At 39.3% G+C, this 57671-nt stretch carries 44 protein-coding genes (1 of these 44 only partly in view); 31 read left to right on the plus strand and 13 right to left on the minus strand.

Features of this window, described 5'->3' with window-relative positions:
* The 10 genes from ABD692_RS09095 to ABD692_RS20960 form a co-directional block, all read left to right on the plus strand.
* Positions 1-585: the 3' portion of a SusC/RagA family TonB-linked outer membrane protein gene (locus tag ABD692_RS09095; protein WP_344766401.1), read on the plus strand. Its footprint begins 2526 nt before the window's first position; the window shows 585 of its 3111 coding nt (coding positions 2527-3111); the start codon falls outside the window, past its left edge; the stop codon is at positions 583-585.
* A 20-nt stretch (positions 586-605) separates the two neighbouring features.
* Positions 606-1967: a RagB/SusD family nutrient uptake outer membrane protein gene (locus tag ABD692_RS09100; RefSeq protein ID WP_344766403.1), complete on the plus strand. Its 1362-nt coding sequence runs from the start codon at positions 606-608 to the stop codon at positions 1965-1967.
* A 2-nt stretch (positions 1968-1969) separates the two neighbouring features.
* The gene (locus tag ABD692_RS09105; protein ID WP_344766405.1) at positions 1970-2884 is read left to right on the plus strand and encodes a cyanophycinase; all 915 of its coding nucleotides are present in this window, start codon (positions 1970-1972) and stop codon (positions 2882-2884) included.
* Positions 2885-3024: 140 nt separating this feature from the next.
* On the plus strand, positions 3025-4356 hold the full coding sequence (locus tag ABD692_RS09110; protein ID WP_344766407.1) for a DoxX family protein: 1332 nt from the start codon (positions 3025-3027) through the stop codon (positions 4354-4356).
* 23 nt (positions 4357-4379) lie between these two features.
* A complete protein-coding gene (locus ABD692_RS09115; protein WP_344766409.1) occupies positions 4380-6095 on the plus strand; it encodes a hypothetical protein in 1716 nt (571 codons plus the stop codon).
* A 3-nt stretch (positions 6096-6098) separates the two neighbouring features.
* Positions 6099-6680 (plus strand): c-type cytochrome, encoded by a 582-nt coding sequence (locus tag ABD692_RS09120; RefSeq protein WP_344766410.1) that lies wholly within the window; start codon positions 6099-6101, stop codon positions 6678-6680.
* Positions 6680-7921 (plus strand): sulfite dehydrogenase, encoded by a 1242-nt coding sequence (gene soxC / locus ABD692_RS09125; RefSeq protein WP_344766412.1) that lies wholly within the window; start codon positions 6680-6682, stop codon positions 7919-7921. The genes ABD692_RS09120 and soxC overlap by 1 nt, the downstream gene beginning before the upstream one ends.
* Before the next feature lie 7 nt (positions 7922-7928).
* Positions 7929-9371: a phytoene desaturase family protein gene (locus tag ABD692_RS09130; RefSeq protein WP_344766414.1), complete on the plus strand. Its 1443-nt coding sequence runs from the start codon at positions 7929-7931 to the stop codon at positions 9369-9371.
* A gap of 12 nt (positions 9372-9383) precedes the next feature.
* Positions 9384-10760: a YeiH family protein gene (locus tag ABD692_RS09135; RefSeq protein ID WP_344766415.1), complete on the plus strand. Its 1377-nt coding sequence runs from the start codon at positions 9384-9386 to the stop codon at positions 10758-10760.
* Positions 10761-11183: 423 nt separating this feature from the next.
* Positions 11184-11450 (plus strand): fatty acid desaturase, encoded by a 267-nt coding sequence (locus ABD692_RS20960; protein ID WP_425567338.1) that lies wholly within the window; start codon positions 11184-11186, stop codon positions 11448-11450.
* A gap of 10 nt (positions 11451-11460) precedes the next feature.
* Here ABD692_RS20960 and ABD692_RS09140 read toward each other — a convergent pair whose 3' ends face one another.
* The 5 genes from ABD692_RS09140 to ABD692_RS09160 form a co-directional block, all read right to left on the minus strand.
* Positions 11461-12036 (minus strand): DUF4833 domain-containing protein, encoded by a 576-nt coding sequence (locus ABD692_RS09140; RefSeq protein ID WP_344766417.1) that lies wholly within the window; start codon positions 12034-12036, stop codon positions 11461-11463.
* On the minus strand, positions 12011-12478 hold the full coding sequence (locus ABD692_RS09145; RefSeq protein WP_344766419.1) for a GtrA family protein: 468 nt from the start codon (positions 12476-12478) through the stop codon (positions 12011-12013). The genes ABD692_RS09140 and ABD692_RS09145 overlap by 26 nt, the downstream gene beginning before the upstream one ends.
* A complete protein-coding gene (locus ABD692_RS09150) occupies positions 12471-13148 on the minus strand; it encodes a CDP-alcohol phosphatidyltransferase family protein (protein ID WP_344766421.1) in 678 nt (225 codons plus the stop codon). The genes ABD692_RS09145 and ABD692_RS09150 overlap by 8 nt, the downstream gene beginning before the upstream one ends.
* A 167-nt stretch (positions 13149-13315) precedes the next feature.
* Positions 13316-14122 carry a phytanoyl-CoA dioxygenase family protein gene (locus tag ABD692_RS09155; protein WP_344766423.1) on the minus strand — a complete coding sequence of 269 codons (807 nt, stop codon included), beginning with the start codon at positions 14120-14122 and terminating at the stop codon, positions 13316-13318.
* A gap of 215 nt (positions 14123-14337) precedes the next feature.
* Entirely contained in the window at positions 14338-15126 is a 789-nt protein-coding gene (locus tag ABD692_RS09160; protein WP_344766425.1) for an SDR family NAD(P)-dependent oxidoreductase, read from the minus strand.
* A gap of 1014 nt (positions 15127-16140) precedes the next feature.
* Here ABD692_RS09160 and ABD692_RS09165 point away from each other — a divergent pair.
* From ABD692_RS09165 to ABD692_RS09205, 9 genes are all read left to right on the plus strand, one after another.
* Entirely contained in the window at positions 16141-16818 is a 678-nt protein-coding gene (locus ABD692_RS09165; RefSeq protein ID WP_316757066.1) for a response regulator transcription factor, read from the plus strand.
* Entirely contained in the window at positions 16815-18071 is a 1257-nt protein-coding gene (gene porY / locus ABD692_RS09170; RefSeq protein WP_344766428.1) for a PorY family sensor histidine kinase, read from the plus strand. Before ABD692_RS09165 ends, porY begins: the two co-directional genes overlap by 4 nt.
* A 57-nt stretch (positions 18072-18128) precedes the next feature.
* The gene (locus ABD692_RS09175) at positions 18129-18536 is read left to right on the plus strand and encodes a hypothetical protein (protein ID WP_344766430.1); all 408 of its coding nucleotides are present in this window, start codon (positions 18129-18131) and stop codon (positions 18534-18536) included.
* Between the two features lies 1 nt (position 18537).
* Positions 18538-19332 carry a phosphatase PAP2 family protein gene (locus tag ABD692_RS09180; RefSeq protein WP_344766432.1) on the plus strand — a complete coding sequence of 265 codons (795 nt, stop codon included), beginning with the start codon at positions 18538-18540 and terminating at the stop codon, positions 19330-19332.
* Between the two features lie 98 nt (positions 19333-19430).
* Positions 19431-20678, plus strand: a complete 1248-nt coding sequence (locus tag ABD692_RS09185; protein ID WP_344766434.1) for a TolC family protein — start codon at positions 19431-19433, stop codon at positions 20676-20678.
* Positions 20678-21604, plus strand: coding sequence for an efflux RND transporter periplasmic adaptor subunit (locus ABD692_RS09190; protein WP_344766436.1), 927 nt, complete (start codon positions 20678-20680; stop codon positions 21602-21604). Before ABD692_RS09185 ends, ABD692_RS09190 begins: the two co-directional genes overlap by 1 nt.
* Position 21605: 1 nt before the next feature.
* Complete coding sequence (locus ABD692_RS09195) at positions 21606-24656, plus strand: efflux RND transporter permease subunit (protein WP_344766438.1); 3051 nt, start codon at positions 21606-21608, stop codon at positions 24654-24656.
* A gap of 269 nt (positions 24657-24925) precedes the next feature.
* The gene (locus tag ABD692_RS09200; protein ID WP_344766440.1) at positions 24926-25798 is read left to right on the plus strand and encodes a helix-turn-helix domain-containing protein; all 873 of its coding nucleotides are present in this window, start codon (positions 24926-24928) and stop codon (positions 25796-25798) included.
* 80 nt (positions 25799-25878) lie between these two features.
* Positions 25879-26994: an FAD-dependent monooxygenase gene (locus ABD692_RS09205; RefSeq protein ID WP_344766442.1), complete on the plus strand. Its 1116-nt coding sequence runs from the start codon at positions 25879-25881 to the stop codon at positions 26992-26994.
* A gap of 296 nt (positions 26995-27290) precedes the next feature.
* On the opposite strand, the gene ABD692_RS09210 is transcribed toward ABD692_RS09205, so the two are convergent.
* Positions 27291-27473, minus strand: a complete 183-nt coding sequence (locus ABD692_RS09210) for a cupin domain-containing protein (RefSeq protein WP_344766444.1) — start codon at positions 27471-27473, stop codon at positions 27291-27293.
* Between the two features lie 226 nt (positions 27474-27699).
* On the opposite strand from ABD692_RS09210, the gene ABD692_RS09215 reads away from it, so the two are divergent.
* From ABD692_RS09215 to ABD692_RS09225, 3 genes are all read left to right on the plus strand, one after another.
* Positions 27700-28824, plus strand: coding sequence for a hypothetical protein (locus tag ABD692_RS09215; RefSeq protein WP_344766446.1), 1125 nt, complete (start codon positions 27700-27702; stop codon positions 28822-28824).
* A 21-nt stretch (positions 28825-28845) separates the two neighbouring features.
* Positions 28846-29034: a hypothetical protein gene (locus ABD692_RS09220; protein ID WP_344766448.1), complete on the plus strand. Its 189-nt coding sequence runs from the start codon at positions 28846-28848 to the stop codon at positions 29032-29034.
* A 354-nt stretch (positions 29035-29388) separates the two neighbouring features.
* Positions 29389-30288: an alkaline phosphatase family protein gene (locus tag ABD692_RS09225; protein ID WP_344766450.1), complete on the plus strand. Its 900-nt coding sequence runs from the start codon at positions 29389-29391 to the stop codon at positions 30286-30288.
* Positions 30289-30535: 247 nt separating this feature from the next.
* Here the strand turns inward: ABD692_RS09225 and ABD692_RS09230 are convergent, their stop codons facing one another.
* Genes ABD692_RS09230 through ABD692_RS09240 form a run of 3 tightly spaced genes read right to left on the minus strand, consistent with a single transcriptional unit; the run spans position 30536 to position 34651 of the window.
* Entirely contained in the window at positions 30536-31414 is an 879-nt protein-coding gene (locus ABD692_RS09230; protein WP_344766452.1) for a heparin lyase I family protein, read from the minus strand.
* A 48-nt stretch (positions 31415-31462) separates the two neighbouring features.
* Positions 31463-33442, minus strand: coding sequence for a heparin-sulfate lyase HepC (gene hepC / locus ABD692_RS09235; protein WP_344766454.1), 1980 nt, complete (start codon positions 33440-33442; stop codon positions 31463-31465).
* A 6-nt stretch (positions 33443-33448) separates the two neighbouring features.
* Positions 33449-34651 (minus strand): glycoside hydrolase family 88 protein, encoded by a 1203-nt coding sequence (locus tag ABD692_RS09240; RefSeq protein WP_344766456.1) that lies wholly within the window; start codon positions 34649-34651, stop codon positions 33449-33451.
* A 327-nt stretch (positions 34652-34978) separates the two neighbouring features.
* Here ABD692_RS09240 and ABD692_RS09245 point away from each other — a divergent pair, with 327 nt between their 5' ends.
* The 9 genes from ABD692_RS09245 to ABD692_RS09285 all read left to right on the plus strand — a co-directional run bounded on the left by ABD692_RS09245 (position 34979) and on the right by ABD692_RS09285 (position 53274).
* Positions 34979-35932, plus strand: coding sequence for an ROK family protein (locus ABD692_RS09245; RefSeq protein WP_344766458.1), 954 nt, complete (start codon positions 34979-34981; stop codon positions 35930-35932).
* 178 nt (positions 35933-36110) lie between these two features.
* Complete coding sequence (locus tag ABD692_RS09250) at positions 36111-39278, plus strand: SusC/RagA family TonB-linked outer membrane protein (RefSeq protein WP_344766460.1); 3168 nt, start codon at positions 36111-36113, stop codon at positions 39276-39278.
* Positions 39279-39289: 11 nt separating this feature from the next.
* A complete protein-coding gene (locus ABD692_RS09255; protein ID WP_344766462.1) occupies positions 39290-41149 on the plus strand; it encodes a RagB/SusD family nutrient uptake outer membrane protein in 1860 nt (619 codons plus the stop codon).
* Positions 41150-41351: 202 nt separating this feature from the next.
* A complete protein-coding gene (locus ABD692_RS09260) occupies positions 41352-42788 on the plus strand; it encodes an alpha-L-fucosidase (RefSeq protein ID WP_344766464.1) in 1437 nt (478 codons plus the stop codon).
* A gap of 101 nt (positions 42789-42889) precedes the next feature.
* Entirely contained in the window at positions 42890-44296 is a 1407-nt protein-coding gene (locus ABD692_RS09265; RefSeq protein ID WP_344766466.1) for a sulfatase family protein, read from the plus strand.
* Positions 44297-44318: 22 nt separating this feature from the next.
* A complete protein-coding gene (locus tag ABD692_RS09270) occupies positions 44319-46997 on the plus strand; it encodes a DUF4962 domain-containing protein (protein ID WP_344766468.1) in 2679 nt (892 codons plus the stop codon).
* Between the two features lie 138 nt (positions 46998-47135).
* Positions 47136-51242, plus strand: coding sequence for a hybrid sensor histidine kinase/response regulator transcription factor (locus tag ABD692_RS09275; protein ID WP_344766470.1), 4107 nt, complete (start codon positions 47136-47138; stop codon positions 51240-51242).
* A 27-nt stretch (positions 51243-51269) separates the two neighbouring features.
* Positions 51270-52067, plus strand: coding sequence for a DUF4350 domain-containing protein (locus tag ABD692_RS09280; protein WP_344766472.1), 798 nt, complete (start codon positions 51270-51272; stop codon positions 52065-52067).
* Between the two features lie 94 nt (positions 52068-52161).
* Positions 52162-53274: a formylglycine-generating enzyme family protein gene (locus tag ABD692_RS09285; protein ID WP_344766474.1), complete on the plus strand. Its 1113-nt coding sequence runs from the start codon at positions 52162-52164 to the stop codon at positions 53272-53274.
* Positions 53275-53580: 306 nt separating this feature from the next.
* Here ABD692_RS09285 and ABD692_RS09290 read toward each other — a convergent pair whose 3' ends face one another.
* From ABD692_RS09290 to ABD692_RS09305, 4 genes are all read right to left on the minus strand, one after another.
* On the minus strand, positions 53581-55092 hold the full coding sequence (locus tag ABD692_RS09290; protein ID WP_344766476.1) for a PQQ-dependent sugar dehydrogenase: 1512 nt from the start codon (positions 55090-55092) through the stop codon (positions 53581-53583).
* A 98-nt stretch (positions 55093-55190) separates the two neighbouring features.
* Complete coding sequence (locus ABD692_RS09295) at positions 55191-56252, minus strand: helix-turn-helix domain-containing protein (RefSeq protein WP_344766478.1); 1062 nt, start codon at positions 56250-56252, stop codon at positions 55191-55193.
* Positions 56253-56287: 35 nt separating this feature from the next.
* Positions 56288-56485 carry a hypothetical protein gene (locus ABD692_RS09300; protein ID WP_344766480.1) on the minus strand — a complete coding sequence of 66 codons (198 nt, stop codon included), beginning with the start codon at positions 56483-56485 and terminating at the stop codon, positions 56288-56290.
* A gap of 243 nt (positions 56486-56728) precedes the next feature.
* Entirely contained in the window at positions 56729-57622 is an 894-nt protein-coding gene (locus tag ABD692_RS09305; RefSeq protein WP_344766482.1) for a DUF2268 domain-containing putative Zn-dependent protease, read from the minus strand.
* Positions 57623-57671 lie beyond the last annotated feature (49 nt).

The following is a 57671-nucleotide window of genomic DNA, read 5'->3' on the forward strand; positions in this document are numbered from 1 at the left end:
GGCAACGCTGTATATGAGGATGCGGATAAGAATGGGGTCATCAATGCCAATGATATTGTGCCTTTGGGAAATGCGCTGCCGAAATTCAGTGGCGGAATAACCAACAATTTCTCTTACCAGGGTTTCGACCTGTCTGTGTTCTTTAATTTCGTTTACGGAAATAAGGTGTACAACAATAACAACTATTTCCTGGAAGGCGGGGGAACGCGTGATGCAAACAGGGCCATGGATATCTACCAGTTAACAAGATGGCAGAAACCGGGAGATATAACGGATCTGCCAAGGCTTACCGCTTATGGCCAGAACTATACTTTAAGCCCGACAAGCCGAAATATTGAAGATGGATCTTTTATCCGTTTAAGCAACATAACCCTCGGCTATAATCTACCTAAAAGCTTTATCAGAAAGGCTAAAATGTCTGCGGTAAGGATTTATGCCAGTGGCTCCAATCTTGCGCTCTGGACAAAATACAAAGGTCCCGACCCGGAGATAAATGTTTCCTCATCCGCAACAGTTCTTGGGTATGACCTGGGAACGCCACCGGTCCCAAGAAGCTTCCAGGTTGGTGCCAACATAACTTTTTAATCCATCAAGGTATTCTTATTATGAAAAAAATATTATATATTTTCACTATCCTAATTATATTCTCCTCCTGCAAGAAATTTCTGGACGTACAGCCCCAGCTGCAGGTTGATCAGGATCAGGCCATTGTTAACGCCGGAACTGCTGCCACTGCGGTAAGCGGGCTGTTCAACCTGGTTTCAAGCGGTAATTATTATGGTTCCAATTTTCCGGCTTTGTCCTACCTTTCGGCGGGCGATATTCAGTGGTCAGGCTCACAGTCTGACCCGAACGAAATCACTAAACACCTGACCTCAGCAACCAACGGTTATGTTCAGTCCGCCTGGACAGCAATTTATAAAACAATTTCGCAGGCCAACTATATCATCGATAAGGTTCCGGGCGTAAATGATTCTCAGCTGACCACAGCACTAAAAAACCAGTATCTGGGAGAAGCCTATTTCATCAGGGCACTGGCTTATTTTGATCTGGCGAGAGGTTGGGGGGGCGTTCAGCTGATTCTCAAACCAACCTATGCATCAACAGATAACTCAGATATTCCAAGGAGCAGTCTATCAGATACCTATGCACAGGTGCTAAAGGATTTGAATGCAGCGGAGACTTTGGTCCCAGTGGCAATAAACAGGAACCGGGTTTCCGTAAAAACCGTTCAGGCACTAAAGGCAAGATTCTATCTGTACCAGAAAAACTGGGCACTGGCAGAACAGTTTGCCACCTCAGTTATCGGAGATAATGCGAATTATACGTTGGTGGCTCCCTATAGTGCTTTCTTCGCGAACAATGCGGTTGCCACAAACGAATCTGTTTTCGAGCTTGCCTATACCACTTCCAATACAAATGGACACAGTAACTGGTGGCTGCCGCCAGCACTTGGAGGTCGAAGAGAATGGTCGCCAAACGATGCGCTGGTTTCGCTGTTGAACAGTCCCGCAATCGGTGGAAACCGAAATGCACTGATTGCACAGACCGCGCCTCCGGGAAATCTATGGTACGGGAAACTATATTACCGTACACCATTGGGTACTGACCCGGCTTACGTGATCCGGATTTCCGAACTGTACCTGATCCGATCAGAAGCACGTGCTTACCAGAATAACCTGAGTGGAGTGAACAGCGCCATCTCAGATCTGAATGCGGTGAGGGCAAGAGCAGGTGTTGCAGCGAGTACCTCGGCGACGCTGGCCGATATCCTGCTTGCACTCGAAAAAGAGCGCCAGGTCGAATTTCCATTTGAAGCAGACCGGTGGTTCAATCTCGTGCGTACCGATAGGGCACAGTCACTTTTGGGATTGCCGGATAAACACCTTTATTTATTTCCTATTCCATATAATGAAACATTAGTGGATCCGGCCCTTGCCGGAGCAAACCGAAATCCAGGCTATTAATTATGAAAAAATCAAATCTAGTTTTATTCCTTTTACTGGCTTTCAATTACAGCCTGTTTGCACAGCGGTCACCCATTACGGTCAAAAAATCGTATACCCGACATGGCCCTGAAAAGGGAAGTCTTTTGATTATTGGCGGAAATGTTGGCAGTCAAAAAGACATCTGGGAAAAGTTTACAGAACTCGCGGGCGGTAAGGACAAAGCTGTACTCGTCGTAGTCACCACCGCATCCGGAGATTCAGCGGCCTTTGACAAAAAAGGCGTCGAAGAGGTAAAGCGGCAGACCGGAATAAAAAATGTCACGCTTTTTCATACAAGTGATTTAAAGGAAGCAAACAGTGAAAAATTTATTGCACCACTGAAAAATGCGACCGCAGTATATTTTGAGGGAGGAAGGCAATGGCGAATTGCAGATTCTTATCTGAATACCCTTACCCATCAGGCTTTTGCAGATGTACTAGAGCGGGGCGGTGTCATTGCCGGAAGCTCTGCGGGCGCGACCATTATAGGTTCATTTTTATGGCGTGGGGATACACAGGGTGCACAGATACTCATTGGTGACCATACCCAGGGACTGGGTTTTCTGAAAAACTCGGCAATCGATCAGCATTTGCTGGTGCGAAACCGCCAGTTTGACCTGGTTGATTTTATACGCAAATCGCCGGAAATAATCGGCCTGGGACTTGATGAGGCGACGGCTGTACTCGTACAGAAAGATACCCTGCAGGTACTGGGACATTCATTCGTTGCGATTTATGATTATAAGACCATAACGGGCAGTGATGATAAACATGTCGCCGATGGGCGCGAAGATTTCACTGCGTCAAGCGGACCATTCTTCTTTTTAAAAGCCGGTCAGAAATATGACCTCTCGAAAAGGCAGGTTGTTAAGCCGGTACGGACAGCAGCCAAGTAAACTAATAATTCAATCCGGATGGAGGCTTACAGGCCTTCATCCAGAAAAAGCCGGGTGACCGAGTGGATAGGTAGAGGTCTGCAAAACCTTTCAGGGCAGTTCGAATCTGTCGCCGGCGTCAATAATTTATTAATAGCGCGATGAACAAAAACATTCCGACAACTGGCCATGAATGGACCGAGAGAGAGAAATATATTTTCAGGTTCTTCTTTCTCTTCCTCATCCTCCAGGCACTTCCCTTGAGTATTGATCTATTTAAGATCCTTTTCGGATTCAACTGGCTCTACATCAGCTATGCGGATATTTTTAACCTTACGCGATTATCCGCGAAGTTTCTTCCCGGAAAGGACAGTTTTTTAAATTGGGCGATTGTCGGAATAATCTCAGCGATCGGGGCGGTGGCCTGGTCAAAAATAAAAAAACAGGCCTATAATTATGACGAGCTTTACTATTGGCTCAGGACCGTTGTTCGCTACCGGCTGGCCATTGGAGTTATCGGCTACGGATTCATTAAATTTTTTCCTTTACAGGCGCCTTTTCCGTCCATCAGTAATCTCAATACCGCTTATGGTGACTTTTCACCATGGAAAATTTTTTCGATGAGTTTGGGGATTGTACCCGGCTACGAATCTTTCTTGGGGGGAGTGGAGATCTTAGCGGGGTTACTGCTTCTTTTTCGCAGGACCGCATCCATCGGGGCGTTGATCATCTTGATATTCACAGGGAATGTGTTCATTTCAAATCTCGGTTACGGTGGTGGCGAATATGTGTATGCATCCTATCTGATCAGTTTTGCAATCTTCGTATTGTGGTTCGATGCCAAAAGAATCTACAATCTCGTTTCTTTGGAGCTTCCCACGCAGCCAAATTATTTCAAACCAGCCTTTTCTCCACATTTCAGTCAGCTGCGCCTCGCGCTTAAATCGTTTGTCTTAATAATATTTGTTTTCTTTTATGGGATAAAGACCTATTCAGGCTTTAAGCGGGATCCCTATCAGTTTCCAAAACAATCGGGACTTGCGAACGTGGCGGGTATTTACAACGTTGCCGAGTTTAAGGTTAATGGAAAGATTTTGCCTTATAGCCAGGTTGATGAGGTTCGATGGAACGATGTTGTATTTGAAAAGTGGGCAACCCTCAGTATCCGCTCCAATCGCCCTGTTTTAACCGACGAGGTAGACTATGAAACAATATCCGCCGATGATAAGGGCAGAAACTATGAACTGGCCGGGTCGGGCGGAAGGCATTATTATGCTTACAGGGTAGATACCAGTAAACAGACTCTTTTTCTGGAAAATAAGAACAGCCATTACCAAAATGAGAAGCTGGTACTGACCTATATACGCCCCGACGCCTCAACGATCCACTTGTCCGGCTTAAATGAAAGGGGCGATTCTATATCGGCAATTTTAATCAGGCTTGATAAAAAATACCCGTTGAAACTTAGCCGCAGGAAAGCGTTAAAACTCTAATCACTTACAGCAAACTTATTAACATGTCCGAGGAAATACGATCAAATAAACAAAATTCCCAATTAATAGAAAATCCGGATCTGGGGAAACCCTGGTCTGCTATGAAAAAGTTTGGATTCAGGGTGCTCTTTATATTTATGCTAGCGATGTGCATTCCATTTTCGCCAAACTGGTATAAGAATATCTTTACCCTGGACTGGACGCGTCCGCATTACCGTGACCTTTATGATATCGCACGTTTCCAGCCGAACTTTTTTTCGCTGATTTACGGGCAGCGCAGTCGCGAGATCACAGATGCTCCATTTGCCGATGATTCCAAAGTGAATAATAGACAGGCAAAGAGCGCTGGAAAATCAGGCCCTGGTAGGGATGATGTGAAGCTCAAAAGGAGTCCGGTCGTAACAAATAGCGCACTTATGCCCCCAAAGCGCAGTTTTTTGGCCGACTACACAGATTGGGGCTTGGCGTTATTGATTGCTCTCATTGGCGGGTTCATATGGTCGATATTTGACCGCAAATCACGATCATACAATATTTTATATTACTGGATCAGGGTGGCTGTGCGCTACCGTGCAGGTATAGGTATAATAGGGTTTGGTTTTACCAAGCTATTTCCAACCCAGATGCCCTATCCGTCTCTCGGACTCTTAAACAGTAACTTTGGGGATTTTACAGCGCAGAAAATCTACTGGCTTTCGGTTGGCATCGTGCCCTGGTACCAGGTTTTTGGCGGGATAGTGGAGATTGCTGCGGGCCTGATGCTTTTTTTCAGGAAGACCACGACCTTTGGCGCAATCCTGCTCATTGCAGCGCTGGGCGACATTACTTTTGTAAACTATGCTTATGATGGCGGAGTGCATGTGTATGCCTTCTATTTTGTGTTCCTCGGACTTTTCCTTGCCGCTGATGATTTCCCAAAACTCTATAACCTACTGATTTTGGAACGATACACCGTTCCCCTCAGAATTTATCCGGATTTGACAAACCCCGTTTTCAAGTACACCCGGATTGGTTTAAAGGTTTTGACCTTTCTGATATTTTTTGGGGTGATGACCTACACCGAAATCATCAATTTTAAATACGACCCATATAAACAGCCCGCTACAGCAGGTGTCAAAAACCTCCGCGGGAATTATCGGGTAACAGAATTTAAAATCAATGGCGTTACTATTCCGTACAATCCCCTTGACTCGACCCGGTGGCAGGACGCAACTTTTGAAAACTGGACAACACTGACTTTCAGGATCAACCGCCCGGTACTCATCGACCCTTCCAATGGCGGCGGTAGTCCGATGCGCGATATTCAGCGGACTTTCGAAATCAGCGGGGTAGCCGGCGGGCAAAGAGCTTTTCATTATTATGCAGACACGATAGATAAGGTTCTCTATCTACAGGATAAAAATGTAATGGCTTTACGTGGAACCGCAAAGGCGGACAAATCTGAAAGTGCGGATACTTTAAAGGGTGACTGGATTAGCAAATCGGCCTGGAAGCATATTGGAGATGAAAACAAAATGATTGATAAATGGGCTTGGTCAACAAGGCGGGACAGGGAGTTTGCGGAAAAACCAAGGGCATCCAAACGCAATAAAATGGTACTCAGGTATGATACAGCTGATGGAGCTCGGGTAATCCTGTCGGGGAGGAATGAAAACAGGGATTCTATATACGTCGTGCTGGACCGGTACGAGCGAAAATATGTTTTGCCAAAAAGCAATCTTAACGCGGGAAAATATTAATCAATGAAATCAGAAGCAATAATTTCCGGTTTTGGCCTGGCTGTGCTGATTCTGTTATGGAACAGTAAAGCCAACGCCCAGGCTAACCAAAGCATTAAAAGGTCAGCTAAATTCGGATTTGGCAGAACGGTTGGCTTCCCTGAAATTGCCGCCTGGGACATCGATATACGCCCGGATGGCATGGGCCTGCCAAAAGGCAGGGGCGAGGTAAAGACAGGCAGGTTGATCTATGCAAAAAAATGTGCAGCTTGTCATGGGGCAGACGGCAAAGAAACCACCGGAGTTAAGCTATTGGGCGGTGCGCTGGTCAGCGATTCTCTTTCGGGTAGGAAGGTAAAAACTATTGGTAATTACTGGCCCTTTGCGACCACACTATTTGATTACATCAGACGGGCCATGCCCTATAACTTGCCCGGTTCCCTGAACAACGAAGAAGTATACAGCCTAAGTGCCTACCTGCTTTTTGCCAACAAAGTTATTAAGGCAGATGTGGTACTGGATGCTGTCAGCTTGCCAAAAATTATAATGCCGGCGAGAAAGCTCTTTGTAATGGATGACAGAAAAGGAGGAAAGGAAATAAAATAATGGATAAGCATAAAACTAAAGCTAGTGCGGGAAAAATTAGCAGAAGAACGCTTCTTGGCGGGGTGATCGCAGCTGCTGTATTGCCCGTAAACAATCTGTTTGCTTCTCAGAGGTCCCCACAGGATTTTTTGCCGCTCGCGCCGGAGGATCCTACTAAAGTTCCCGGCCAGGGGCCAAGTCCTCTGGGGAAACGCTCGCCTTTTGAGAGTCCGGTCAGAAAACCTTCCGATATCTCTTCCCGCACGCCCTTGCAAGATATGCATGGCACCATCACCCCATCCGACCTGCATTTTGAACGCCACCATGCCGGTATACCGACAATAGATCCGGCAATACATGAGCTCCTTATCCATGGTCTGGTCGAAACGCCGATAAAATTTACCCTTGCCGATCTTAAAAAATTTCCCTCGGTAACCAGGATCTGTTTTATAGAATGTGCCGGAAATTTCAGAACGGGAAAAGAAGAGATGACCCCACAGGACATTCTTGGGCTTACCAGTCAGAGCGAATGGACCGGAGTCATGTTGTCTACCCTTTTTAATGAGGTGGGTATAGATCCCTCTGCCAAATGGTTTTTGGCAGAGGGATCTGATGCGGCAGTGATGACACGTACCATCCCCTTATCGAAGGCCTGGGATGATGCAATGGTTGTCTATGCCCAGAACGGGGAGGCGATCCGCCCTGAGCAGGGGTATCCGATGCGCTTACTATTGCCTGGTTTTGAGGGAAATATGAATATCAAGTGGCTTCGCAGGATTAAACTATCAGACGAACCTTACATGACCAGGGAAGAAACCTCAAAATATACTTATCCTGTTAAGGATAGAATAAGAATGTTTAGTTTTGAACTGGATGCGCGTTCAATCATTATTTATCCCGCTTACCCGGCAAAAATAAACAAAGGCTATGTTCAGATCAGGGGCATTGCCTGGAGCGGAAGGGGAAAAGTGGAAAAAGTCGAAGTGAGTACCGATAGGGGACAAACATGGCAAATAGCAAACCTGCAGGAACCCGTTTTAAGTAAGGCTCATACCTATTTTAGGTATGAATGGAACTGGGATGGTGATGCAACAGAGATATTAAGCCGTGTAACCGATGAAACAGGATACCTGCAGCCGACTTTGCAGCAGCTGATCGAAGCCCGCGGCCCGGATATCAGCGGGTATCACATGAATCCGGTTACGGCCTGGAAAATTAATAAAGATGGTACGGTGCTGTTTAAGGCTGAACCTTTAAAATAGAATTGAAATGAGACTCGAAAAACGGGATTTTGATGCAGTTATAGTCGGTTCAGGCCCTAATGGCCTCGCGGCGGCAATTTTATTGCAACAGCAGGGCTTGTCTGTTCTGATTGTCGAGGGAAAGGACACGATTGGTGGAGGACTGGCGTCAAAGGAACTTACGCTGCCTGGCTTTACCCATGATGTCTGTTCGGCAATACATCCTATGGCCATTGCCTCTCCATTTTTCAACACCCTGCCTCTTGCAGAATATGGTCTTGAATATATCCAGCCCCCTCTGGCGGCGGGACACCCTTTTGATGATGGAACGGCTGCTGTGCTCGGGCGTTCAATAGAAAAAACTGCAGCTTATCTGGGGAGGGATGAAACGGTTTACCAAACCCTTATGGAATCATTAACCAGAACCTGGCCCTTGGTTGACAAGGATGCACTTGGCCCGCTTAGGTTTCCCGCACATCCTTTGGCAATGGCTGGTTTTGGTTTAAAAGCACTTAAAAGTGCGGCTCATTTTGTTGAAAATTTTAAGGACAAACAGGCCCGGGGCCTGTTTGCGGGAATGGCCGCCCATTCGATACAGCCTCTTGAAAATCTGGCGACAAGCGCAATCGGCCTGGTGCTGCTGACCACAGGCCATTTGAAGGGCTGGCCGATACCAAAAGGCGGATCAGCCTCGATCGCAGATGCGCTGGCCGGATATTTTCTTTCCATTGGCGGAAAAATAGAAACGGGTAACTATATCTCTAATTTGGATCAGCTGCCATCCGCCCATGCGGTATTGTTCGATATCACGCCAAGGCAACTGCTAAAAATCGCTGGCCATCAGTTTTCATCCATTTATAAATGGCAACTCGAAAGGTATCGCTACGGAATGGGGGTATATAAAATTGACTGGGCGCTCGACGGGCCAATTCCTTTTAGAAATGAAGACTGCAAACAGGCAGGCACCATACATCTTGGGAATACCTTTGAGGAAATTGCCGGTGGAGAATTGTCGACGAGTAAGGGAAAGCATTCCGAGAAACCTTTTGTACTGCTGGCGCAGCAAAGTCTGTTCGATAACACAAGAGCACCGGAAGGCAAACAGACCGCCTGGGCATACTGTCATGTTCCTAACGGTTCGAAACAGGATATGACTGATATTATTGAGAAACAGGTTGAGCGTTTTGCGCCAGGCTTCAGAGACAGAATTATCGCACGGCACACAATGAACACAGAACAACTGGAGGAGTACAACCCCAACTATATTGGTGGTGATATCAATGGTGGAATACTGGATATAGGCCAGTTATTTTCCCGTCCAGCTCTGAAATGGTCCCCATACAAAACCTCTGCAAAGGGACTGTACATATGTTCTTCCTCAACTCCTCCTGGAGGTGGCGTTCATGGAATGTGCGGATACAATGCGGCTAAAGCAGCATTAAAAGATATTTTTAAAATTAAGGTAAGATAAAGCAAAATAATTATGTCAATTGAAAACACGGCTAACGAAAACAGTTCAGCGCTGACTGATGCCGGGATTGCCCCGGATAACAAAACATTCTTCCAATCCATAACTGAGGATTGGTGGGCAGTAATTTTAGGATCCCTCATCATCGCAGTGGTTTTGTACCTGAGCGGTAACGGAACCCGTATTACCCTGCCTGTTTATAAATGGAGCAGCAGCGCGGATTTGTTCGAGAAGATTATCTCGCCTGCAAACCTGCTTCTGATGCTCGAAACCGGTGTAGTCTATCTCGCATTGGCCGGGATTGCCATTGCGATTTCGGGCGGGAATGTAGCTAGATTTGCGGCGGGATTTGCCTTTATCTACCTGCTCGCTACAGTCTCGTTTATCATTGGAGGGAATAAAAACGTGGCCTATTATGGCCTTGAATATGTCGTATTTGCACTGCTCATCGGAATAGTTTTGGGGAATCTTATAAAACTTCCTTTATGGCTTAAAGAAGCGGTACGCTCGGAGTTTTACATCAAAACAGGACTTGTTATCCTGGGTACAACAATCCTATCAGCAGATCTGATCAAGGCAGGTTTACCGGGAATCATTCAGGCTGTTATCGTCGTGAGCGCAGTATGGTTTTTTTCGCTCTGGTTATCCCGCAAATTAAAGGTTGATGACGAATTCGGGATTATTCTGGCTTCGGCAGTATCCATCTGCGGGGTTTCAGCCGCGATAGTGGCCGCGGGTGCGATAAACGGAGACAAAAGAAAATTATCATATGTGACAACATTGGTCTTAATTATGGCCATTCCCATGATGATCATCCTGCCCTGGGCTGTGAGATATTTTCACATTCCCGAAGTGATCGGTGGCGCCTGGCTAGGCGGAACCCTAGATACTACCGCTACTGTAACGGCTGCTGGGGATTTAGTCGGGCCAATCGCGGTTAAAGCAGGCGTGATAGCAAAGTTTTCTCAAAATGTATTTATCGGCGTTGCTGCGTTTTTTATCGCCATTTACTGGGCATATAAAAAGCCCAAGACTGATGGCGAAGAAATTGAAAAAGTAAAAGTGAAAAGCCCCGGACTTAAAATTGTATGGGAGCGCTTTCCCAAATTCGTTCTAGGTTTTATAGCTGCCTCGCTTGTTTTTTCTTTTTTGCTGTCTGTAGAAACTGCAAAAAGTGTTGCTCCGACTTTAAACAGTCTACGTACGATCTGGTTTGCTATCGCCTTTATTTCAATAGGTATGGAAGCCAAGTTTTCTGCTCTGGTAAAACTGCAGGGCGGAAAACCCGCACTGACTTTTGTTGTCGCCCAGATTTTTAATATATTCTGGACATTGCTTTGGTCGTACATTTTATTCGGCGGATATTTATTGCCTGTTCCTGATTTTAAATAAATAAGAAAAATAGCCCACCATGGAGAGTTATAATGATGGGAAATAATTCTAAATTATAACATGCCTTAGTAGATTTCTGCAACGGCTCAGAAATAAAGCGAAAAAATTAGCGCTAGAGCTTTACCTTGGAAGAGGGCTTATCAATAGAGTTGAGTAGGATAGTGGCACCTCAACTTTATGATAATAAGGAGCACAGATTGACGTTCTTAAATGTTCCATAAGAGCAAAATAGGGTATTTAACCTTTTCTGTAAATTTTAGCATTACTTCCTTTTCATCATGATCAGATTTTAGTATTGGATTTATATGGTAGCATTATTATTAGAATCTGTTTACTATACATATCATAGTTGGTAACGTTGGAGTAGTCTTTCAGCTGGCAAATATAGTTGAAGGAACATCTATTCCAAATCATGTGGGTAATATGGAAGAAGTGTGGACGGAACACCAAATGCATACTACAGTGAATTTTGCTACAAATTCCCCAATTGCTGCCTTCTTTCTCGGAGGATTATACCGACAGATCGAATACCATTTATTTCCGAAAATCTGTCATGTTCGTTATGGTTTGATTTCCGTTGTAGTAAAAAAACAGTTAAAGAGTTTGATATTTCCTATCATGAAAATGATACGTTTATATCAGTATTCGCTTCTCATTATAGCATGCTCAACAAGATGGGTATTCTGGTAGTCGAAAGAGCCTATTTAACGGTGATTTTTTCGGTGACAGGTTTTCCAGTTGCCATATCTGTGCCTTCAATTAAAGCGTACCGAACATTTGGGAGCCAGAATGAACCACCTACAATTCTTACAAAGAGCCTGTTAATTCGTATGTTTTTGCTATTGGCCGTCACCATTACGATATACTTTTGATCTACCTTGGTCAGATATAGTGGTAATGCTTTATGCGAAACAAATCTTAATTCGAATTTATCCTTTGTAATTTCTCTGGTAATCAATCCATAAGCAAATTTTTTCTGAATATAACCTAATGCTTTTTTCGCTCCATCTTCCCCATAACGCACCCAATAAATTGAAACAGGGTTATCGCTCTTGATGCTTCCATCTTCTGCAAGATTTAGTGCGTAAATGAGCGTATTGGTATTAGGATCGCGTTGTAAATAGAATAGCATGTTTGCTACATTTTTGGGTGTTGGGAATGCGATAGGGGATGGATCGCTAATTTGCGCAGAAACTTTATCAATCATTAAACTAGAAATAACAAAGCCCAAGACGGTTAAGAAAAACTTTTTAAACAGCATTGGTGCTAATCTCATTTGAAAATTTTTTAGGTTGATTTATGAGTTGTTTTTTGTGTTCGGTTTTAAATACCCATAATTTCATTAAAGGATAATTAAAGCCATAGGAGACCAAACTGTCAATCAACAATCTGCCAATACGATAATCTAAATTGAAACTCCGGTGTAGCAGATATGTTCCGGATGATTTTAGTGTAATGCTTCCCAACACAACTCCAAAAAAACGTAAGAACTGGGTTTTTGCCGTTGTGGTATAAACGGATTCATTTTTGAATGCCCAATACCGGTTAATGCTAAAGTTGACTAAACCGCCTAATGTTCCAGAAATCAAGATTGAAATTGTAAAGTGAATACCTATTTTTTCGGTCAGCAGAATCATCATTCCATAATCAGTAACGCCTCCAGAAAAGGCTGAAAGTTGGGCTCTAAGAAAAACCTTAAGTGATTTTTTTTTAATCATTTAGCTTGTCCTTCCCATCGCGTTCATTTCCAAAACGCAACAATTTAATGGTATCGAGGATATTAACTACCAACAATGTAGAGGTTAGTAAAATTGCAGCGTAAAAAATCGATCCTGCTGATAAAACCTCAATAAGCAAAATAAGTGATATTATTATTCGAAGTTCCGTAGGGCCAAGAACTCCTGAATCGATTCGGTAAATATCAATAATTTTGTAACGGAGCAAAGAAATTAGCATCGACCATCCATAAAAAACGACAAACAGGAATGCCAATACTTTTGCTGGTTGTGCTGCATAAAAATAATAGCCTAATCCAATCAAAACAATACTTGCCCAATCCATAATGATATCCAGCGCAAAACCATACCATTTCCTTGGAATTTGGCGATAATAAGCCAGCCTCCCGTCTAAAGAATCACCAAACCAGTTAATAAAAAGTCCGATGATACCTATAAGAAGTAGGTATTGACTACTATGTCTAGCGAGCAAAAATGAAATAAAAACCAGTGCTGATCCAAGCAATCCAATCCCTGTTAAAATATTTGGCGTTACAAGCTGTGGCATCCGTTTTAACAAAAAATGAATAAAACGCTGCTCGCCATTTTTGAGGATATTGGTTCTTTTTCGATCAGAAAAAATTTTGTCACGCTGGCTTTGGATATCGCTCATTAAACGTCTTTTAGTTATTTAATATGAAACACCCCAGAATAACGGCTGCTTGAGGACGGAAAAACCTTGCGCCAACTCTTTTTTGAAAAGCTTTGAAATTTGAAACCTGGGTTTTGAGTTTTCCGGTCTTAGCGAAGTAGCTAAATATTAAGATAAATACCATGTAGTTATTTTACAATTCCAGCAAAACGCTGATAAAAAACTGTTGGACTGTTTTCGTTTTTCGGCGCATATTTTCCAGCAATAATTGGAATATAGATCACTCTTCTACGGCTTTCCTCTCCTCTGATGGAGGATTCAGCAACTCTATGCCAAAGCCTGCCATCATGTATAGTTAAATCACCTGCTTCAGGCAAAATCGACACTTCATCTTTATCGGCTTTATTATCTAAAAAGTATTTTTTGCGGAAGAGCAGTTGATAAACACTTTGTTTATGAGTTCCGGGAATAATTTTTAATCCACCGTTCGCTTCTTTTTGGGTACTTAAATGAATACCTACATTCAGCATTGGATTTAGTTTCCCACCATAAAAAATATCACGTAAACCATCGGTGTGCCAACCCATCTTGGTAAAACTGCTATCCGGGCCATTGATATAATGATTGAATACCATTCCATCTTTCTCTTCCGTACCTAAACGTGATCCTGCTCCAGCTAATGGTAGCAAAGCGGAAATACGCGGATCTAAAAGCAAACCGCTCAAGGTCATATGGTGCTGATTGATAAAGGCAAAACGCTGAACAATTTTTTCTCCATCTAAATCTTTACCATATTTAATTGGTACGCCATTTACTTTTTTGATATCATTGGAAACCCAGTTTCGCTCTACTTGTTTTGAAGCACGGATGATGGCGGATACGGTTGATTTTTCAATAAAATTTTTGAAATGAATAAAACCATGAGTATTAAAAAACTCGATTTGTTCGCTGGTTAATTTTTCAGATAAGGTGAAGGTTGGATACGATGAAGCCATGGTTCAAAAGTTTAGGTAAAGAAATATGAATTGGTTGGATAAAGAAATTATGCACAACAACGGCACATTCGCATTCGCGAGTGGTTCTGTGCAGGAGTGAAATAAAACGAAATAGTTTTATTATACATAATCTATAGATTTAGTAGTGTTTAATACAAACGTAACATTTTTTTAATATTCCAAAGAAATATGTAGCATTATTTTTTAAATATTTTTTAGGTTTTATAAATTCCAGCTGCCATTTTTTCAATGAATGCCTTTGGTAAGATCCTATTGGCATACACACTGATCCAATTAGTTACTCCTGGTATTATCTCTGATTTTTTTGAAAATAAGCCTTTAAGTGCAATTTTTGCGACCTCTTCTGGCTTCATGTTAAACTTTTCGGCCATTTTACTAAAGGCGTCGAGTCCGGCTCTTTTCGCAAAACCTGTATCAATAGGGCCGGGGCTTAAACAACTTACAGCTATTGGACTATTTTTCAGTTCGTAACGAATCGCTCTGGTAAATGACAGCACAAATGATTTGGTAGCGGAATAAATTGCCAGTGTGGGTACGGCTTGATATGCAGCCGTGCTGGAGACATTTAAAATGTAAGCTTTATTTGATTTGGAAAGTCGGGGAATTAACATATAGTTTAACGCTACTAAAACATCCATATTTAAATGGCACATGTTGATTTGATCTGTAAGAGAAAGCTCATCGAATTTCCCCCATAAACCATAGCCAGCATTATTAACTAATATAGAAACGGGAAAGTCATTCTTTTCTACCCATTCACTTACTTTTCCTGCTGAGGTGTTTTCCGAGAGATCAATAGGATAAAAAGCTACGGTCACGCCATAATTGGTTCGTAGTTCCTCGCTTAATTTGGCAAGATCGTTTTCTGATCGGGCAACCAATAAAAGATGAAAACCTTTTTTAGCAAGTTCAATTGCAATAGCTCTGCCCAATCCTTTGCTTGCACCGGTTACCAAGGCAAATGTTCCTTGCAATGTATTCATATTTTGCGCTTAGTAGACGTCAGGGTGGACTCGAATCGCCGTAAAAGGTTTTGCAAACCTGTGCCTAAAGCACTCCGCCGCATGACTATATTATCAAATATCAGAATAGCATATAGAGCTATTTTCTGTTTAGTAATAAGCAAATATATAACATTAATGTCTATAGATTTCATAGTTCTTTATGTTAAATTGTTAATCATCAGAAATATTCAAACTCCATTTCTTAAGGGCAACTTTTCTAGCCTTTTCTTTTACTTCGAACTTTACGTTTTTTTACTGTTTCTTTTGGAACTTTTATTTCACTAGCTTTTCGCAATCTTTCTAGTCTTCCAAGTTCATCGTATTCTGTCATATTTTTGTCTAGTTCTGCAATTGCCTTCAAATCGGAAAGAAATTTAGAACTTATTTGTACCTTGATTGACCCCGAGTTTTAAAGCAATTCTTAAAAGAGTTGCTTTTTTTTTGTTTAAAGTATTTATTTTCAGTTAATTATATTGGGTTTAATATCTCAATAAGTGGTTCAATGTTTTGAAGTCAAAAATGTAAGTACATTTTCAAAAATCCTTTTTGGGTCTATAGGCAGTGATTTTTGATTCGAGCCCCATTATCTGGTTAGCACCGAATTTTTATATTTTTTTTACAATTTCGGAATTTATTCCTGTTATTCTGGAATTGAATTCCTGATTAATAAGAAATTTAACAAATGTTGGCTATGTTCCCAACTAATGCGCTTGGTGTTGCGATCTGCGATGCTGACTTTTATCACGTTGGATGCCCGAGTATCAGGATTTCGCCGAACGGCTAATAGCTGAATGGAAAAGCTGCCTCAACCTTGACTATTCTCAGAAACAATGGGACGTGCTTAACTTGGAGATGCTGTTGTCTCATGAATATTTCGCAACCTACGGACGTACTGCTCTACAAAAGAAAAAGGCAGTTAACATCGAAAAGCTACGATTACGTATAGGTTAGTAGAGATTATTATTAGCTATTTTTGAAATAAAGATTTTAAGAATGAAAATATTGGTTATTGAGGATGAACAGGCTTTATCCGAAAGCATTCTTGCCTATTTTACAGGAGAAGGAAACATCTGTGAGCATGCTTATGATTTTGAATCCGCATTGGAAAAGATAGAACTGTACGCTTATGACTGTATCCTGTTAGACCTTGGCCTGCCTGGGGGAGAAGGGCTTGACCTGCTCTCGAGGCTTAAGGCAAGGAATAAAAAAGATGGTGTATTGATTATTTCTGCGAGACATTCTTTAGATGACCGCCTTTCTGGGCTTGATCTCGGTGCAGATGATTATTTGGTGAAGCCATTCCATCTTTCTGAACTTAAGGCAAGAGTAAGCGCTATTGTGCGGCGAAAGAATTTTGACGGTGATAACCTAATCAAATTTAACGAGATCACGATCGACGTTGCAGCCATGAAAGTTACGGTGGATGACAAGCTTGTGGTGCTGACCAAAAAAGAGTTTGACCTGCTGGTTTATTTCCTTTCAAACAAAGGTAAAGTAGTTACAAAGAACGCAATGGCAGAGCATCTCTGGGGAGATGAAATGGACCTTTCGGACGATTTCGATTTCATTTACACCCATATGAAAAATCTCAAGAAAAAACTTTCAGAAGGTGGTGCTAAAGATTATGTGCGCTCAGTGTATGGTATTGGTTATAAATTTGCAGACGTATGAAGTTAACAACTTACTATAATAGGGTAAATATCATAACTTCCATCGTAGTTCTCATTGCGACAGGCGTCATATATTACCTTTTTATCCACCTCATTCTCACAAACAAACTGGATAAGGATTTAGCCGTAGAGGAGGAGGAAATTCAGCAATACACCAGAACTTTTCAAAAGCTTCCCTTACCTGCAAGCTACATCGATCAAAGCGTGTCTTATCGAAAGGCCCCGAAAGACAGTGTAACTGTTCGTGATTTTAGCTATACAACCTATTTCAATCTAAAGGAGAAGGAGGAAGAGCCTGGAAGAAGGCTTATTACTATCGTCGAACTGAAAGGAGAGCATATTCTGGTTACCATTACCAAATCCAGGGTTGAGTCCGAGGATCTGGTGCGGGTCATTTTATTGATCACTTTGGGAGTAACCATCATTTTACTTGGTTGCCTTTTTTTAATCAACCGATTTGTGCTCAACAGACTATGGCAACCTTTTTACAATATTCTGAAGAGGATGAAGGTTTTTGAGGTGACTTCTTCGGAACATGTGGGGATTGAACCAACCCGAATTGATGAATTTAATGAACTTACCCAGTCCGTAAATGCGATGGCAGAACGTGTTCGTTACGATTATAAAGAGCTCAAAAGTTTTACAGACAATGCTTCACACGAAATGATGACCCCGCTGGCTGTGATCAATTCGAAACTTGATTCACTTGTGCAAACCGATGTTTTTACTGAACAGCAAAGTGCTCTTTTGGAAGACATTTACCAGGCAACTGGAAGGCTTTCCAGGCTTCATCAATCACTTTTGCTGTTAGCAAAAATTGAGAATAACCTGATTGGCGATATTCAAGCCATAGACCTGAAAGAGCTGATTGCGCAAAAGGCGAGACAGTTCGAAGAACTCCTGGAAAGGGATGGGTTGACACTGGAGGTTATCCTATGTGAAAAAACCATCAACATGAGCAGGTATTTGGCTGATATTTTATTAAATAATTTATTTAGCAATGCAGTTCGGCACAATATCAAAGGCGGAAAGATTATTGTTGAACTTTCCAATGTAAAACTTGTGATTGGAAATACAGGAAAAGACTTTGAAACTAAAACAAAGCTCTTTGACCGTTTTTCAAAATCTAATGAATCTGACGGGATGGGACTTGGCCTTGCTATCTCCAAGCAGGTGTGTAATCTTTATGGTTATCGGATAGATTATGAGCAGGTAAAGAAAATGCATTATTTTTCTATTTTTTTTGATCGCTAGGCTTAACTACAGAATTCCTACATAATTGCTTTATAGTTTTGATAAAAAATAAAAACTATGAAAAAGATTTTTGGAATTTTTTTATTAATGGGCGGTTTGCTTACCGCTATATTCGCACAGAACGTTGCGGCGTCAAAAATACCATCTGCAGTTAAAACTGCTTTTACAAAAAATCATCCCGGTGTTAAAGTAAACTGGGAGATTGAAAAACAAAACTACGAGGCTGGCTTTACTTTAAATGGTAAGGAAACTTCCGAAGTCTATTCAGCAGCAGGGTCTTTATTGGAAACGGAAGTTTCTATCAAAGCCAGTGAGTTTCCAGCCGCTGTAATGGCTAAGTTAAAAGGTATGAAAGTAGCCGAAGCGGCTAAAATTACCAAGGCTGATGGCAGTGTAAGTTATGAGGCTGAAGTAAAAGGAAAAGACTTATTGTTTGATGTAAATGGTAATCCTGTAAAACCTTAGTATGGCTAAGTACTTTTATATAATGTTGCTGTTTACAGCAGCAACATGCTCTTCTTTTGCGCAAAGTATAGATTCTTTAAAAACCACTTCAAATGTAGATTCTTTGGGAAGATGGTATTCGGGTAATTCAGTTCCAAAAAACAAATTTAAGGCGATCTCATTCATCGCCCCAGCTGTTCTGGCGGGTTATGGTTTTGCAGCTGTTTATGATAAGGGTGCGTTAAAACAGCTTGACTTGAGTACAAAAGCAGAACTACAGGAAGACCATCCTTTGTTTGCAGCCCATGTTGATGATTATTTACAGTTTGCACCAGCGGCGGCTGTTTATGCACTAAATATTTCAGGCGTAAAAGGCAAACATAATCTGTTTGATGCCTCTATGCTTTATGTAACTTCTGCTGCGATTATGGGGGTTTCTACTCATTTTGTTAAACAGGGCGTTGGCAGGATGAGGCCCAATAATAATGGAGAAAATTCATTTCCATCTGGCCATACCGCATCTGCTTTTATGGCTGCAGAATTTTTGCATCAGGAATATAAGGATGTTAACCCCTGGATTGGCTATGCAGGGTATTTTGTAGCTACTGCTACAGGAACCTTAAGAATGTACAATAATAAACACTGGTTCAGCGATGTTGTTGCTGGTGCGGGATTTGGAATTGCCTCGACTAAGATTGCATACCTGATTTATCCTTACATGAAACAAATTTTCAATAAAAAGAAAGATAGCAAATTTACTTTGATGCCCTTTTACCAACCTGGAGCATCGGGTTTGATGCTATCCGGAAGATTTTAAATTTATAAAGAAATCCACTTAACTAGGCCAAAGGTAATGCCCCGCTAAACTTTTAGCAGAATTGCACAAGTTTTAACTAAAGGAATAAATTTTAGTAAATGAGAACGAAATTCAAATATTTTTCCATTGGTATACTTCTTAGCGCTTCACTTTTTGCGAAAGCGCAAGAACCAACAAAAAATCTTGATTTTTTCCTTAACCAGGCGAAAATTTCGAGTCCTGTACTAAAGGATTTAGAAAACCAGCGCAAATCTGCAGGTATTGATAGTCTGATCGTGCGGGCAACGGGGAAACCCCAAGTCACTGGAACCTCAAGCGGATTGTATGCACCGATTATTCATGGTTTTGGTTATGATGAAGTCATAACCAATGGACAATCGTTAGATGCTTTGCTTAATGTGAATTACGATTTACTGAATAAAAAACGTATTAATAATCAGTTAGAAAGCGTAAAGTTGCAAAGCGACTCCATTAGGTACGCAAGTCAAGTGTCGACATTCGATTTAAATCGTTCTATTGCCGACCAATATATTCTGGCTTTTGCCAGTCAAGAACAGGTAGGGTTTAACATTGAGGTGGTTACATTACTTAAAAAGGAAGAAGCTTTGCTTAAAACTTTAACCAGAAGTAATATTTACAAACAATCAGAATATTTAACCTTTTTGGTTACACTGCAACAGCAGGAATTAAGCTTAAAACAAGCAGCTTTGCAGTATAAAAATGATTTGGCCACACTAAATTACTTATCTGGAATTGCTGATACCACTTCAATCCGGTTAGAGGAGCCGAAACTTAAATCGGATAAGCTTTCCGTCGAAATTAGTTTTTTTAAAAGGAAATTTGAATTGGATAGTTTGAAGAATGAAAATCAAAAGCGTTCCATCATACTAAATTATCAACCAAAACTTGGCTTATATGCCAATGGCGGATATAGTTCATCACTGGTGCTTGAGCCATACAAAAATTTTGGGGCTAGTATGGGATTTACATTTTCTGTTCCGATTTACGATGGTCATCAGAAAAAAATGCAATTTAATAAACTAGATCTGGCCTCAGAAACCATCTCAAATTACAGAACATTTTTTGTTAGGCAACAAACACAACAGCTCAATTTAATTCGTCAGCAAATTGAGCAAACCAATTCGCTTTTTGGAAAAATCAACGATCAAATCAGATTTAGTAAAGGATTGATTGATGTGGATAGTAAACTGATGCATACAGGCGATTTGCGGGTGGCTGATTTTGTAATCGCAATTAACAATTATATGTCTGCACAAAATCTGCTGAGACAAACTACTATAAGCCGCTTAAAACTGATTAATCAATATAATTATTGGAACCGATAATGAAAAAATATTTAAAATTGATTTATGCCAGCATCGCTGTTGCAATTACACTTTCTTCTTGTAGCAGTTCAGCACCTGAAACTACAGCAGATACGCCATCTCCAGTTACACCAGTACAAATTACGCATGTGAGCGATAGTTCACTGGCTGAATATGTTGAGCTTTCTGCAACGTCTGCTTATTTAGAAAAGAGCTTTGTTAAAGCAAACATCAATGGTTATATCGAAAAAGCTAACGCACAAACTGGTCAAAAAGTAGGCAGCGGGCAAAATCTTTTCACACTGATTACCAAAGAAGCAAGATCGATTGGCAATACCATTAATAAGCTCGATCCTGGTTTTAAGTTTTCAGGGATTTCAAATATTAGGGCAGAACAAGGCGGAATTATCGTTCAGGTTAATCATCAAAAAGGCGATTATGTGCAAGATGGTGAGGCTTTGGCAACCATCAGCAATCGTAATAGTTTAGTGTTTTTGTTAGACCTGCCCTACGAGCTTAATCAAATCATTAAGCAAAACGGAAACTTGAATGTCTTGCTACCCGATGGAACGTCATTAACAGGTTCTGTTTCTGGAACAATGCCTGCGGTTGATTCATTAGCGCAAACTCAGCGATATATTATTAAAGTTCCATCAGGCAAAGATATTCCAGAGGGGTTAATTGCAAAAGTAAAACTGAGCAAACTCAGCCATCCAAATGCCCAGGTGTTACCAAAATCTGCGGTATTAGCCAACGAAACGGAAGATGAATTTTGGGTAATGAAACTCATTAACGATTCTACAGCGGTAAAAGTAAATGTGAGGAAAGGCATCGAAAACAGCAGTACGACGGAAGTGTTGAGTCCTAAGTTTTCCACAATGGATAGAATTATCACATCAGGTAACTACGGAATTGCCGATACAGCAAAAGTTAAGATTCAGAAATAGCATGAAAAACTTTTTTATCTCTCATAGAAATCCTATTCTGGCCGTACTGGTCATTATTCTGGTTGGAGGCGTTTATTCTTTTCAGCAACTGAAAACTGGACTTTTCCCCGAAATCACTTTTCCGAAGATTAAAATTATTGCCGATGCTGAACTGCAACCAGTTGATAAAATGGTGGTGACGGTTACACGTCCGTTGGAAAATGCGGTAAAGCAAGTGCCAAATCTACAATTGGTAAGGAGTACAACCAGTCGTGGAAGTTGCGAGCTCTCGGCATTTATGAATCCTGGAGCAGATATCAATTTAAGCCAGCAACAAATCGAATCGCAGATTGCAAAAATCAGCGCAACATTGCCGGCAGGGGTAAACATCTCGGTTGAGAAAATGAACCCCTCCATTTTGCCCGTTAGCGGCTATAGCTTGGAGAGCCATAAATATTCGACTGCAGAACTGAAAAAGATTGCCACTTATACCGTGAAACCTTTTCTTTCACAAGTTACAGGTGTATCTGAAATTCGGGTTATTGGAGGGAAAAGCAAGGAATTTTGGCTGGAACTTGATGTATCCAAAATGCAAACGCTAGGCATATCACCAGATCAAATTAGCACTGTACTTTCTCAAACCAATTTTATAAAATCGAACGGGTATTTAGCCGACCATAATTATTTATACCTCTCGGTTACCGATGCAACGGTAAAAACCAAAACTGACCTTGAAGTCCTTGTACTCACCAGAAAGGGAAACCGTACACTAAAAGTTGGCGATATTGCCAAGGTTAGCATACAACAAAGTGTAGAATATACCCGAATAAATGCAAATGGTAAAGACGGAATTCTGATTGCAGTTATTAAACAGCCTAACGCCAACGTTGTTGACCTTTCGAGCCAAATGGCCACAAAGGTTAGTCAGCTCGCAACCATACTTCCTGCGGGGATCACCATCAAACCCTATTACGTACAAGCAGATTTTATAAACGAATCGGTCAAAAGCGTTCGAGATAGTTTATGGATAGGATTAGTACTGGCCATCATTGTCGCCATTATTTTTCTGCGTTCAATTAAAGCCAGCGCAACCATCCTCATCACTATTCCAGTTACGCTTTGCCTAACGGTGATTGTACTTTATTTTATCGGTTACTCTCTAAATATCATGACTTTGGGTGCTATTGCAGCGGCCATTGGATTAATTATTGATGATGCTATAGTGGTAGTAGAACAAATCCATCGTACACACGAGGAGCATCCTGATGAACCTACAGTTCCTTTACTTGGAAGGGCGATTCATTATCTTTTTCCTGCAATGTTGGGTTCATCGATTAGTACTATTGTAATTTTCTTGCCTTTCGTACTTATGACAGGGGTTGCAGGGTCTTATTTCCAGGTAATGACCAATACCATGATTATTACCCTGGTTTGCTCGTTTTTTGTAACCTGGATTGGCTTACCCGTAATTTTTCTGTTGCTCACAAAAGATTCACACAATAATGCATCCGGCAGGCAAGCTGTTGTTCATGAGGTTAAGCCACAAAATTGGGTGCGTTATTTTATTCAGCGACCGTATATCAGTTTTGTTTTTATATTGATCTTAATAGCTTCCATTGCAGTCGTTTTTCCTCGCTTACAAACAGGATTTTTACCAGAAATGGATGAGGGGAGTATTGTTTTGGATTACGCATCGCCTCCAGGAACATCGCTTGAAGAAACCGATAGGATGTTGAAAGAAGTGGAGAAAGAAATTGTTAAAATACCTGATGTGCAGGCTTATTCGAGAAGAACCGGAACACAAATGGGCTTTTTCATTACCGAGCCTAATACAGGGGATTACCTGATTCAACTCAAACCAAACAGAACAAAAAGTACAGATGAGGTGATTTCTGAGATCAGAACACATGTTGAAAGTACACAGCCTGCATTAGTGGTGGATTTTGGGCAGGTGATTGGCGATATGCTTGGCGATTTAATGAGTTCGACTCAACCAATCGAGATTAAAATTTTTGGTAGCGACCAGCAAAAATTACAGGGCTTATCAAAACAGGTAGCAAATTTGGTTTCCAAGATAAGTGGAACAGCTGATGTGTTTGATGGGATTGTATTATCTGGCCCAACCGTAAATGTTCAGCCTAATTTTGCTATGCTTGCTCAATACGGTGTAACGCCTGCATCGTTTCAGTTGCAGGTTCAAACGGGCATGCAAGGTAATGTAATCGGTGATTTGTATGATAAACAACAACTTTCTCCCATCCGAATGGTTTATCCGGGTAGTAGAAAATTTAGTATTTCTGATATCTCGAGGATGAAGATTTTTCTGCCTGATGGAACTGCCATTCCAATTCAGAATTTAGCTAAAGTTGAGCTGAAACCAGGTAGTGCTGAAGTGGAAAGGGAAAACCTGCAAACCATTGGTGCCATTACTGCCAGATTAGATAACCGAGATTTGGGAAGTGTAATGAATGATATTCAGTCAGCTATCAAATCAAAAGTAAATCTGCCCTCAGGATATCACATTGAATATGGCGGTGCTTACAAGGAGCAACAACAATCTTTTTCTGAATTATTGACTATCCTTATTGCATCAAGTTTGCTTGTTTTTAGTGTTATTTTATTCCTTTTCAAGGATTTTAAAATAGCATTTTTAATTCTCCTGATTTCAGTTCTGGGTATTTCAGGCAGCTATTTGGCATTGTTTATAACGGCAACGCCATTAAACGTAGGTAGTTATACAGGGTTGATTATGATTGTGGGGATTATCGGTGAAAATGCAATTTTTACTTTCTTACAGTTTAAGGAGTCGTTGCACGATAATGAAGTAGATGATGCCATCACTTTCGCTATTTCGACACGGTTAAGGTCTAAATTAATGACCGCACTAGGGGCGATTATTGCACTGATGCCATTGGCATTAGGAATAGGTGCTGGTGCACAACTTCACCAACCATTGGCAATTGCTGTAATCGGAGGATTTATTGTTGCGCTGCCGCTTTTACTGATTGCCCTACCTAGTCTGATCCGTAAGCTTTATTCAAAAAAAACACTTGAAAATTCAATTCAAAAATAAAATAAACAGGCATAACTTTTAAAATCACCCAGTGTAATGATTTTAACTGTTTGACGTTATGAATAGTTAAGAAATTGCAAACATCATTATGCGTCAAGACTACGCTAGAATATTGTCTGTATTAGTTTAAAAAGTATTCATCATCAGCTTTTTAATAAACCAATTCGTTTGGCAAAGTAAACGCTTTTTGAAAGAGGGTTTTAAATTGGACATACTTGGTAATGATTTTTGTAATGTACTTTTATACTAGATTTGTATTATAATATTATATGCGGAAAAACAAAAATAAGATACCCATAAATACGATGGGAGATATGCTAAATCTTGGTATTTCCATTGATAGAAACAATCTTAAAAAGTCTTATTTTGCAACTGCACAACAAGCTGAAGATGCCGCACAGGCACACCGGGATGAGGGCTATACTTTTCATATATTGGAAAAAGGCAAAGTTTTAATTGAAATTGATTTCAAAACCTATAATGTTTCAGCACCAGCAGTTGTATATCTGCATCCAGATCAGGTACATAGAATGCTGGATATCGATGATATTATTGTGAGTTCTCTATCCATAAATAGTGAAAACCTAAATACAGAATACCTCAAGATACTTCAGGAGCTCAATCCTATAGCTCCATTTTTATTAGAAAAAGAAGCTTTCTCCGTTATCTCGAGCAGCTTCTCTCTTTGTCTGAATTTTTACGCACAACGAAACAATAAACTATATTACCCACTACTCCGAGACAGTTGTAATACATTGATTGCTTATCTGCTGTCGCAATTTTTAAATCTAGCCAAACCCGATGAGACCTTTTCACGATTTGAAAAAGTGACTACAGCTTTCAGAAAACTGCTGGAAAAAAATTACATCAACCTAAAACGGCCTGGCCAATATGCTGCACTATTACATATTTCTACACCCTATTTAAATGACTGCATAAAGGGAAGTACAGGTTATTCTGTTTCTTACCTTATTCAAGAGCGAATTATTTTAGAGGCTAAAAGATTGCTTTACCATACCAATAAGTCGGTTAAGGAAATTGCTTTTGAACTTGGGTATGCTGATTATCCTTATTTTTCAAGATTGTTCTCCAAGGTAACTGGGATTTCTGCGATAACGTTCAGGAATAAAAACCACGATTAGTCCAATACTTGCTTTGATTGGTTATTCTTTTAAAGGCTAAAGAAAATGAACTTTGCCTTGAAATGTAATCAACAGGAAAAATGGAATTAAATAAAAAAGTGCTGATATCAGGGGCGAGTTTTGCTGGCCTTACCTTGGCATATTGGATGAATAAAATAGGTTACCAAGTTACGATCGTGGAGATTGGTTCTGAACTGAAAAAAGGAGGCACACCAGTTGATATTAAAGGCCCGACAGTGGAGATCGTTAAAAGAATGGGCCTTTTTGAAGAGATAAAAAAAATGAGGATCGGGCCAGAAAAATGGGAGTTCAAAAATGCAGATGATCAGACAGGCTTCAGCTTTGTATTAAGGCAACCAGGTGACGAATTGCCAGATGATGAATTTGAAATCGAAAGAGATTCTTTGCTCTATATGATGTATGATCAGATAAAAACTGATGCAGAGCTAAAATTTAATAACAGCATTACTGCATTAAATGAAACTCAGGATAATATTGAAGTATTTTTTAAAGATGGCTCTAAAGATGATTACGCTTATGTTTTTGGATGCGATGGAATACACTCAGCAGTTCGGAAAATCTGGTTTGGACAGGAATCTGAATTTGCTCATTTCCTGGGGCAATATTTTTCGATAGCTATTGTAGATAAACTGCTGGTTGAAAATGGCACCTATCAAATGTATTCGGAGCCTAATAAAGGGGCAGCGCTGTATGCCCATAATAACAAGACGGATGTTATTTTTACTTTCAGGACTGAAAATGAAATTAGCTATGATTTTCGTAAGCAAGACCAATTGAAAGAAATTGTATCCCTGCAAATGAAAGGCATGGGCTGGCGAACAGCTGAGCTTCAGAATGAATTGTTGAATTCTACATCATTTTATTTTGATAAATTCTGTCAGATAAAAATGCACTCCTGGACAAAAGGCAGAGTAGCTTTAGTTGGCGACGCTGGTTATTGTGCCTCTCCAGCAGCAGGAATGGGCGGTTCGTTGGCAATTATTGGAGCAACTGCTTTAGCTGATGCATTTATCATGTTCCAGGATGATTATCAATCCGCGTTTCATTCATATAATACAGGTTTTCGGCACTTTATCGAAGAAATACAGGCAGAGGCTGTGCAGACTTTAGAAAAATTATTACCAAGAACTGATGGAGACGTGAAAGCAATGTGGGAAAATGGAATTTCTTTCTAAAGTTATTCATAGTTCACAAAAAGAGGCAAAACTTAGACTACTGTAAAATATCAGTCTATTCATCTCGGCAAATCCATGACATTGACATGCTTAAAGGTTACTTCGTAAATTTTTGCTAGTGAGATGTGACCAAATAATTAATCATTTTAGTTCTGGTTCTGCTGATTCGCCTTAAATGAGCTATAAATTTGTTGCTAAATTAGACTGTAGCCGACCTGAATTTTTAAAAGGTCATAAATGATATTATGACCTTTTTTTGCACCAACTCTTAATAGTGATTACCCACTATAACTGATTTATTTTTTACCGTAATACTCATCGTCTGAAACTTTTTTTAACCAGATGGTTTTTCCTTTTGCTGCGGGAGATGTTGCAATATAAGTGACACCCGTTTTCGGAGTTGCGCCATGCCAGTGCTCGATTCCAGGCATACAATTGATTACATCTCCCTTTTTTTGATTTTTTGTAGGTTGCGACAAGTTTTATACCGACAATTTCGGGGCTATTGTAATATAACCTTCTATTTTACGTTTTTTTTTGAAACAACTAAAATCTTCGCTACTGATTTTATGGCGAAGTTAATTTCAGCTAAAGTAATGCTCCTAAAATTTTAACCAAATCAAGACTAACAAATTTCCCTAATTGTTTACTTTACATAACTATAATCACCTACTATTGAAAAACAAAATTTCGAGGTTGAGCTTTATGAATAACAGCGCAACAGTTATTCTTTTAACAACATTTCTTATGATAAGCTCTTGCCGTAAAGATCAAGATCCAAGTGCTGTTCCAACCATTACTACGCCAAAGGCTGTAATTGCTCCCAGTAACAATGATGAACGAATCTTCGAAGACGGCGAGGGATTAAATATTTACACTGCCGAAAATAGAAGAATCGATTTCACAAGGTTAATTAGCGTAAATGCTATCGATAATACCACCATTGAGATTACAAATTTTGTTCCGTTAGATATTGAAGAGGTCACTATTCTGCTAAAAATTAATGGTCGAGATGAGCCTGTTAAACTTTTGGTTGCTGATATTAAAGCGCACACCACCAAAAAAATAAAATATCCTTTTGTTAATGAAACCACTGATTTCTTTGAAAACCAAACGAATAAAATTGTCAGTTTAGCTCAATATAAAACTGTGGGTATTGCACCATCGCAGGTAAGCTTTGATTACACAGGTACCACTCCACTATTGCAGAAACTCAAAAAAGCTGGTGAGATGAAGTGGCAGTTCAAGCCTAATGATTTTGATCCAAACCATAATCAGGAAAACTGGAAAGACAACCCCACGCCACAGGATTTTAGAAAATATAGTGCTTTATTAATTAATATGGCTTATCTATACAGCAGCGCTACCAATATGCGACAGTCTTTTCTAAACGAATCCATCACCAATAACGACGTTATATTGATGTCACCAGCAGAAAAACTGACCGCTTACAATAATATAGTTAATAAAACAAAATTAAGTTTAGGGATCTGTGAGGGTGGCGTAACGGGTCTTGGCGGCGGAGGGACACTTGGTATAGCGGCTTCAGTAATTAACAAAGCCATGTTTGAGCCTGTTTCTACATTTGCGCATGAAATGGGGCATGTGGTCGGTTTTTCGCATGAGTCAAGCATGACGTATCCCCAAAATGATAAAGGCTCTGTATCTGCGTGTCAGAGAGAATGGTTAATTAGAATTAAAGATGGTAGTCTTCCTGTCCAATTAAATAACTATTATATGCAAGGAGATTTTATAAAAACAGGATCAACGAGCCTAACTACGAATGCAAAACAGAGCACTCAACTTATTGATAACTGTGATATTAAATAATCCAGTAGCAAAAAAGCTGATTTGAGTATTTCCTTTACTGATAAGTTCAGAGCAAGGGTTATGTTGACGACTGGTGCATACCTCTCCATTATAACTAATATTGCCATTAGTTTTTCTGTTAGTCCTACCATAATCATGCTTTTGTTGGGCATTGAAGGTTACTTTCAGTCGATGGCATGGGCGCCTGATGCTGAACTAATCAACAATTAGTAGCGTGAAGAAGAACGTTGTAAGGTCTTGGGTTGTATGCTATGGCTGCAGGCCCTCCCTCTAAGCCCTGATTTGCTGGGGAGTAATCTGACAGGTAGAGGTATAGGCTTTATGAATATGACAGGTTATATGTTTGCGGCGTTCGGAGAACCAATCTTAGGCTTCGCAATTGATATTACGGGAAGTACGAATAGTATATTCATCATTATCTCCATTTTTTGTATATTATCCTCAATAAGCGTATGGGCAGTTCGCTTTGTGAAAAAAGGGTAGTTTTTTCCAGTGGATTAAAATTTTGATCATTTAATCAAAGTTTTTAAATAGGTTCTTTTGCTGATTGTAAAATTTTAAAATATGAAATCTCTAAAAATTATATCAATTCTATTGATTGTCTTCTTAACATCTCTATCAAACGTTTTCGGGCAGCGTGTGGTCATTATTGGTTTGGATGGGTTTTCATCTGAAGCATACAGGAAAATACCACATCCAAATATCGATAAACTTTTTGCACATGGACTGATTTCTCTTGATACCAGGCCAGTAATGCCATCGGTAACATTGCCAAACTGGACGAGCCATTTTTCTGGTGCCGGACCTGAAGAACATGGTGTTACCAATAACAGCTGGGTTTTAAATAAGCACGAACTTCAGGCATTGGATGTAGATGGTGAAGGGTATTTTCCTTCCATTTTCAAGGTTTTAAAAGATGCTAGGCCAGCAGTTAAAACTGCTTTTTACTACAACTGGGCCGAGTTGATCAATTCAATGAATAAGAAGTATTTAGATGTGGCTTCATTTGAAGAAAAAGATGGATTTGTTAATAACTATAAATCAGCAGAACAATTTATTTTGGATAACAAAAAAAGTCCGCAACTCGTTTTTTTATATAGTGTAAGAATTGACCACGCTGGGCATGGTTTTAAGTGGATGTCGAACGAGTATATTGATGCAGTTAAGGAAGCAGACCAGGCTATTGGTGAATTTGTTAAAAAATTGGAAGTAAATGATCTGGCCAAGGATACCTATTTTTTGCTTATCACTGATCACGGCGGTAAGGGAACTGGTCATGGTGGTGTGAGCATGGAGGAAATGCAAATTCCATGGGCTATTACTGGTCCAAAAATCAAGAAGACTGGTATCACTCAAATTTATAACAGCAACAAAAATACTTCCAGAGTAATAGCCGAAATTTTTGGTGTCGAAAGCTTTCCCAAATCCTGGACCGCAATACTCCCAGAAGGTATTTTTAAATAGCTTTTTGTTGATCTTAGTTTTTATCTTCCAGTCGAGGAGTTTTGTAGTTAATTTTTTCCATCTAATTTGAATAATTTTCGAAACCGCTTACACATAGTCTTTGTAATTTCTGATATTAAAAATCCGTATAAAAAGATTAATAAATTTACTTCCGACAACGCAATGAACCTCGCTTATCCCATTCCATTTGCAGTCCGTAATAAGAGCTGTTTTAACAGAAAGATTTTATTGAATATGTTTGGGAAAATTATTGCAGTGGCAACTTAATAATTTTGATGTTATCATGGTAGGCAATACGGGTTAAGGGCGCTTGAGTTACATAAACTCCCCATTTAATGTAGCCTACATTTCCAATACTTACATTTCCTGCAAACGTGGTATAGTTCGTTTTTTCATCAACAAGGATATAACTACTTTGGCCTGGAAGCTGCATGTAGGTTTTCATGTAACCTGTATTATTGTCTGCCCATAGTACATCTACTCTAAAATTTAACCATTGGTTTACATATGGGCGTAAGTCTGTAATAATGTCTTTTATGGAAGTAGAACCTTCATATCTTAAACGCATTGCATTTCTCGCCGTTCGAAATTGTAGAGGAACACCAGATCCAGAGGTAGAATTGCCTGATACTTTAAGTTGGTATATTGTTGTTTCGTAGGTAGGTCCAGAAACCCAGGGTGTCCAGTCTTTTAATAAAACGCTGAATTCGTAACGGCGTTCATCACCAGGGAAAAACTTCGCTTTCTGTATGGCTATCGCATCACTTTCACTTCTTATGTTTCCATCAGAATTATAGGTGGTATCGCCATAAACAATTTTATGGGCAATGGCAAAGTTGCTGCCATTGCCCGCAGGACTTACCATATAGGCAGCATCTGAGGCTGTCGCATGTGTGGCCGTCAGGCCCGTAATCCCTGAATCAAAGGTGCCGGTTTCGTAATTTACATTAAGGATTGTATCGCCATTATTAAATGTATCACTCGCTTTCTTAACATTGTTTTTATCATTTAAGGATAGCGTCGAAACACGATCTTGACTGTCAACAGTGCTTTCTTTACTACATGACAGTGCTATAAACGCAATAAATATCAGGTGTTTGTGCGATATGAGATTTATGTTTTTCATTATTCTCTTTGGTTAGATGTGTTTAATAATAGGATACAACAAAAGTCTTTACTGATTGATGTTGGTTTTAACGTTTTGGCTTTTTCCGTTGATGATTAATGTGAAATCTAATTGGCCCTGAACAAAGTCATTTCCAGTATTTTCCTTCATCGTTATCTCTGGTGCTTTTTTACCTATAAAAGGGTAAACTACGCTGATGAAATACGGTGTTGTTGCATCTACCTTTTGTTTTTCGAAGGCTACTGCTGGTCGGGGCATTTCTTTTCTATACTCGTAAGAAACTTTAGTTTGCTCTTCTAATAAGGCTGTTTTAGCAGGGTTAAGCAATTGGATCGACAAGTTATTGCCATCGCCATAGGTGGTATATATTAGGTTTTTTGATTTATCGTAAACTGGCTTGGCATCCTCTTTCAAATGAAAGCGAACATCCAGTTTTCCTGTTGCAGATCCGATTGCTCTATCGATAATGATAAAATATTTTTGATCAACGAAAAGTACAGTTCGCTTATGATCTAAATCCTTATAACTCGGGTTGGTAAATGTTAATACATCCATCATTTTACCCGTTTTCCATTTATTTTGTTTAGCATTTGTGATTAGCATATTCTGATCATCCAATGTTAGTGTATTATGCATTTTGGTTTGGCGATACTGCTCACGTAGCTTATTTATCTCCGCATCGCCACTGTAAACAAAAGTTCCTGCATCAGGCATAAAATTTCGACCCTTAACATAAAGCTCAAATGTACCGTTATCTGGTTGCGCATGGAATTCTCCCGGAGGGCTTGCTTTTAAAACCATCACTATTGATTCGTTGTTCCATCCGTTTCTGAAAGTATAAAAACCCGCATTGCTTGATGCGTGAGAAAGGTGATCTGGGCGTTCCCCTTCTTTGCCTTCCGTTGCAAAATATTGGATAACTTTATTCTTTGGAAAGCTTTTAGCCCAAGCCTGATATAATTTTATTCTTCCCGCCTTATCCGCAATCCACGAATCGCCGAACATTGGTGCACTATAATCTGGGAATGAAAAATCGATATTAGCCATGATCATCCGCTCAATGGTTTCACTAAAAGTTTCAGGGAATTCACTTTCAACGCCAGCCATTTTTGCAGCGTTGAAAGCTTTGAGAAAAATTTCAATAGATGCAATATGATATACCGGGGATAACTCAAACTGCACTCCATCGGCATAAACCTGCTTTTTGATTTCTGTGTTTAATATATCTATACCGCTTTTTCTCCAGAATGGCGATGCTTTAAACTCAGGAAAAAATGCTCCTGCAAATAATACCCTCTGGGCTTCAAATAATAGATGGTTGCCCTCTTTCGAGTAATGTTGTGGGATATAATCCGCCTGTTGATGGAAAGATTTCAAAAATTCCATTAAAAATGTGGGCGTGAATTCAGGCGATGACAGAAATAAATTGAAGGTTCCTGGCAAGCTTTGTACTCTTTCTGAAACTTCTAATGGCCTCCAGGCATAAGCATCATTATCTGCAGAAAGACCTAATGGGTTTTTCTTAACCCAATCGCGGAATTGATAAACCCATTCCCTGGCATATTTTTCATCTCCTGAGCTTCTATAGGCTAATCCCATAGATTGCCACCAATATACGCGATGCAACTGCCACCTTACCTCATTATCTTTTACTGGCCAAAGCTGCCAGTTGATTTCTTTTCCGTAATCGAAAAATCCATAACCTTTATGTGGCTGGAATTTATGAAGCAATGCATTATCTGCTTTCTCCTGATTTGCTGCACCTATCGATTTTCCTTTGAAACGCTGCTCATCTCCGATATTGAAATCAGGGTGGTGTATTTGTTTTCGGTTACGGTAATAAACTAACAGCTCTTGGGCAGCTTGATCGTACTTCGCTGATTGAAAGCTTTGATTTACTTTTTCCAGTCCAGGATAGTTTAAATTAATATTGTCGAAGTCTTCCTTTGAAATCGGGCTTTGCTGCGCTTTCAAACTTAGACCAGAAATTGCAAGGGCAATCAGGAATTTTAATACTTTTAATTTCATGGTGTATTAATTTTTTTTGATTGATTTTAAATCAATTTTTGCGATTTCATTATAACGTTTCAGAGCTTCCAGGTAGTAGTAATCTGCATAGTCAAGTGGAGTGTCAATTTCTGAATTATAAAGGAAAGCACCAACACTGTGTTTCAAAATAAAATATTTGTTTTCACCTGGTTTCGCCAGATAGTCATCTGATGAAAGAGATTTTAGAATATCTTCTGCATAGGTGAAATATTTCTTGCCATCCTTAACCTGTGTACTCAGTTCTAATAATCCTGATGCAATAACTGCTGCGGCTGAAGCATCTCTCGGCGCTCGCTCGGCTGTATCAAGGGCGTTATGAACATCGAAATCCCAGGCAGGAACTTTATCTTTTGGCATTTTAGGATGATTCATGATGAAAGCTGCGATGTGTTCAGCCTGTTCTAAAAATCTCTCATCTTTAGAATTGGCGTAACACATGGCGTATCCATAGAGTCCCCATGCTTGCCCGCGGGCCCAGGCCGATTCATCAGTTAAACCTTGATGTGTTGCCTTTCGAATAACCTTACCTGTTTTTGGGTCATAATCGACTACGTGATAAGAACTATAATCTTTCCTGAAATGGTTTTTAAGAGTTGTTAAAGCGTGAGCATTTGCAGCATTGCCGTAGCTGGGCTGTTTTAGGAAGTTTGAAGCCCAATATAAATATTCCAAATTCATCATGTTGTCAATAATCACAGGGTAGTTCCACCAGGCAAAGTCCCATGATCTGATCACTCCGATTTTAGGATCGAAACGGTTCAATAAATGCTTTGCACCATCTTCTAGCGCTGGTAGATATTCTTTGTTTCCAGTAATGCGGTAGGCATTTCCATAAGAACAGTAGAGCATAAAACCAACGTCATGTGTATTGGTAATATACCTTGCCGAATCTAAGGCTAAAGTAAAGCGTTTAGCATCAGCAGCCAGGGTTTTATCTCCTGTAAGTTCATAACCATACCATAACGAACCTGGAAAAAATCCAGTTGTCCAGTCTTTGTAGGGTGCCAGCCTGACCGTTCCATCAGGATTAACAGAACGCGGGTTTTTTCCTGGACTATAGGCGCTTGCAGCTTTCTTAAGTTGAAGCTCGACTACACGGGTTGCTTTTGAAAACCATTGCGTTTCTTGTTGTGCATAACTTTTAAATGTCAGGGCACTAATAAAGAATATGGTAAGGACTTTTTTCATCTGAGAGATTTGTCTTTTTGCTGGTTAAATAATCTGCTGAATAAGCAATTGTGAAATTAGGTTAGACGATGCATTTTTGATTTTGATTTTCGTTAAAATGCTTTTGATTTTGATTAAGAAACTTTTTGACGGAAACCTTTTAAAATGCGCCAGCTGGGAATATTTGCCCCCTCAGTCAAATTATTAGCATTAGCCAAAACTTAAATACTTTAGTCTAAAATCGAAACTATAAGTATCGAAATGCCTGTACTTTAGGGTTTGTTTATGTTCTGCATCGCAAGTGGATCCTGATCATAAATTATCTCAACCTAAATAAATGTTTTAAACATGAACCAATTAAATGCAATAGGTATCGACGTTGGCGGATCTTCCATTAAATGCGGGGTTGTAAATGCCCATGGTGAAATTTTGTACTCAACAAACATTTCGCTGACAAATGTGAAAACACATGGTGCTGTAATCGGCCACATGACTGAAGCCATTAATGCTTGTGCCAAAAGATATGATGATTCAATTCTTGGAGTTGGTGTAGGATTTCCTGGCATCATCGAGAATAATGTAGTAATTGCAGGCGGAATTAATTTGCCTGGCTTCAGGAATGTAGAACTGGGCAACATATTAAAACTGGTTACCCGTAAAAACATTATTATTGATAATGATGCAAACCTGATGGGCCTAGGTGAGCTGACTTATGGTGCGGCCAAAGACTGTAGCGATGCGGTGTTCATCACAGTGGGTACTGGAATAGGTGGTGCGGTGCTGATTGACTCTAAACTCTATGGCGGGTTCAAAAACAGGGGAACTGAATTGGGGCACATTATCATAAATCATAAAGGTAAGGCTTGTGCATGTGGTGCCAGAGGATGTTTGGAAGCCTATGCTTCGATCACTGCAATGGTCAATCACTATCAATCTATCTGTAAAGATACTCCTGAGAATGTAGATGCAAAATATATCGTCAGCAGGTACATGTTAAGAGAAAGCGATGCAATGGAGGTGATGGAATCTCATTTTGATTATATGGCCACAGGTATTGTAAGTTTTATCAACCTGTTCAATCCACAAAGGATAATTATTGGGGGAGGCATTAGTGAATCGGGTTCTTTTTACATCAGGGAGATTGAAAAACGAGTATTGGCACTGGCTGTACCTACAGGACCAGGATCGGCCCAAATTGTTGCTGCTGGCCTTGGTAACAAAGCAGGGTTATTAGGCTGTGCAGCAAATGTATTTCAAAAGTATGGTGCAATTGAAAATATGAAGCAAAAAATGGTAGTTTAAATACATTATTAATCAATTTTGATAATGATTTAACCAAATTTAAAACCCGAAATAGATTCTATAACATAGATTCGTTGTTGAAAATACTCAAATATTTGCCATCAAGTTTTAGCAAATAAAATATAAAAATAAACTAACCAACATATTCTAGACTAAATACCAAACTAACCTAACTGAAATGAAACAAATCGTACTTATGCTATGTCTACTATGCTTAGTTACTGTATCACAAGCTCAAAATGTGATTATGGTAAAAGGTGTGGTTCGAGATGGAACTAACCAACCTATCCCAGGTGCGACAATTCTTGAAAAAGGAACCAAGAATGCAGTAATGTCCTCGGAAAATGGATCTTATCAAATAAAAGTGCCAGCAAATGCAATACTCGTTTACAGGTACGTTGGATCAAAAGTGACAGAAATCAGCGTAAATAACAGAACTGTTATAGATGCCAAATTGCAAGATGAATCCAATACACTTAACGAAGTAGTGGTTACAGGATATGGCCAGGAAACCACCCGTGGTAGTTTAACGGGGTCAGTGTCATCCATCAGCGGGACAGAAATCGCCAAAGTTCCTGTTCAAAACGTAGCGCAGGCTTTACAAGGCAGGATTGCTGGAATGCAGGTAAGCGTTGGTAGTGGAGATCCTGGTGCTGAACCATCTATAAAAATTAGAGGCGGAACATCTATAACCCAAAGCAATGAACCTTTGTATGTGGTTGATGGCGTGCCACAAACTGAAGGGTTAGCTTTTTTAGATCCGATGGATGTGGAATCGATCGATGTATTGAAAGATGCTTCTGCTACTGCAATTTATGGAGCCCGTGGAGCCAATGGAGTTGTTTTAGTAACTACCAAAAAACTTAAGGGTGGTAAAACCACTATAAACTATGACGGATATGTAGGCGCCAGAATCACAAGCAAATATTTGCCTGTACTTAGTCCGCTTCAATATGCGCAGTATGCTTATGAAAATTCAGTTCGCGATGCCACAAGGCTTCAACGATTTATCAGTACCTATGGTTCTTTTGATTCCTTACAGATCAATTATGGCGATAGACCTGGAATTAACTGGCAGGATGAGGTGTTAGGAAAAACGGTAATGAGTCAGTATCATAAGGTGAGCATCAATGGAGGGAATAGTGAGATCAGATACAACCTTTTTTATTCTAAAAATAACAATGATGGATTATTATTGAATAGTGGTGCAAATAAAGATATCGCGAAACTTACTGTAACCAACAATATAGGGAAAAAAGGCGTGGTAACTGGTATTGTGAATTATTCAAACCAGGTAATTTATGGAACCGGAGGAACACAAACGGGGGGTAACGCCAGATTGAGTTTTCTACAAACCTTACTTCAATACCGCCCGATAAACGGAAAAAATAGTAATGATCTAGATTTATTGGATGATGCCATTGATCCGCTGGATAACCAAGGTAGTCCAGCTTTCCAAAGTCCTCTGGTTGCGCTTAACTCACGTCAAATTAAACAATCTATAAAAAGTTTAAACGCCAGTGCAACTGCGAGATATAGTATTATCGATCACCTGACCTACAATGGCTTGATTAGCTATACCAGTCAAACCAATAAGATCAAAACATTCATCGATGCGACTAACATTCAGGCGATTCGTGCAGGCGGACCAAATGGAAGCATTAGTGATGCGCTATCTCAACGTGTTTCTTTCAATAACGTATTAACCTATGCCAACACCTTTGCGAAAGACCATAAAATGGATATCTCAGTAGGACAGGAATACATTTACAGCTATTTAGAAAATTTTTCAGCCTCCGCAAGTGGATTTCCTGCAGTAAACAATGGTTTTGATAATTTAGGCGCTGGTACTGTTGCGGGTTTTCCAACATCTTATGCCGAGGATGATAAACTTCTATCGTTCTTCGCCAGGGGAAATTATGCCTACAAAGGCAGGTATCTATTGAGTGCTTCATTAAGAAGAGATGGATCATCCAAATTCGGATCTGAGAATGTATTTGGCTATTTTCCATCAGCAGCAGTTGCCTGGAGGATTATACAAGAACCTTTCATGGAAGGAAACAAGATTTTTTCTGACCTGAAATTGCGTGTTAGTTATGGAAGTTCGGGTAATAACCGAATTGCCAATTATGCATCGCTGAGTACATTTGTTACGGGTAACTATCCTTTAAACAATCAGATTATCAGCACTGCTTATCAGTCTAATCTATCTAATCCATTTTTAAAGTGGGAAACGGTGGTGCAACGTAATGTGGGTCTGGATTTAGGTTTATTGAAGCAAAGAATAACCCTTACTACAGATATTTACGATAACCGTTCTAAAGATTTACTTTATAATACGCGTATTCCTGCCAGCTCTGGTTTTACCACTCAACTCCAAAATATTGGCGAAACTTCGAGTAAAGGAATCGAATTTACCTTAAATACCATTAATATTAAAAAGGCCGCTTTCCAGTGGAATACAAATTTCAACATCGCATTCAGCAGGACAAAAGTTTTAAAATTAAGTAATGAGGAAAGTTCTTTATTGGTAAGTAGTTATAATACAGCTTTTAATGATTATATCTTACAAGTTGGACAACCTGTTGGCATCATGTACGGTTATATCGGCGATGGATTGTATCAGGTAAATGACTTTAATTTTAATGCCACTACTAACACATATACATTAAAAACGGGTGTGGTAAATAATGGTACCGTGGTTCAGCCAGGTTATGCTAAGTATGCCGACATAAGTGGCCCGAATGGTACGCCAGATGGTCTGATTAATGATTTCGACCGTACAGTTATTGGCAATGCAAATCCTAAGTTTACAGGCGGTATAAACAATAATTTTAGCTATAAAGGCATTGACCTGAGCATCTTCCTGGATTTTACTTACGGAAACGATATATATAACGCTAACATTCAAAATAATCTGGCCATTTCAGGTGAATATAATAGTAATCTTGCTTTCCAAGCTGAACGATGGACCAATGTAAACGCAGCGGGCCAACTGGTAATCAATCCAGTTGAGTTGGAAGCATTAAACAGGGGAAAAAACACGGTAGCCTCTATTGCAGGGGTTACAGGAGGTCGATTAACCCGTTATGCGATAGAAGATGGTTCATTCTTAAGAATCAATAATATAAGTTTAGGTTATACTTTTCCAAAGAAATGGCTGGAGAAAGTAAAAATCAAAAATGCCCGAGTGTATTTTACTGCATATAATCTCCATGTATTTACCAATTATTCTGGTTATGATCCAGAGGTAAGTGTAATTAATAATCCATTAACGCCAGGCGTGGATTTCAGCGCCTATCCAAGAGGCAAATCTTTTGTAGCTGGTTTAAATTTATCCCTTTAATATTGATTGAAATGAAAAATACTAATATAAGAAAGGCTTTAGTCGTTGGATTGATTGGGCTAATGCCACTGATTTCCTGCAAAAAAATGGTAGAAACCACTCCTTATTCGTCTTTTACCTCTGCAAATTATTTTCAATCGGTTAGTGAAGCTTACTCTGCTACACTTGGTGTTTATGAAGCTATGAAAAGTCCAAATACCTACGCATGGAATATTCCTTTGGTATATGATGCTGACACAGATGCAGAGTTTTTAAGTCCAGGAACTACTGTTAATGACTTTAGAGAGGTTTCACACTACTATCATCTGGCTGGAAACTCAATGTTTTACAATACATGGTCGACCCTTTATGCTGGAATAGACCGTGCTAATGTAGTGATTGAACGTATTCCGCAAATGAATTTATACACAAATGGATCGGTTGCTGAAAAAGCCGATCTAAATAGAATGGTGGGAGAAGCCAAGTTTTTGAGGGGATTTTATTATTCAGAATTGGTTAGGTTGTGGGGCGATGTGCCTTTTAAAACAAAAAGTTCGGTTACGGGTGATGAATTAAGATTACCCCTTACCGATCGTTTTGCAATTTATGAGCAGGTAATTAAGGATATGCAAGAAGCTATTGCGGTGTTGCCTGCATCTCTACCTACCGATGAACGGATTAATAAATTTGGTGCAAAGGCAATATTGGCTCGTGTCGCACTTTTTGCGGGGGGATATTCACTGAGCGCCAACGGCGCCATGCAAAGGCCCAATGATTATATAAAATATTATCAGATCGCACAGAATCAAGTAAATGAGGTTATTGGATCTGGTCTATACCAATTAAACAATAGTTATAGCCAGGTTTTTAAAAACCAATCACAGCAGGTATTCGAACCAAAGGAAAGTCTTTTTGAAGTTTCTTTTTACACGCCAGCAGTTACCACAACGTCGAGTTCTAGTTTTGGTTTTTTTAATGCAGGCCTAACGGCTAATGGGCTTTACGGTAGCACTTTAAATAGAGTTTTTGTTCCTGCATCTTTCTATAGCAGTTTTGATAACGGAGACCTTCGTCGTGATTTTTCGATTGCCAGATATAGCCTGGATGCTAACGGAAACCGTGTACCGCTGTTAACGGCGAGACAAGATGAAACCTGGACGCCGGGAAAGTGGAGCCGTGAATATCAAAAAAACTCAGCTTTGGAAAGAAGCTACACAAACATCAACTATGTTGCCATGCGTTATGCAGATGTTTTGCTGATGAAAGCAGAGATTGATAACGAGTTGAATAATGGCCCAACTATTGAAGCTTATGATGCCATCAATGCAGTGAGAAGAAGAGCGTATGCAACAAACACTCCAGGAAGTGGTATTACAATTACGCTTGGTGCTGGAGGTATGGGCTATACAGCTGCTACAACAATCAGCATTACAGGTTCGGGCGTGGATGCTTATGCAGTACCAGTAATCACATCTGGACGAATATCAGCAGTTACGATTTTAAATGCAGGAAGTGGCTATACAACACCGCCAACCCTTAGCATTAACGGGGTGGGTACTGGGGCAGTACTAACAGCGGGACTGCAGACCAAGCGTACAAATGCAACTGTAGATTTACCAACAGGATTGTCTAAGGATGCTTTTCTGCTAAGAATTCAAAACGAGAGAGCGTGGGAATTGTGCTTCGAAGGTATGCGCAGATCTGACCTGATTAGATGGAATTTACTTGGTGATAAGATAAAAGCAACACAGGATGCTGTCAAAGCCATTCGTTCGCAATATGCGTATGTAGCAAGTACCAATTTTGTTAAAGGTAAACATGAACTTTATCCGCTTCCGCAAAACGAGCTGGATGTGAATAAAAACATTACCAGACAAAATCCAGGATTTTAATTTCTGTAAAGTTTGATCTCTATAAATGGCATCGCTTTGTAATGCGATGATGAAATGCAATTGATGGGATAAATCTAAAGATGAAAGCCAAAATGAAGTCGTTAGCAAGGTCAAATCATTAATAGAAAGCTGTTTAAGTTCAGGTTCCTGCAAATTTAGTCGGTCAAATGACCCAGTATTAATATTAGTTTTAATTGATCTTATGATGAAGAGGTTGTTCATATTTTATTTTCTTTCAGCAGTTGTATGTTTACCGATTTTTGCACAACAAACACCAGATAAAAAGATGGAATGGTGGCGAGAAGCCCGTTTTGGTATGTTTATCCATTTTGGAGCTTATGCCCAATTTGCAGGTCGTTACCACGGGATAGAACAACGTGTAGCAGACGGGGCTTGGCTATTTAACAGAATGAAAGTGCCTGTTCGGGAATATAAAGACACCGCAAGGAATTTCAACCCTATAAAATATAACGCTGAGCAATGGGTGAAGTCGGCAAAAGCTGCGGGAATGAAATACATTGTAATTACGGCGAAACACCGCGATGGTTTTGCCCTTTTTGACAGCAAGGCGAGCGATTGGGATATTGTGGATGCCACACAGTACGGTAAAGATTTATTGAAACCTTTGGCAGAAGCCTGTAGAAAACAAGGAATGAAATTGGGTTTTTATTATTCTCAGGAGCAGGATTGGGGCAATTCGGGTGGTGCGGCACACCGTAGAGCAATGAACCAAGGGTGGAATAATCCCGATAGTGCAAAAATTGATGCCTATACTTTAGCGCATAACGGGCATTGGGACCCAGTTCAGGATACCAAAACTTTCGATGAGTACATTAACACGATTGCTGTAATTCAAATAAAAGAGTTGTTGACTAATTATGGTGATGTGGCCGTGATCTGGTGGGATACCCCAGCATATATAACTACAGACCAGGCGCAAAAATTAAAAGACGCACTGAAGCCGTTTCCTAATGTAATTACAAACGATAGATTAAGCAAAAAGCCTCAGTTTGGAGGCGACTATAAAACGCCAGAACAAAAAATCCCTAATTTATCTGAGCTAGATGGCAAGGACTGGGAAAACTGTATGACGATGAACAACTCTTGGGGTTTCCGTAGCAATGATGATAAATGGAAATCATCGGCTATGCTGGTTCAAAATCTCCTAGATATTGCATCAAAAGGAGGTAACTATTTATTAAACGTCGGGCCTAAGGCGGATGGTACTTTTCCACAGGAAAGCATAGATCGCCTAAAAGACATTGGCGATTGGATGAAAAAATATGGTATAGCCATTTATGGTACACACGCCAACCCAATAGCAAATGTAGATTGGGGCCGTATTACTGCCAAAGACGATAAAAATAGCACCACGCTTTATTTATCGATATTTAACTGGCCAGTTGATGGAAAACTAGAATTGGAAGGCTTAGCCGATAGAGCCATTAGCGCCAACTTGTTAGGGCAAAAAAGTGCGCTAAAAATAAAGCAAAATAGAGATGGTAAGTTAGCAATAACGGGTCTACCCTTGAGTGCACCAGATAAAATCGCAAGTGTAATTGAAGTAAGGTTTGATAAGATTATTGCCAAAAGGCAATTTTTACCAAGCAAGAAAATGAAATCGGAAGCTTTGGATTGATAAAGTAAATATCGTTTTGCCGATTTTCGCAGCATTACAAAGAATAATTATTGATGGAAGTTATTTACAAAGAACATTACCAGATTTTAGATTTATAAAATATGAGATTGAACGTTGCTGGCAAAGAGAGTTTCTCAATGAAAGGGATTATGTTAATGTTAATATTTTCTTTATTAGGGTTATATGTTTTTGCCCAATCGCCAGAACGGCCAAACATTCTGATCATTATGACCGATCAGCAGACTGCTGAAGCCATGAGTGCTGCGGGGAATAAATATTTAAAAACCCCTGCTATGGATAAACTTGCGAAAAATGGCGTTCGTTTTACCAAGGCTTATTGTGCGCAGCCTCTGTGTACGCCATCGCGTTCTTCAATTTTTAGCGGCAAAATGCCTCATGAAACAGGTTTTATTGGCAATGCACCAGAAAAAGATGGACAATGGCCAGATAGCTTACTAATGATGGGTAAAATATTTCAAAATGGAGGTTACCAAACTGGCTATGTAGGCAAGTGGCACTTACCTGTACCCACAAGCAAAGTAGGTCAACACGGATTTAAATACATCGAAAATACTTCTTTTTTGGATTATAACGACGCGGCAACGCCATCCTTTTGTGCCAGGTTTATTAAGGAAAATAAAGATAAGCCGTTTTTGCTAGTCGCTTCTTTTTTAAATCCCCATGATATTTGCGAGTGGGCAAGGGGTGAAACATTAAAGATGGATGTTTTAGCAAATGCCCCACCTGTAGCGGAGTGCCCACCTTTACCTTCAAACTGGCGAATTCCCGAACTGGAACCGAAGATTGTAAGGGATCAGCAAAAAACGGTTGGTTTGCGCACTTACCCATCAGTAGGCTGGACTGGAGATCAGTGGCGGCAATATCGATGGGCTTATAACCGTTTAGTTGAAAAAGTGGATGGTTATATCGAAATGCTCTTAGGATCACTTCAAAAATATGGCGTGGAAAAAAATACGATCATCATTTTTACTGCAGATCATGGCGACGGATATGCAGGCCATAGCTGGAATCAGAAACAGATTTTATATGAAGAATCCGCGAAAGTCCCCTTTATCATTTCCAAAATGGATGGGTCAATGAAAGCCCGTACAGATGATATGCTGGTTTGCAACGGCGTAGATGTGATTCCAACAATTTGTGGGCTTGCCGCTGTAAACAAGCCAGGTTATTTGAAAGGAGCAGATCTAAGTAAAAGGATGAGTAATCCAAGCTTATCACTCCGTGATACCTTAGTCATAGAAACCGATTTTGCCGATAACGAAGAACTGCTGGGTATCAGCGGACGAGCGGTAATTACAAAGGATTTTAAATATATCGTTTATAATCAGGGGATTCTGCGTGAGCAACTTTTTGATCTGAAAAAAGATCCTGGAGAGATGCATAATCTGGCAAAGGAAAACGCAAGCAAAAACAAGTTATTAAAAATGAGAAATCACCTTAAGCAATGGTGCACGAAAAATGGCGATAAATTTAATTCAGGTTTGTAGTAAAGTATCTCAATATATTATAATGAAAATTTTTATAGCAGTTTTTATTTCCTTGCTCTCGATTAACTCCTTCGCACAGCAGTTTGGTGTAAAACAAGTTAATGAAGCAAAACTTCATGCCCGAGTACGGGAGTGGCCATATCCAGCTAATGGTATAACGGTTCCAACCAATGCTCTGGCCTTATTATGGCCAGGCACTAACGGTAAAACCAGGGTTTTGCCTATGGAAAGTGGCAGCGAGGTTCCAGAAGATCCCAATATCGGAAATGTAAAGTATAAGGTCATGCTTGCTACTGATCCAAATTTCAAAAGCAACGTAATATCGGGTAAAGAACAGCGTTGGGCAGTTTATCCACTGCATCAGGCTTTAAAACCTGGTAAATGGTATTGGAAATACGGCTACACACTTAAAAATAGCAATAATTGGATTTGGTCTGAAACCTACAACTTTTTAATAGATCCCAAATACGCCAGTTTACAAGTTTCTCCACCAATAGAAACCGTGCTAAAACGAAATGAAGGGTCACATCCATTATTATGGAACATGAACCAGATTGGGGAAGATTTTTACAATAGAAATCTCCATAATCCTGAAGCTAAAAAGTTTATTGCATTTGCTGAAAAATTGATGTTGGAGCCGCTTCCTGTTGAAAAACCTCAAAGAATTATTGATACCACAGGTAAAACGCCTTTGGAAAAAAAGATTATTATCGAACGTATGTACCACGGGTTTGGTGATGCGGTAGGCACACCAGTTAGAAATCTTTGTATTGCCTTCCAGTTAACCAAAGACAAACGTTTTATTCTGGATGCAAAAAGAAGGGCCTTGAATATTGCCAACATGAATCCGAATGGGTTGGCTACTGGCGATGATTTTACCAGTGGCGCAGTGCTGGAAGCTTTAGGCTGGTTTTATGATGCAGGTTATGATTATTTAAATCAAGAAGAAAGGCTCCGCTTAAAAAATATCATTACACTAAGGGCAAAAAGGGTTTATGATCATCTTCCAAACCGTTTTGAGCTTCATGTGAGCGATAATCATGTTTGGCAAATTACTTTAAGGAACCTTGCAATTGCAACAGTTTCAGTAATCAATGAAGTACCCGAGGCAAAAGAATGGTTGACTTATATGTATGAGGTCTGGTCGGCCAGGTTCCCAGTTTTAGGCACTACGGATGGTGGCTGGCATGAAGGAAATGGGTATTTTAGGGTCAACTTCAAATCCATCATTTACCTGTCGCAAATGTTTGGTGATTTTAGTGGAGTAGATTATTTTAAGCTCCCCTGGATGCAAAACTTACCCTATTACCTGATTTATACCCATCCAAATGGTTCCGCATCGACCGCAACGGGTGATATGTGGGAAAACATTCCATACATTGTGAAAGGCGAAGCTTGGTTTGCAGATGCACTAAGTCTTAAAGTAAATAATCCCTATCTAAACAATTATGTAGCGAAGATAAAAGCCGATAATCCTGAATATTTTAGAGGAACCGATGATTATCTGCTGTTTAGACTTTTAAATTACAAGCCAGACCGCAAGATCGCTACAAAATCTTTTGACGATTTATCCAAAGCCAGGACATTCAGCGATGTAGGTGTTGTTGCCATGCATGAAAATCTTGCTGATGCCAGCCGTAGTTTAAGCAGTTATTTGTTAAGCAGTCCTTTTGGCGCATCAGGTCATGGACATGCATCACAAAATGCTTTTACCATAAATTATAAAGGTAAAGTACTTTTTGGTGGAAGTGGTTATTACAGCAATTTTAGCGATAAGCATAACCTTTTCTATTATAGAAGTTCCAGGGCATATTCTACAATTTTAGCCGATAGCATCAGTCAAAAAATTGGTGAAGAAGGTTATGGTTGGATACCTCGATCACTCAGCGGTAACCATATTCAATACGCTTTGGGGGATGCTAGCAATGCCTACGGAAAGATTCAAAGTGAATTTTGGTTAAACCGCTTTGATCAGATCAAGGCTCAGCCAAATAAAGGAAATGTTTATGGTGAATCTGGTGTAACCTTGTATCGCCGACACGTGCTTCAGCTTGCTGGCGAATATGTTGTGCTCTATGATGAATTATCAGCAAACAAACCTGTAAAATGGACCACTCAATTTCATGCACCGTACAGTAAGATTCTAGCATCGATTTCAAATTCAGTTAATCGAAAGGATTTCATTACTGAAAATGACTCCCTAAGCAGTTTAGCAACGGTTTTTGCCTACACCCCAATTAGCTTGGTCGTCCATAATCAATTTTCCGAACCTGCAGAAAACTGGAATAAGGTAACTGATGATGAGGGCAAAATCAAAGATTTCAAAAATCAGTGGCATGCTGGCATTACGTCTTTACCATCTAAGAATTTTAGGTTTCTAACCATCATACAAATTAAAACAGGTGCGGTTGAAGTAGTAAAAATACCGAACGATAACGAAGGAATTTGTGAAGTGAAGGTTGGAGAGTGGAATATTAAGGCTCAATTAAACGGTAACAAAGGAGCTGCATTAATAATAGATGGGTCGAAAAGCAAATCGTTATTTACTTATGGTGATTTGCCAGTCAAATTTCAGGGGAAAACCTTTATTTCAAACCTGAAGGGAAGTTCTGTTCTGCTCGAAATGATCGATGGGAAGCTTATCAAAAAGGAAGCGGTGGATGAGCTACCTGATGTTTTAAAATATGATAAAGCCAATTAACGGTTTTGAATTGATCATTATTGAAAGTTTTTTAATCAAAATTTAAAGTGTTTAGCTTCAGGAATAACTAATTTTATCCTATTAAGTAAAAGTATAAAATACTTATCTTGAGTTAATCCTTAGGTTATTTAAATGATCATGGTTCAAAAGAAGTTATCAATAATACAAAAAGCTGCAAATTGGTTCCATTTCATGTGGATAAATGCCATTTTAGTGCTTGGCTTTATTTTGATGACTGCCCATGCGGAGGCTCAAGTCACTGACCGCCATTTCAGGAATATTTCAGTGAGTAAGGGGCTTTCTCAAAGTACAGTTTTCTCGATAAAACAAGATACCCTTGGCTTTATTTGGATGGGTACGCAAGATGGCCTTAATCGCTATGACAGCAAGGGTTTTAAAATCTACCGACCAGTTAAGGGTAAAGTAAATAGCCTTCAATCTTATTATATCCGCACTTTATTTGTTGATCATACTGGGAATTTGTGGATAGGTGGTAATCAAGGGGTAAGCCGATATGATTATGCAAAAGATGAGTTTGTTAATTATAAACTGCCCCGTAGTTTAGGGGAGTGGTATGTTTCTTCCATTACCGAGGATAAGCAGCATAATCTTTGGGCAACATCAGTTGTAGGAGGCGTTTTTAAATTGTCGGCAGGTTCGAAAAGTTTTACTGAGATCAATTTTGATTCGTTCAATTATGGGATTAAGAAAATAGCTTATATTGGCAATTGGAAACAGGATCTTTTAATCGGAACAGATGTCGGGCTTTTTAAAAAGTCGGGAAATAAGAACCAATTATCAAAAATTGATCTCGGTACAGAAAAAGCATCTATAAATGAAGTGTATCTTGATGGCGATGTTTGGTGGGTAGCTACAGAAGGCGCAGGATTAATTCGATACAACCCTGAAACACGACAAAAACAAAGTTTTTTACATCAGGCCAGCTCGAATAGCATCGCCGATAATAACATACGGAGTGTGGGTAAAGATACCGATGGAAATATCTGGCTTGGTACTTTTAAAGGATTATCCATTCTTGATTCTAATTCGGGGCTATTTGATAACTATTTCCACCAGGTTTCGCAACCTTACACCATTAGCCAGAATTCGGTGCGGTGTTTTTTCAAGGATAAACAAAATGGTATCTGGTTAGGTACATTTTATGGCGGTGTAAACTATTACCATCGCAATGATATTAAATTTAACCTGCTGAGCCAAAACACGGGTAAATTATCCTTAAATGATGAGGTGGTTAGTGCGATCAGTCAGGATGAGAAAGGCAACTTCTGGATTGGTACTAATGATAAGGGACTGAATTACTGGGATAGAAAAAATAACTCCATCAGCTATTACTCTAGCAATGAACGAAATGCTAATTCATTGGCATCAAACAACATTAAAGCCATTGCTTTTGATAACCGTCAACAAGTGCTTATTGGAACGCATAACGGAGGATTGAATATTCTAAATCCAGCTACAGGATCAGTTAAGCGTTATCTCCACAATGAAAATGATCCAAATTCTATTGCTGGAGATTTGGTATACAGTGTGTTAAAAGACCATAAAGGTAAAATTTGGGTAGGAACCCGATCAGGGCTTGATCAGTTTGATACAGAAAGGGGAATATTTTCTCACATTCATTTGGATGAGGCTGGTAAAAGACTAAGCTCTGATGATATCACTTACCTTTTTGAAGATAGTAAGCGCAGGATCTGGATCGGTACCACCAATGGGGTAACCTTGCTTTATCCCGATAATATGCTCTTTGGAAATACTTCGAAATCTCAACTAAATGATGATGTAATTACCTGTATCACTGAAGATAATCATCAACGAATATGGATTGGATCGAGGGAAGGTTTAAGTTTGTTTGATGAATCAAGCCAAACATTCATCACGCATCGAAATCGGAAAGATTTCATAACGGGTACTATTTATGGAATCGAATCCGATCAGGAAGGAAATCTATGGATTTCCAGCAACCGAGGTCTTATTCATTATAATCCATCTAGCAAATCAGTACAAACATTTAATGAAAGTGATGGATTGCAGAATAACCAGTTTAATGATTATGCCTTTTGTAAGGCAAAGGATGGCATGCTACTCTATGGGGGAATCAATGGTTTATCTTATTTTTATCCTTCCAATATTAAACAACAATCCTTGCCATTAAAAGTATCCTTTACTGGACTTGAGGCATTAGGCAGGATGGTTAACATTGGCGATGAAACGGAGATACTCGAAAATCCGTTGGATCAAACCAGTAAGATTTCCATTGCATCTGATTTCAAGCAATTTAGTGTGCGTTTTAACGCCTTCAATTACATCTCAGCTAATAGAACTCATTATCTTTATATGTTGGATGGTGTGGATGAAAACTGGCAGCGAACAGATGATTTGAAGGTGGTTTATAATAATCTAAAAGCAGGCAAATACCATTTTAGAATCAAAGCCGTTGGACCTAATGGAGAAACCAGTGCGGTAAGAAGTTTGGAAATTAATGTGCTGCCGCCCTGGTACAACACCTGGTGGTTTTACAGTTTAATATTAATTTTTGTTGTAGTTGGAGGTTACGTTGCTTACAGAATGATTGCGGAACGTGTTAGAGCACTACACCAATTAAAACTTGAGCGTGTAGATAAGGAAAAGGTTCGCTACATCAATCAGATGAAAATGGATTTTTTCACGAACGTTTCGCACGAACTTAGAACTCCGCTAACATTAATCCTAGCTCCGTTAGAAGAGATGATCAATAAACCCATGGCGCAAAAAGCGGTCACTAAACGCCATGAAATGATGCTCACGAATGCCAAGCGGTTATATAATCTGGTCGACCAACTTTTTGAGTTCAGAAAGACGGAAACGGGAACAAGGCGTTTGAAAGTAGAAAGGGGCGATATTGTGAGTTTTATACATGAGGTATATGAATCCTTCAAGCCATTGTCGGATCAAAAAAACATCAAGTATACTTACCGATCTACCCAGGCTAAACTTTCCTTCTTTTTTGACCATGATGCAATGGAGAAAATATTATTCAACCTGCTTTCCAATGCATTCAAATACACTAAAAACGAAGATCTGATCAATATCGATTTATCCATTTCAGAGGATCATGCCATTATCAAAATCAGCGATTCTGGGGTTGGAATCTGTCAGGATGATCTTGCTAAAATTTTTGAACGCTTTTACCAGGTTAACAATCAGGAAATGAACCTGGGCTCAGGTGTTGGTCTGGCCTTTACCAAACGACTGGTTGAACTTCATCACGGATCTATTACTGCCGAAAGTGAAATCGGTAGAGGAAGTATTTTTACGGTTTCGATTCCAACTTCAGATACCGCCTATGGAGATTTCACAAAAAGAGATAGTCCAGTTTATGAATTATCTATTGTACCTGAAGCGATATTGAGCGACGCAGATCAAAATGCTGAACAAATTCCAGAGGACTTTGAAGGTGTTAAAAAGGATAGCTTACACAAAAGCCATTTATTACTAGTAGATGATAACCAGGATATATTAGATTATTTGCGGGAATATTTTGAAACAGATTACCTGGTTACGGTAGCATTTGATGGGTTAATGGCTTTAAGAATGCTTGAAGAACAAACTTTTGATCTGATTGTGAGCGATGTGATGATGCCAGAGCTTGATGGTCTGCATTTTTGTAAACGAGTAAAGCAGAACATTAACACCTCTCATATTCCTGTGATGTTACTTACAGCAAAATCAGAAATCGATCAGCAGATTAAAGGATTGGAAATGGGCGCTGACGATTATATCACAAAACCTTTTTCAATAGAGATGTTGGCCGCCAAAATTTCCAATCTGTTGCGAGCCAGAAAACGGTTAAAAGATTATTATAGCGGCACCAGGGAAGTTGTTCCACAAAATCTGGCTTTCAACACTCTTGATGAGGAATTTCTTAAGGAAGCTATAGATATTGTGGAGAAACATTTATCCGATTCTGATTTTTCAGTAGAAAAGTTTAGTCGCGAGATTGGCATGAGCAGATCTAATCTTTATTTAAAGTTTAAGGCAATAACTGGAGAATCAGCAACAGATTTTATTAAAACGATAAGATTTAAAAAGGCCGTAGAACTGATGCAAAGCAAGCGCTATACCATGGCACAGGTTACTTACATGTGTGGGTTTAACTCTCCATCGTATTTTTCAACAGCTTTCAAACAATATTATGGTTGTATGCCAACCGAATATCTCCTCAAATTAGATTCTGAAGAAGGCTAGACCAATTTATTTACACATAATCAAATCATGACAAAAACCTATTTAAAATTCATCTTCACAGCTGCAATAATTAGTATCAGTACCTATGCGCAAAGCCAAACCGTTACAGTAGATCATTATTTTAACAGCGAAACCAAGCTTGGCGCAGATGGGCAAACTCAACCCTTTCATTACTTATGGAATGATACGGAAATGACTGGTTTTTCTATTTTGGGGACGTACTTTAAAAATAATGGTGCAAAAGAACTTAATGTACTTTTTCAAAAGCCAACAGCAGAAACATTGGCACCAAGCGATGTTTACATCATTGTAGATCCTGATAACTTGAAAGATAATCCTAAACCAAACTACATGAACCCCGAGGATGCCAATGCAATAGCGGCCTGGGTAAAACGTGGCGGCGTTCTTTTACTTTTAGCTAATGATAAAGCGAATGCAGATCTGGAGCACTTTAATACTTTAGCTGAAAAATTTGGCTTTAAATTTAATAACGATTTAATTTTACATGTTGTAGATGATGCTCATTTTGAAGAAGGTGCAATAAACATCAAAAGCAACCAAATATTTAAAACTTCCAAAAAGATTTTCATCAAAGATGCTTCTTCCATTTCCATTAGCCATACAGCAAAACCCATTTTAAAAACTACCAAGGGCGAGGTTGCTATGGTAATTTCTCAATATGGAAAGGGAACTGTTTTAGCCATTGGCGATCCTTGGCTTTACAATGAATATACCAACGGAAGATTACCACAAAGTTTCGAAAACGATAAAGCAGCGGATGATTTATCCAAGTTTATGTTAAAACAAATAAAATCCAGACATTAACGAATATCAGACGATTAAAGACTAATTTTTTCGACAATGGATTTATTATTTTATCGTAATACTTGTTCTGTTTGAAAAATTGGCAATCTCAGCTATGAGCAAATTGAAAAATTTAACATTAACATTGCTGCCCCTCTTTTTTTTAGCATGCTCCAATTCAAAGAGCAACATAGAAACAAGAATTATTCAAGATTCTTTGGCCTCTTGTCAGCAAAATCTTCCCGATCGGTTTGGGGTATTAAATGATACCTCTAGTTTTGTTGCCAATAAAGTTAGTCATCGCGGCATGGTTTTGATTCCAGCTGGAGCGTTCAATATGGGAGCTAACGATAAAGATGGGCATGAAGATGAGTATCCACAACACAAGGTTAAGCTATCTTCTTTTTGGATGGATGTTAGTGAAGTAACAAATGCAGAATTTAAAAAATTTGTGGATGCAACGGGATATATAACTACTGCAGAACGGAAGCCAGTTTGGGAAGAAATGAAAAAACAACTTCCTGCAGGAACCCCAAAGCCACCAGATAGTGTTTTTGTTGCCGCCTCACTAGTATTTTATCAACCTCAATCCATTGATGGTTTAGATAACGTTGCTCAATGGTGGCGTTGGGTGAAAGGAGCTAATTGGCAGCATCCTCACGGACCAAAAACTGATATTACTGGAAAAGATAATTATCCAGTTGTTCATATTTCTTGGGATGATGCGATGGCTTACTGCAAATGGACTGGAAAGCGTTTGCCAACTGAAGCAGAATGGGAATATGCAGCAAGAGGTAGTTTAAAAGATAATTTATACCCTTGGGGCAATGAGGATATTGAAAAAGGTATTGCCAAAGCTAATACATGGCAGGGAAGTTTTCCGATAAGCAATACTAACTGGGATAGCTATGAAGGCCTTGCGCCCGCAAAACGATTTAAACCAAATGGTTATGGGTTGTTCGACATGGCTGGAAATGTTTGGGAATGGTGCAGTGATTGGTATCGTTCAGATTATTATGAAGCGGCTGATGAATTAGCTACCAACCCAATTGGTCCACCAGATAGTTATGATCCAATGGAGCCAAAAATACCAAAAAAGATTGTTCGCGGAGGATCATTTATGTGCAACGCATCCTATTGTAAAGGTTACAGGGTTACTTCAAGAATGAAAACCTCTACTGATACAAGTCTTGAACATACAGGTTTCAGATGCGTTAGTTCCAATTAATACGTTAGTATTTTTTTATTATTGATTCTAATAAACTCGTTCCACTCTGATTTTTTTCTTTTTATCAATAACTTTTGGGACTAAATTTTCTGTTTCTTTCGTTAATTTCATTGATCTTCCAGGCTCACTTTATGCTTTCATTTTAGTTTTTCTTTCCGCGTGTCTATTTAAATCAGGAATAAATTCGTTGCTAATTTGGACATTGCCGACCGAATGTATTTCTCAGATATTGAATAAGAGCTGAATTTGAACAATCAAAAAAGCCTTACAGAAATGTAAGGCTTTCTTTCATTAATTATCTTCCACTTAAAAAGCTACATTTCTTATCCTTACTAACTTACCGTTCAGTTCGTCTGTAAGAATGTATAATTTCCCCATAGGGCTTTGCGTAACCTTTCTTATTCTTACTCGATCATCTGTAAAAAGCTCTTCCGTGCTTTTTATATTTTCTCCTTCTATAACCATGCGCCATAAGCTACCTTTTGATAACCCTGCAACAAATAAGTTTCGTTTCCATGCTGCAAACTCATTTCCTGAATAAAAATGTAATCCAGTAGGCGCCACAGTTTGTAACCAAGACCATGCAGGGTCTGTATACTTATTATCGGGGATAGGTTTTGGTGCAAATTCTGCATAACGATACTTCCCTGTGGTTTTCATAGGCCAACCATAATTCGCTTTTGCCTTCAGTACATTAATTTCGTCTCCCTGGTGTGTACCATGTTCGGTAAACCAGATTTTATTGGTCGTTGTGTCAAGCGTGATACCCTGCGCCGCTCTGATTCCTATAGCGTATAATCCTGGACTTGCCTTGCTTCCAAAATCTGGATTATCTTTTGGAATCGTTCCGTCAGCGTTAATTCGATAAATTTTTCCTCTTTTATCTTCAATATTCTGCGCAATGGGAATTGCAGGCTCATCCTGCTCAGAAAATAATCTTTCGCCAATGGTAAAATATAATTTGCCATCTTTTCCAAAAACCATTCCTCCTCCATAGTGATAACGCTCTTTTGTATAAGGTTCTGCAACAAAGAGTGCCTTGATTTGTTGTAAAGTTTCATTTTCTAATACAGCCCTGATAATTTTAGTAGTTCTACCATTAGCCGTTAGCGCAACGTATGATAAGTAAACATATTTATTGGTTCTAAAATCAGGATCGAGCAACACTTCAAATTTACCTGTATTGTCTCCAAAGCCAGTAATGCTATCATCCAGGTCGGTTGGATAACCTTTTATCTTTATCTTTTCTTTAGTTAAGAGATTAATTTTTACAAGATCACCCTCTTTCTCCGAGATGATCGCTTCATCTTCTGATATAAAGGCGATACTCCAAGGGCGTTTGAAACCTTCTACGATAATTTCTTTTTTCGGCAGGATGGCATTCACGTCGAATGTTTTATGTGGCGTTCTTGTCGAAACTTTATCAGCGATAAACCAGCCTTCATTGGTTTTCATCAGATTGAAATAATCCGTAAACAGATCTCTTTCGGTGCTAATTTCTACTTTTGCACTGCCCATATTGTTGGTAATATCGATCGAAACTATGTGTGTTTTTAGATTTTTGGTACGCACATGAAGTTTGAACAGGCTGAGATACTGATTTCTGGTAAAAGTGACAAATTTACCGTTATTATAGTTCTTTAAATAACAAGAAGTATGCATTGCCCCGCCCAATTTAGTCGTATCTCCAGTTGCCCAGCCATCGAAATAGCGTTGTATTGTATTTTCTATTAATTGCCTTTCGGTCGGCTGGTTTTGGGGAAATGCAGAGAAAAAAAAGGTGACCACTACAATGATAGTCAGGATTACATTTTTCATAAAAGTGTTTTGATAATTAGTGAAATTTTATTTGTTGCTCAAATTTGCACTGTACTTTTATGATCAGGGTCTTGTAATTTAAATTTAGTAGTACGGTTTTATAAATCTGGAGTATTTAACTGCTGGTAAACACTGGGCGTCGAGCCTTTCATTTTTTTAAATGCTGCAAAGAAAGTAGATTTTGCATTAAATCCTACTTCATCGGCTACTGCTTCAACGGTAAGGTTTGTTTTGCTCAATAATAGTTTACAAGCTTCATTTATTCGGTACTCATTAATAAAAAGCGTAAAATTCTTGTCAATGCTTTCATTAAGAATTTGCGAAAGTTGATGACCAGAAATGTTAATCGCTTTGGCCAGATCTGATACTTTTAAGTTTGGATTTTTAAAAAGTTCCTGCTCTGTCATTACCTTGGTTAGCTTCGAGATGATTTGTTTCAATTCCTCATCATCCAGCTTTTTATCGGTGTATTTCTGAACAGAGAAAGTAGACAGATCGTTTGTTTTTTTTCGGTACAGTAATGTAAAAACAACTAGGTAAAGAATTGAAGAAAAGAATACAGCTGCACCAATATAGCTACCCTTAGTTATATTCAGGATGGCCCAGACATAAGATACAAAAAGGATCAACACTCCACTGCAAATGGTTAATATCCACTTTTCAAAAGCCTTTAGTTCTTCTTTATGAAATAATCTTTTTACTATTGGCAACAATAAAAATATTGAAGAAACAATGTAAATGCCCCATTGAAAGTAGATGAGCGGAATGATGTAGTTCCACCATAATGAAGCAAAATACTGATAAGGATAAATAGTGCCGATTGCTACAATCAATGCCAACCAACCTACAAGCTGCCATAACCATAATCTAGGTAATGTTTTAATTTTTCTGACTTCAGATTTTATGAAAAAATACAAAAAGGGACCGATAAACAGACATGCAGTTAATCCAAGTTGAAGATAGATTCGGGGCAAACTACTATCGAAAAAATAAACAACAGATTTTCCTATCCTAATACTTAGTACGACTAATAATGCTCCTAAAAGATAATTAGATAAATGTTTCTTAGTTGCAAAGAAGAGAAAATAAATGCCTAAAATGAACGCATTAAATGCTCCTAAAAAACTAAAAAAGAATAATACCTTCTCGCCAAAGCTCATATCAATGTTTTAAACAATTTGTTTTCAAATTTTACTTAATCATCTTCAATATCTTCGAAGCAGAGATAGGTATAGTCGCCTGGTCTACTTGAATATTCCAAAGAGTTTTTGGTGCGACTACTACTGTATTCCCTTTGGATACAAAGCGGATTTTGGTTGAATGTGCTAATGCAGGAAGGCAAGGCAACAGTTACCAGAATAATTTGTTTAGAGCATATTATTACTAACGTCATTTTTATTTTCAACCAACAAGTTCAAATATAATGTTTGGATGGTATAATAATGGCGTAGATTTATTATTTTAAATTTAATAATGAGAATTATCCCCAAGCTGGCTATTGCTTCTGGGGGTAAAAACTACTATCCCTAAAATCCCCACTGCAAAATTCCCTTATAGCTTGGGCTACTTCATAGATGCCCAATTATCGCAATTTATTGATGATCAAATGATAAATGATTTAAATGGTGGTAAAAATCTAACCTTTATAATAGGCATTTAAGTACCCGCTTTTTCTTAAAAAAATCTTATAGTCCTTAATATTTAAGATTTCTTTTACAGCTTGCTTTTTATCTGATTGTTGGTCGAAATAAGACTTTACAATTTCGTATCCCATCCAATAGCCAAGATCATTTGGTCTTTTGTCTTTTCCGCTTGTGCCATACAGCCAGTCCTGAAAGTTTTGTTTGTCCATTAAATCCGCGAATTCTCTACATAATTCATCCTTATGGGCATTTCCATAATTATTTGCCTTCGGATTACCTTTAAGACCAGTTACCAACTCCGCAATAAAATCAGCCGAGCCCTCAATTATAGACTGCTGCAATAAATTAGTATTGCCTCCATTCGGAAATTTTTGCTGAAAATGTACCGACTCATGTATAACCAGTTCTGCCAGGTGGTCTAGGTTGGTCAGCATTTCTGCTCCGATTAATAAACCATTTGCCGAGCTTGTTCCTCCGCTGTTATATCGGCCCATAACAAAATATACTGGTGGATATACGGCTTCGGGATACCAGTATTCCAACGCATAAAAATAGGGCTTTATCAATTTTTCCTTTGCTTTTATTAAGCTATCAACATTTCTTGTCTTTAAGTAATCAGACTTTCTGGCCATCACCATTTTAAGCAGCTCATCGGCACTCATAATTCGGTTTGGGATAAATCCTTGCAGACCAATAGTTCCATTTTTGATGTATTCTTCAAACGGATTCTGCGTACTAGTACCAATTTTATCAAAAGCCTGCCAAAAATTGCTGAGGTCGCTCGTGATAAATCTAGCCTCTGTAGGGCTTTTTGGAAACGATTTCTTTTGCGCATCTGAACTGTAAAAAACAAAGCATAGGCTTAAAAATAAGAAGCATTTTTTCATTGTATAAAGTTTTTCTAATAGACGAAGCAGGATCATAAAAGGTTGCACG

This window comes from Pedobacter ginsengiterrae (genome assembly GCF_039537385.1).
Classification (GTDB): domain Bacteria; phylum Bacteroidota; class Bacteroidia; order Sphingobacteriales; family Sphingobacteriaceae; genus Pedobacter; species Pedobacter ginsengiterrae.

Bases quoted from the DNA above. Each gene is read 5' to 3' on its own strand.
- ABD692_RS09100 (WP_344766403.1), top strand. From the start codon at position 606: ATGAAAAAAATATTATATATTTTCACTATCCTAATTATATTCTCCTCC.
- ABD692_RS09105 (WP_344766405.1), top strand. From the start codon at position 1,970: ATGAAAAAATCAAATCTAGTTTTATTCCTTTTACTGGCTTTCAATTAC.
- ABD692_RS09110 (WP_344766407.1), top strand. From the start codon at position 3,025: ATGAACAAAAACATTCCGACAACTGGCCATGAATGGACCGAGAGAGAG.
- ABD692_RS09115 (WP_344766409.1), top strand. From the start codon at position 4,380: ATGTCCGAGGAAATACGATCAAATAAACAAAATTCCCAATTAATAGAA.
- ABD692_RS09120 (WP_344766410.1), top strand. From the start codon at position 6,099: ATGAAATCAGAAGCAATAATTTCCGGTTTTGGCCTGGCTGTGCTGATT.
- soxC (WP_344766412.1), top strand. From the start codon at position 6,680: ATGGATAAGCATAAAACTAAAGCTAGTGCGGGAAAAATTAGCAGAAGA.
- ABD692_RS09130 (WP_344766414.1), top strand. From the start codon at position 7,929: ATGAGACTCGAAAAACGGGATTTTGATGCAGTTATAGTCGGTTCAGGC.
- ABD692_RS09135 (WP_344766415.1), top strand. From the start codon at position 9,384: ATGTCAATTGAAAACACGGCTAACGAAAACAGTTCAGCGCTGACTGAT.
- ABD692_RS20960 (WP_425567338.1), top strand. From the start codon at position 11,184: ATGGAAGAAGTGTGGACGGAACACCAAATGCATACTACAGTGAATTTT.
- ABD692_RS09140 (WP_344766417.1), bottom strand. From the start codon at position 12,036: ATGAGATTAGCACCAATGCTGTTTAAAAAGTTTTTCTTAACCGTCTTG.
- ABD692_RS09145 (WP_344766419.1), bottom strand. From the start codon at position 12,478: ATGATTAAAAAAAAATCACTTAAGGTTTTTCTTAGAGCCCAACTTTCA.
- ABD692_RS09150 (WP_344766421.1), bottom strand. From the start codon at position 13,148: ATGAGCGATATCCAAAGCCAGCGTGACAAAATTTTTTCTGATCGAAAA.
- ABD692_RS09155 (WP_344766423.1), bottom strand. From the start codon at position 14,122: ATGGCTTCATCGTATCCAACCTTCACCTTATCTGAAAAATTAACCAGC.
- ABD692_RS09160 (WP_344766425.1), bottom strand. From the start codon at position 15,126: ATGAATACATTGCAAGGAACATTTGCCTTGGTAACCGGTGCAAGCAAA.
- ABD692_RS09165 (WP_316757066.1), top strand. From the start codon at position 16,141: ATGAAAATATTGGTTATTGAGGATGAACAGGCTTTATCCGAAAGCATT.
- porY (WP_344766428.1), top strand. From the start codon at position 16,815: ATGAAGTTAACAACTTACTATAATAGGGTAAATATCATAACTTCCATC.
- ABD692_RS09175 (WP_344766430.1), top strand. From the start codon at position 18,129: ATGAAAAAGATTTTTGGAATTTTTTTATTAATGGGCGGTTTGCTTACC.
- ABD692_RS09180 (WP_344766432.1), top strand. From the start codon at position 18,538: ATGGCTAAGTACTTTTATATAATGTTGCTGTTTACAGCAGCAACATGC.
- ABD692_RS09185 (WP_344766434.1), top strand. From the start codon at position 19,431: ATGAGAACGAAATTCAAATATTTTTCCATTGGTATACTTCTTAGCGCT.
- ABD692_RS09190 (WP_344766436.1), top strand. From the start codon at position 20,678: ATGAAAAAATATTTAAAATTGATTTATGCCAGCATCGCTGTTGCAATT.
- ABD692_RS09195 (WP_344766438.1), top strand. From the start codon at position 21,606: ATGAAAAACTTTTTTATCTCTCATAGAAATCCTATTCTGGCCGTACTG.
- ABD692_RS09200 (WP_344766440.1), top strand. From the start codon at position 24,926: ATGCGGAAAAACAAAAATAAGATACCCATAAATACGATGGGAGATATG.
- ABD692_RS09205 (WP_344766442.1), top strand. From the start codon at position 25,879: ATGGAATTAAATAAAAAAGTGCTGATATCAGGGGCGAGTTTTGCTGGC.
- ABD692_RS09215 (WP_344766446.1), top strand. From the start codon at position 27,700: ATGAATAACAGCGCAACAGTTATTCTTTTAACAACATTTCTTATGATA.
- ABD692_RS09225 (WP_344766450.1), top strand. From the start codon at position 29,389: ATGAAATCTCTAAAAATTATATCAATTCTATTGATTGTCTTCTTAACA.
- ABD692_RS09230 (WP_344766452.1), bottom strand. From the start codon at position 31,414: ATGAAAAACATAAATCTCATATCGCACAAACACCTGATATTTATTGCG.
- hepC (WP_344766454.1), bottom strand. From the start codon at position 33,442: ATGAAATTAAAAGTATTAAAATTCCTGATTGCCCTTGCAATTTCTGGT.
- ABD692_RS09240 (WP_344766456.1), bottom strand. From the start codon at position 34,651: ATGAAAAAAGTCCTTACCATATTCTTTATTAGTGCCCTGACATTTAAA.
- ABD692_RS09245 (WP_344766458.1), top strand. From the start codon at position 34,979: ATGAACCAATTAAATGCAATAGGTATCGACGTTGGCGGATCTTCCATT.
- ABD692_RS09250 (WP_344766460.1), top strand. From the start codon at position 36,111: ATGAAACAAATCGTACTTATGCTATGTCTACTATGCTTAGTTACTGTA.
- ABD692_RS09255 (WP_344766462.1), top strand. From the start codon at position 39,290: ATGAAAAATACTAATATAAGAAAGGCTTTAGTCGTTGGATTGATTGGG.
- ABD692_RS09260 (WP_344766464.1), top strand. From the start codon at position 41,352: ATGATGAAGAGGTTGTTCATATTTTATTTTCTTTCAGCAGTTGTATGT.
- ABD692_RS09265 (WP_344766466.1), top strand. From the start codon at position 42,890: ATGAGATTGAACGTTGCTGGCAAAGAGAGTTTCTCAATGAAAGGGATT.
- ABD692_RS09270 (WP_344766468.1), top strand. From the start codon at position 44,319: ATGAAAATTTTTATAGCAGTTTTTATTTCCTTGCTCTCGATTAACTCC.
- ABD692_RS09275 (WP_344766470.1), top strand. From the start codon at position 47,136: ATGGTTCAAAAGAAGTTATCAATAATACAAAAAGCTGCAAATTGGTTC.
- ABD692_RS09280 (WP_344766472.1), top strand. From the start codon at position 51,270: ATGACAAAAACCTATTTAAAATTCATCTTCACAGCTGCAATAATTAGT.
- ABD692_RS09285 (WP_344766474.1), top strand. From the start codon at position 52,162: ATGAGCAAATTGAAAAATTTAACATTAACATTGCTGCCCCTCTTTTTT.
- ABD692_RS09290 (WP_344766476.1), bottom strand. From the start codon at position 55,092: ATGAAAAATGTAATCCTGACTATCATTGTAGTGGTCACCTTTTTTTTC.
- ABD692_RS09295 (WP_344766478.1), bottom strand. From the start codon at position 56,252: ATGAGCTTTGGCGAGAAGGTATTATTCTTTTTTAGTTTTTTAGGAGCA.
- ABD692_RS09300 (WP_344766480.1), bottom strand. From the start codon at position 56,485: ATGACGTTAGTAATAATATGCTCTAAACAAATTATTCTGGTAACTGTT.
- ABD692_RS09305 (WP_344766482.1), bottom strand. From the start codon at position 57,622: ATGAAAAAATGCTTCTTATTTTTAAGCCTATGCTTTGTTTTTTACAGT.